Raw genomic sequence first — 57,671 nt, forward strand, 5'->3', positions numbered from 1 at the left:
TTTTTGAGAGGGTGAGTTCAATGAAAGTAATGGAACGATTAGAACAACAATTGAATGATACGATTCAAGCGGTCGGGCGCTATCCGCTAGCTTTTAGCTTTATTTTAAGTTTAACCATTGCCAATATGGTCATGATTGAATCAAATGACGATGCGATGTACCGGTTTAGCTATACCTTCGTGATTGGGATTTTACTCAGTCTCGTGTTTGAACATATGTATGAGCGGTTTTATGTTCAAATTAAAGTGCGCCTCTTGTTGATGTGGGCAGCACTTATTCTCACGCTCGGTTACTTTTTCTTACAACATTGGCCGGAATTTATGTCGATTCAAGTAGGTATCAGAACGAGTGTCATCGTCTTAATGAGTCTGTTACTTATGGTATGGATTCCGACGATTCAAAGCGAATTCCGCTTTAGTCAAAACGTGTTTGTTGTCTTTAAAAATTTCTTTATTGCCTTCTTGTATTCCATTGTTTTAGCGATTGGGGTTAGTTTGATTATTGCGCTGATCAATGCCTTGCTGTTTACAACGGATGGTGATGTGTTCTTACATTTTCTTAACTTGATCGCGAGCCTCTTCTTCCCATCACTGTTCTTATCAATGATGCCTGTCTATATCGGAGCGAGGGATCAAAAGCTTCAGAAAAAAGACCAAGTGAAAAAGAAAAATAAATTGATGTCGCTTACGACAACCACACCGATTTTTGACCGGTTACTCAGCTATATTATCATTCCGTTAACGACGATTTATAGTGGGATTATCTTAATTTATATTGTCATCAATATCACTGGTGATTTATGGTCTGAAGTTTTATTAGAACCACTACTCGTATCCTTTACCGTTGTCGTCTTACTCGTCTATATTCTCTCACTTGAAGTTGAGACGAAAATTGCCGCTTTATTTGCGAGAGTCTATCCGAAAGTGTTACTGCCAATCGTCTTATTCCAAACGATTGCTTCTATTGTAAAATTAACCGATACGGGTGTGACGTACGGTCGTTATTTCGCCATTCTCTTCGGTGTTTTTGGGACGATTATGGCGATTGTTTATGGTTTCTTGAGTCGTGAGAAAATGGGTTGGATAGCCCCAATCTTTGTTGTCTTTGGCTTAATATCCATTACCCCGCCTATTGATGCGTTTAGTGTCAGTTTCTACAGCCAAAAGGCCAGTTTAGAAACGTTACTTGAAGAAAATAATATGTTTGAAAACGGGGAAGTATTGCCTAATCCTGATATTTCAGAGGCGGATAAAGAGGATATTACGAATTATATCGATCAATTTGAACAATTAAATCAACTACAGAACATTGATTACTTGCCCGAACAAATCAATAATAACGAAACATTTCGTGATATCTTTGGTTTTGAACGGACGTATGATTACGGTGGACCCGATCGCTTCCAATCATCTGTCTATCTCAATCTGAGTGACCGTGAGATGATTCCGATTTCAGGTTATGATCAACTCATTATGAATCATGTTGAGGCGAACTTATCGATGCGTTCAATTCCCTTTGACTTAGACAATCAACGTTATCAATTGACGCAAGAAATGGAATCAACGAGCTTTACTTTCACTGTGACAGATGGAAACGATCAAGTCCTGGTAAGCTTTAATGGTGACGACTTAATTGATGATTTAAAAGAACACCAAAATTACCGTGATATTAGTTTAAGCGAAGCCACTTATACAGCTGAAACAGATCAAGCAAAAATCACGTTAATCATTCAAAACTTTGAGCATTATAGTGACGGCTATTACGGTAGCTTTTACACGTTGATTGACGTAAAAACAGAAGAATAAGGTGTTTAAATAATCAAAACGAACGAGAAGAACACAACGGGTGGTGCGTTTAACGTGTGCACCACCTGTTATGTTTACTACATAACTAAGAAAATAAATCATAAATGATACAAAAGGGCGTGAACCGATGAGTTTTAATTCAACCGATTATTTACATGATCAAATCAACAAACAATACCATCAACAACCGAAGCTAACTAGATTAGTAAGTATGTTAGGAGAGTTTTTACCACTTGAATCGAACATTACCGATGATGTTATTAAACAGATAATCACAAGTGATATCGACACACTCCAGACGTTAGTGAAACAACAGCGCGTAAGTTACGCTGATATTGCGACTGTTTTTTATAACCGGGCGATTTTACATAAGGATTATCATGCGGTCATGAGCTTAAATCACGCGGTCGTTGAGGAAGCAAAACAGTGTGAGTACAGTGATGACCATGACCCGCTTTACGGTATCCCAGTCTTAATCAAAGATAACGTGTCGACGACTGATTTACCGACGACAGCGGGGGCAGTCAGATTAAAAGATTTTTATCCGAATCAAGATGCCGAGATTATTCAGTCGTTAAAAAATAAGGGTGCATTAATTTTAGGGAAGACAAATTTGTCAGAATGGGCGAACTTTATGACAACAGATAGTGCCAATGGCTTCTCCGCCCGAGGTGGTCAGACGATGAATCCTTTTGGTGATTATGATGTTGGAGGTTCGAGTAGCGGCAGTGCTGTGGCGGTGACCCTTGGGCTTAGTACTGTTGCTGTTGGGACTGAAACGGCAGGTTCGGTTATTTATCCGGCCAGTCAAAATGGTGTCGTTGGCTTAAAGCCGACATTAGGGACTGTCTCACAAGCTGGGATTATACCAATTGCCGAAGCGCATGATACCGCCGGTCCGATGGCTAGAAACGTAAAAGACTGTTTCTATCTATTTCAGGCGATGACAACCATCACTGAAACGCTAGATCATCATACGAGAGCGTTAACAGATTATCAATTTGGATTTATTAATGACGCCAAAATTAAAGAAGCTTACCGAGACGAAGATGACACACTTTTAGCACACGTACAAGATGACCTTATTCAGCGAGATGTTGCCGTACAGGATATCGCGATTGATCCATCCGCCTATCGGATTGATATTACGGATGTGTTAGAGTATCAGTTTAACGAAGGGGTACGAAATTTCTTTAAAGACGAAAAGGAGCCACTTACGTTACGAGATATCTATCAGTTTAATCAAACTGATGCAGCAAACTATGCCCCTTACGGGCAAGATTTAATTAAACAAGCGATGGAGACAAAACTGACAAAAGAGACAGTTGATCAGATGGTTTCTACACATCAAAAAATCGCGATAAAAGCACTCGATCAAGCATTTCAGACCGTCGATGTACTCGTGACGTTAAGTAATTATGCGACAACACTGTATGCGGCGAGTGGCTATCCGGCGCTTACGATTCCGGGTTTAAAACGTAAGTCAGGTGAGCCCGTTGGCGTCACTTTCATTATGAAAGCAAACCAAGATGTTGAGTTACTCCACGTTGGTCAACAGATTGAAAAAAATAGGCTTAGGATAAAATAAGCCGCCCACCTGAATTTTAAGGTGGGCGGTTTAGTGCGTTATAATAGGTCACGCGTTTACAGTAGCTGTTGTTGTATTAAAAATTTTTGTTGCCTCAATTCGCTTAGCGGCTTCGATCAGTCGCGTGTCTGAATCAAGTAAAGCGACGCGCACATAACCTTCCCCGTAGTCACCGAAACCATTACCAGGTGCCACCATGACTTTAGCGGTGTCGAGTAAGTAACGACTAAAGCTTTCTGACGTGTAGCCTTCAGGTACTTTTAACCAACAGAAAAAGGTACCTGAAGGTTTGGTCACATTCCAGCCAATATCTGATAAGGCATCCATCAAGACATTACGTCTTTTCTCATACGTTGCAGTCAGTGCTTTAGTCGTAGACTGATCACCGGCTAAGGCGGCTTTAGCGGCCATTTGAACGGCACCAAAGATACTGACATATAAGTGATCTTGGATTAATTCTAGCTTCTCGATAATATCTTTATTCCCGACCGCAAAGCCGACGCGCCAGCCGGCCATGTTGTAGGCTTTTGAGAGAGTAAACATTTCGATCCCGACTTCTTTAGCACCGGGTGTCTGGAGGAAACTGGGTGCCTTTTCACCGTCAAACTGGATTGTATGGTAAGCAAAGTCATGACAAACCGCGATGTTATGTTGTTTCGCAAACTGAACGGTCTCGTCAAAGAAGCGCGGGGTTGCCTTCGCACCGGTTGGGTTATTTGGGTAATTTAAAAACATTAACTTGGCTGCGTGAGCGTCTTTTGGTAACGCCTGATAATCTGGTAAAAAGTTATTTGCTTCAACGAGCGGCATAGGGATCATATTCGCTTCTGCCATCCTTACACCGGAGATGTAGTCAGGATACCCTGGGTCTGGAACTAATACAGTATCACCTGGGTTTAAGAGGCATTGACTCAGTTCAACGAGTCCGGTCTTTGTCCCAGGTAAAATCGCCACTTCTGTGTCTGGGTCAATCGTGACATTGTATTCGCGTAAATAATAGTCACTCACCGCTTGTTTTAGTTCTTGATAGCCTTGAAACGGTGAATATTGATGGTGTCTTGGTTTTGTGGCGGCATCTTTTAGCGCCGCGACAATATGATGAGGTGTCGGTAAATCAGGATTACCTTGTCCTAAATTAATCACATCAAAACCTTCTTGTTGGTAGTGATGGATGGTTTTTACTAAATTATTAAAGAATTGTTTAGGTAATCGGTTTAATAGATCTGAAGCTGGATAATTCACGTGCTCACGCCTTTCGGATGGTTAAAATAGTTAAAATTCTGACAGCTTTACTTTTGATACAGTGTAACGAATCAGGGGCGTTTCGTCTAGTGGTTTTTTTGATGGTTATGTTACAGAATAATTATCGCAAAACAAAAAGCACCGGCAGGTGCTTTCAACAATTACACAGAAAGGCAACACATTAAAATAGGGCAATCGCTAATATCACCACAACTAACACAACAATGACAAGAGCTAAGCCTTTTGTGCCAAGCCCGCTAGATAAGTCTTTCAAACTACCGTGACTGGCGCGCTCAAAACTATCACGATGATTACCTGTTGGCGACTGTTTTCGTTCTTGTTGTTGGAGTGCTTCACGTTTTTCTTCAGGTTTCATAGGCGGTGCCTCCTATCGGCATGATTGGAAATGAAAAGTTACAGCTATTATAACATGACTTGTAAAAAATGTTAGTTAAAAATAGAAAATTCGAAAGATTGACATAAATAATCGTCTGATAGACAATAGGTAAAACAGAGAAGCGGGAGGAAATAGCGATGGAAGCAATCAAAGTACAAGGCACACCGAATATCTATCGTCATCATGCCGGGGCCTTAACGGATATGAAACAAGTCATTGAAACACAAGGCTTGAAGAAAGGTTTACTCGTAACGGGCAAGGCTTCGTTTAACATAGCCGAGCCATTTATTAACCCACTAAATTTAAATGTAGTGATGGAGCGTTATAACGGCGAATGTTCTCGCGAAGAAGTAGACAGATTAAAAGAAAAGGCAGAAACGGAAGCCGTTGATTATCTGCTTGCGGTTGGTGGTGGTAAGGTCATTGATGTCACTAAAGCAACGGCCGCGGCAATGGGGCTCCCATACCTTATTGTACCAACGCTCGCATCAAACTGTGCCGCGGTCACCCCCTTAAGTGTGTTTTACACTGAAGACGGCGTGTTTACTGATCATGTCGTATTTGACCAGGCGGCTTTTATGGTGGCGGTGGAACCAGGGATTCTGATTCAAACGCCGGCGGATTACTTACGGGCCGGCATTGGTGACACGATCGCCAAGTGGTATGAAGCGAAACCCCTCGTGGCATTGTTACCGCATCAACCGATTGCGGTAAAAGTGAGTCAACATGCGGCGAAGTTATGTCAAGATGTGCTGCTTGCCTACGGGGAAGCAGCGCTGAATGACCAGAAAGCTAAACAGATTACTGATCGATTTATTGAAGTTGTCGATACGATTATTTTAGCAAGTGGCATGGTCGGTGGTTTTGGTGAACATTACGGGCGAATTTCAGGTGCGCACTCGATTCATAACGGCCTTACCGTATTAGAAGAAACACATCAACACTTGCACGGGGATAAAGTGAGTTATGGGATTTTAGTCCAACTGGCGCTGTTTGATGAATGGGATGAGGTTAATCACCTGCTGCCATTTTACCAGGCACTCGGTTTACCGACGAGCTTCTTTGATTTAGGGATTCAAACAGACCTTGAAGAAAAATGGCAACAAGTCGCGCGTCATGCGACACGTGACGTGGAATCGATTCACTTATTAGGCAAGGTCACACCAGACCTCGTCCATCATGCGATGAGTGAATTGGAACAACATGTCTCGCGTTTGAGAAAGGATGATGCCAAATGATCAAGCGACGCATCGCTTGTCTTCAGATCGATATTCAGTTTGGTGATGTAACAGCTAATTTACAAGAAGTGGCCAAGCAATTTAACCACCTTGATGCTGATGTTGATACCGTTGTGTTACCAGAGTTTTGGCCAATGGGCTATAGCTTAGATCGTTTAGCAGAGGTAGTTGAATATGATATGTTGACGCCGATTAAAACACTGGCGAAACAGTATAACGTCGATATTATTGCCGGTTCTGTGCCAACCAAGCGCGACGGGAAGTTTTATAATTCGCTCCCGGTCATCACCCGTGAGGGTGAGGTCGTTTTTTGGTATGATAAGGTCCACTTGTTTCGACTGATGGATGAAGAAAATTTCTTAGCGGAAGGAAAAGAATGTGGTGTTTTCACTCTCTCAGGTGTCACATCTGCGGCCGTGATTTGCTACGACATTCGTTTTCCGGAGTGGATTAAAACGCAGATGCTGGAAGACGTTGACCTGTTATATGTTGTCGCCGAGTGGCCGAAGCAACGCCTCGATCATTGGCGAGCGTTACTGATTGCGCGTGCGATTGAAAATCAAGTCTATGTTGTGGCATGTAACCGTGTCGGGAGTGATCCCAATAATACGTTTGCGGGTCATTCGATGGTCATTGACCCTTGGGGTCAAGTCATCAGTGAAGCAGATGATCAAACCGGGATACTGACAGCTACGATTGATTTAGCTGAGGTAAAGCAAATCAGACGACAAATTCCTGTTTATGAAGATCGACGTCCTGATCTCTATCGTTTAAAATAAGGGATCATTCACGAAAAGTTTTAAAAGTTTAGAAAATTGTGTTGACTTTTCATTTGATACTGTGTAAAGTAAGTCTCAACAAAAAAATATTGACCGGATCTTATCAAGAGAGGTGGAGGGACTGGCCCTTTGAAGCCTCGGCAACAGACATGTATGTCCTCGTGCCAAATCCAGCAGCCCTAGTTAGGGATGACAGATAAGTTGAGACAACATTTAACGCCTCAATTTATCACTTGATAAATTGAGGCGTTTTAATTTCCAGAGGGGTCCGGGAACAAATAAGGGGGAAGTAACAATGAGAAAGTTATTAGGTTTGATTGGTTTAGTCGTATTAGTCGTACTGGCAGGATGTGGCAGTGAAGCAGGTGCCTTAAGTGAAGATGAAGTCACTGTTGGGGTGACAGCGGGTCCACATGAACAGATTTTAGAAAAGGTAAAAGAACTCGCGGCTGATGAAGGCTTAACCGTCAATATTGAAGTGTTTACTGAATATGTGATTCCAAATACGGCACTCGATGAGGGTGAACTTGATTTAAATAGCTATCAACACCAACCGTTTTTAGATAATGCGAAAAGCGATCGTGGTTATGAGATTGAAGCCGTCGCAACAACGGTGAACTTCCCAATGGGGATTTACTCAACAGGTATTAGTGACGTTAGTGAATTAGAAGAAGGCGACTCGGTTGCGTTACCGAACGACCCAACGAACGGGGCGCGTGCCTTAATGTTATTTGAAGATGCCGGACTCATCACCTTAAAAGAGGGTGTAGGCGCTGAGGCCATGGTCATTGATATTGAAGAAAATCCATTAAACTTAGAATTTATTGAACTTGAAGCATCTCAAATCCCGCGTCAATTAGAAGAAGTCGATGCGGCTGCGATTAATACAAACTTTGCGATTGAACATGGTTTTGTTCCAACAGAGGATTCGATTTACATCGAACCAAGTGACTCACCTTGGGTGAACTTAATTGTCGCAAGAGAAGAAAATGTCGACGCCCCTGTCGTTGAGAAGTTCATTAATATTTATCAATCGGACGAAATCAAACAATTTATTGAGGACACATTCGAAGGATCTGTTGTTGCCTCATGGTAAGGAGGTAGCTTAAATGATTGAACTTAAACATATTACAAAAGTATTCAAGACGGGGAAATCTGATGTGAAAGCGCTGGATGATGTGAGCTTAACCGTTGAAAAAGGTGAAATCTTTGGTGTGATTGGCTATAGCGGGGCGGGTAAAAGTACCCTCGTTCGCATGGCCAACCTTTTAGAAGAGCCAACATCAGGCGATGTCATTATTGATAGCGATAACTTAGTGACGTTATCAAAAGAGGCACTTAGAAAGAAACGCCAACGGATTGGGATGATTTTTCAAGGGTTTAATTTATTAAAAACGCTCACCGTCTATCAAAACATCGCGATTCCACTGAAACTTACGGGTGTTGCTGAAAATGAAATCAAAACGCGAGTAAAAAAGTATTTAGAGATTGTTGGACTGAGTGATAAAACGGATGTCTATCCGAATCAACTCTCAGGTGGACAAAAACAACGGGTCGCCATTGCCCGTGCGCTCTCACATGAGCCAGATATCTTGTTGAGTGACGAGGCGACAAGTGCCCTTGATCCAGATACAACCGATCAAATTCTTGAACTACTATTAAAAATAAACCGAGAACTTGGGATTACGATTCTACTTATTACCCATGAGATGCATGTCATCCAGCGGATTTGTGACCGCGTGGCGGTTATGGAAAACGGGAAAATCATTGAACAAGGTCCGGTTGTTGATTTATATACCGAACCGAAGCATCAAACAACGAGACGCTTTGTCGAAAGTATCTTTCCAAGTCAAACACCGAAGCACATTATTAAAGATCTACAAAAAGAAGGGCCAATTCTTGATTTAACGTTTGTTGGCAGTGCCACAGAGAGCCCGAGTCTATCAGTTATTTCAAACCGTTATCAGATTGAAACAAATATATTATCTGGGAATATTGTTGAGTTAAAAGATCAGACATTTGGAAAACTACGTGCGCATATTAAAGGGTCAGTTCAAGAAACGACGAAATCCATTGATTACTTAACGGACCAAGGTGTTATTGTAAGGGAGGTGGTCATCCATGACGGCATTTATTGAACGGTGGGGTACAACCATTATTGAAGCAACACTAGCAACATTCCAAATGGTGACCATCAGTTTGTTTTTCTCAATTCTGATTGGCTTACCACTCGGTGTGTTACTCGTCATTAGTCGAACGAATGGCAAGCGTTATATTTGGTTGTACCGGGTACTGAACATTGTCATTAACACGATTCGTTCGGTTCCGTTTATTATTTTACTATTTGCTTTATTACCGTTTACGCGGGCCATCGTTGGAACATCGATGGGCGTTAGAGGCGTGATCGTGCCACTTGTTATCTTTACCGCGCCGTACTTAGCCCGATTAATGGAATCTTCTTTACTCGAAGTCGACCAAGGTGTTATTGAAGCGTATCAGGCGATGGGGATTAAACCACTCCATATCATTTGGCACGTCATGATTCGCGAAGCGAAATCATCGATTATTTTAGGGATTACGATTGCGGTAATTGGGCTCATTGGCGCAACAGCGATGGCAGGCTTAGTCGGTGCGGGTGGTCTCGGGGATGTGGCTTATCGATTTGGGCATGTGCGTTATCAACCTGAAGTCATGTATGTGACGATTGTGATCTTGATTATTCTGATTCAAGGTATTCAAACGTTAGGTAACGTCCTCAGTCAAAAGGCGAAGAAAGATTAAGGTGATACGATGACGTTAAAAACGACAGATAAATGGGAGACGATAGCTAAACAACAACTTTCACGCAATGCCTTTGGTTATTTATCCGGTGGGGCTGGTAGTGAGGTTAGTCTTAAATATAATGCCGAGCAGTTTAATCGTTACCGGTTAATCCCTCGCTTGTTGAGAGATGTCTCTCATGTGGATACATCTGTAGAATTATTACATTCAACCATTCAAGCGCCTATTTTGTTGGCGCCGATTGGGTTTCATACGATTGTGCATGAATGTGGTGAACGGGCAAGTGCGAGCGCGGCAAATACATTAGGGCTTCCGTTTATCCAAAGTACGGTCGCGAGCTTTAGTATCGAAGATATTAGTGAAGTAATGACGGAGAGTGATCACTACTTCCAGCTCTATTGGCCGAGTGATGACGATGTGGCTTATAGCTTGGTGAGACGAGCAGAACAAGCCGGTGTCAAAGGTCTTGTGATTACCGTTGATACGCCTGTCTTAGGAAGACGTGAAATTGATCTTTCGCACGATTATTTTCCGATGGATGAAGGCGCGGGTATGGCAAACTTCATGACAGACCCGGTATTTAAAGAGAAGTATGTAACAAGTGAGGATAATCAAGCGACACTCAAACAAAAAATTCAATCAATATTATTTAACCAAACATTAACGTTTGAGAAGGTCGAAACGTTAATTAGTCAGACATCACTACCTGTTATTATTAAGGGTATCTTAGAGCCGAGTGATGCTAAACATTGTAAAGATATAGGTGCAGCCGGTGTGATTGTGAGTAATCACGGGGCAAGACAACTTGATAGTGCCATTGAACCACTTGAAGTAATAGAAGAGATCAGAGAAAAAGTGGGACATGATTTTCCGTTATTGATCGATGGTGGCATCAGACGTGGAACAGATGTGATCAAAGCTTATATGTTGGGAGCGGATAGTGTGCTAATTGGACGGCCATACATATATGGACTTACCGGTGGGGAAGTGGGTGTTCGAGATGTGCTAGAACAATTAATAGATGACTTAACGGTGAATCTAAAATTACTCGGTGCAGCATCCTGGCATGAATTATCTCCCGCTCAAATAAGACGGCTCTAGCATAAGAGTCGTCTTTTTGTGCATCCGACTAAAGAAAGATAAGGTTTTTTGTGTAATTTGTTCACAAATAGGTGATTTTGCCGATATAATAGAAAGGAAGTGGATATATTTTAGGGGGTAAACAAATGAAGATTAAAGGTAAGTTAATCAGTTCTTATATCGTGATTGCGCTACTTGTGTTAGTAGTGGGCGCGGCAGGTATTTGGGGCACGGGTGAAGTACAAGATGATGCACGTTTATTGTATCGTAATCGAGTCGAGCCCTTAGGTGTCATGACAGAAATGATTCAAACAGCAGAGAATTCGCGTGTACAATTATTATCAGGTGTCACAGAGGAAGACCCAGCAGGGGGAAATGATGCGACAAATACGATTCAATCAATGAATGGATTGCTTGAAACGTATGGAGCATTTGATATGGAAGCTAATGAACGTGAGTTATTTAACCTTATGTCAGAGCAGTGGCATACATATAGTGCTCAAGCAATCGATAATGCCCGCTTAGTATCAAATGGGTCATTTGAACAAGCGGCTAGTGGGATAGCGGCCATTGGTAATGATTTTCGAACTTTTCGAGAGACACTTTATCAATTGCGTGACGGAAGTTTAGATATCGCAAAGAATGATTATGATAATGCATCACAATCTTTTGAATGGGCTCGATCCATTATTTTCTTTATGGCGATTGGCGTCATGATTTTAGCAATTATTTTAGGTGTCGTAATAGGGCGTTTAATCGGTAACCCGTTAAAACGCATCGCTGCTCGTTTAACAGCGATTGCTCAAGGGGATTTAACTGGAGACTTGCTAGAAAACAAGCGTAAGGATGAAATTGGTGAATTAACTGAGTCAATGAATATGATGCAAGAAGACTTACAAGCCGTGATTCGTAGTGTATCGAATGCCGCTGAACGCGTCTCTAGTGCCAGTGAAGAACTCACGCAATCCTCACTAGAAGTCCGCGAGGGATCTGAACAAATTGCGTCAACGATGCAAGAATTATCATCAGGTTCAGAAACACAGGCACATACTGTGTCAACGTTATCTGAGAAAATGGAGTTCTTCTTACAAAAAATCGCAGATGCGAACGAGAAGACAGAAAATGTTTCAGAAGAATCGATTACCGTCATTGAAAAAACAGATGAGGGTTACAAAATGATGGAAGAAGCACTTAACCAAATGTTGAAGATTGATACGATTGTTAATGACGCAGTGAAAAAAGTGTCAAGTTTAGAACAACGCTCGAACCAAGTATCAAAACTTGTTGATGTTATTCAAGATATTGCCGAACAAACGAACCTATTAGCTCTAAATGCCGCGATTGAAGCAGCGCGTGCAGGTGAACATGGTGCTGGCTTTGCAGTTGTTGCCGATGAAGTGCGAAAACTCGCAGAAAATGTATCAGATTCTGTTAGAGAAATTACGACAATTATCCAAGGGATCCAAGGTGATACGAAAGAAGTCGTTAATGCATTAGAATCAGGCTACAGCGAAGTGAACACAGGTACAGTACAAATGGCACAAACGGGTCAGAACTTCACTGTCATTAACGATGCGATCAAACAAATGGTAGAAAAGATTGAGTATGTATCACGTACGCTTTCTGATGTGACAAATGAGAGTGTCCTTATTAATACATCGATTGAAGAGATTGCTTCAGTCTCTGAAGAGTCAGCTGCAGGTATTGAAGAAACTGCCGCCTCTTCTGAGCAGTCCGCTAGTTCAATGAATGAAATTTCATCTAGTGCGAATACACTCGCAGAACTCGCTGAAAGCTTAAGTAAAGAAGTGAGCCACTTTAAAACAATTTCATAACTAAAGAGCGCCCCTTTATTCAATGTGTCATTGGATAAAGGGGTTTTAATTATTTCAATGAGAGCTAGTTCAGCTGAGAACGCGCCAATATTCGCGTCTTTTTAACTAGGGTCCGATTATTTTTTGCTAAAGTATTCGTAGTTGAAGTCAAATTAATTGACTATCGCCTAGGTATTGTATAACCTGTGTATAGATATTGTATAAGAAACGACTAATTTTTTCTTTAATATTGCCGATAGTAATAAAGTAAGCATCATTTAATATATCAATCAATAGATAATACATTGGACCTATTTTTGAAGGGGAGTCCAGATGGAGGAAAAGATGGAAACAAAACTATTTCAAAACTGTGAAGCAAGTGAACTGATTATGGAAGCTCTAGAAAGCAATTTAGCGATTATTCAATTTGATCTACAACGCCGCGTGTCTTATGTGAATCCTTTATTCGCGGCAACGGTAGGGTATCGTCCTGAAGAAATGAAAGGCATGCATCATAAAGAACTCTGTTTCGATACATTTAGTAAAAGTCAATCGTATGATGATTTTTGGAATGGTTTATATCATGGGAAGAGTTTTCAAGATAAGATTGATAGAAAATCAAAGTCAGGTAACCGTGTGTGGCTTGAAGCAACCTATATGCCGTTAAAAGATCAGTCGGGTAAAGTGGTGGGCGTTGTGAAAGTCGCAACGGACATTACTCACCGTCAAGATACGATAACGAATGTGGTTGAACAATTGAGTGAAATGTCGAGTGTATTAAATGAACGTGCACGGACCGGGATTAGCCGCAGTAAAGATATCGCCAAACAAGTGGATCAAATTGATCAAGCTTATGACGCGTCTCAAAAAACATTAGAAACGCTTCAAGGAAATACGGCATCAATTCAAGATATCGTCAAAACCATTCGTGGCATTGCCTCACAAACCAATTTACTTGCCTTAAATGCGGCGATTGAAGCTGCTAGAGCGGGTGAACACGGACGTGGCTTTAGTGTTGTAGCCGATGAAGTGAGAAAACTTGCGACCGGTGTTGATGAGTCAATTGGCGAAATCCGTCAAAACATTGACCAAATCACCAGTGAAATTTCACAAATTGTGAGTGATGCAAAAGACGTACAAGACAATATTAAACGGACAAAACAAGAAGTCAACACTGCGACAACAGACTTTGATAATGTATTAGATGCCGCAGAACAATTATCTAAGCAAGCGGAAGAAGTGACCACGATTATCTAAGCTGAAGATGTGGGTAGTGAAGCTGAGAAAGCCGGGTTTTTAAGGGAAGTGAATCCTTAAAATATCCGGTTTTTTTCTGTTTATAAAAATATTTGCTTTCATATCAAAGGAAGCAGACATGAAGTAATGGTTAAAGAGCCTGAATCTATTAGCTTCCTGTAATTACATAATTTAAGTGTCAGAAGGTACAGTGAGAGAAGAAAAAGATAAAATGAAATCAATCGATAGCCTCTCTACAAATGTTGGATTTTCCTTTAATATAAGAATTGCAAGAATATTTGCGAAAATACATAGAGATGAAAAAGAAAGAAGGTCTAAAAATGAAGCAGACATTTATTTTATCAGCGGTAGCATTATTCAGCCTCACATCATTTACTCTAGCGGTATCGGCTGAGGATGGGAGTGCGATCATTACCCCGGATTCACTGTTATATGAAACGACACGTGAAATAGAAGAGGTGGTGTATGATTTAACGGAAGAAACAGAAAATAAGGTTGATCTACAAACAGAATACGCGGAAAAACGTTTGGAAGAAGCAGAAAAGGAATTGGAACAAGGGGATACAGAACAAGCGGAAGCGCTGCTTGAAGAAGTGACTGAGCATGAGCAAGAAACTGAAGCGGTCATTGAAGAAGCAGAAACGACAGGTGAAGATTTGGCCGCACTGAGAGAAAAATTAATTAACAAGATGGCAGAGCGTCGTGAAAAAATGACAGCGCTCATGTCACGTGAAAACTTACCAGAACAAGCGAAACGTGGCATGGCAAAAGCATTGGAAAATCAAGCGCGCGCTTTAACGAAAGCTCTTGAAGCGATAGAAAAAGTTGATACGGATGAAGATGAGGAGCTTGATGACTTAATCGATGACATGGATGATCAAGCAGATGATAGCTTAGAAGCGGAAGCAGAAGCGTTAGAAGAAGCCGCGGAAAAACAAAAAAAGGCTGAGGAAAAAGCGGCCGAACAATTAAAAAAAGCTGAAGAGAAACAACAAGAGGCATTAGAAAAAGCTGAAGAACAACGCGAAAAGGCGGCAGAAAAAGCCGCAGAAAAACTTAGAAAAGTACAAGAAAAAGCTGAAAAACGAGGAAAATAAACCAGTGAGTAAAAGACCGGATGCATGTTAACTACCTAAATTGGGTAGTCAAAATGTGTGTGTCCGATAAGTTTCTAGCTAGAGGTGAGTCTATGAGAAAGTGGTTAATCATCTTGAGTTGTTTGTATCTCGTCGGTTGCCAGAATGAAGCGGCCAAGAGTGAACAAGTTCAACAGACACAAGGTGGAGATACAGAACTAATACAGTCGATCAATCAGAAGGAAAAAGGTGTCTTTTACTTTAATAGCGATAAAGGTTTGACACTGACAGAAAACCAAGGTTTTCAAGTGATAGATGAAGAAACAACAACGGTAACATTTGAAAAAGATCGCTTAAAGGTGATTGTTTCTGTACTAACGAATGAAGACAGTTCAACGAAGATTAAAACGGCATTGAAACAAAGTGCAGGAGATATTAAGATACTGAATGAGAAAGAAGAATTTCTATCCTTTCAGACATTGCGCAATGAACCGATGCGCTTCGATATTTATCTAACGAAGACAAATGAAGTGACGTACTTAAAAACATTCATTATAAAGGCAGACTATTTTGATCAACAACAATCGGATATTCATGCATTTAATGATGCGCTTATCTTTGATGGTATTTGACCCGCCCTAGGCATAAAAAACTTCACCTTCTTTTTAGGTGAAGTTTTTTGTGCTTTCAGTCATGTAGTGTGATTGTTATTCTCCGTCTAACAAGGCTTCTGTGTTGCTGCCACCAGGTGGAACAATCGGGTAAACATTCTTCTCATCTTCAATCGTAAAGGACATAACGTAGGGTCCACATTAATTTGACAAAAGAGGCTTTTATTTTTTGAAGTGTCGTCAAGCGGGCCTTCGTCGCTTTTATTTTTCTTTTAACGGCGTTGATTTGTTCTTTTTTATTACTCATGTACACTTTCTTCAATTCTTTTTGCGCTGATAGAAGAGCGCGCCCTTCTTGAACAGCACTGTTCGCATAATAATCATTTAATCCGTAACGTTGCTTTAACTGTTGATGGATGGAGACCAAACTTTTCTCTTTCAAGCCCCTAAGCTCACGGCCCCCCGCTTGATAGCGAGGATGTTTAGCTTGATTAAACACCCGGAGGGTGTGATCCATGGACATAACAAAGTTTGCGTCTATCTCATGCTTATATAAGCGATTTGAAAAAATAGCCTTCATGCCCATCGTGCCCCCCCTTTCTTTGTTTTGTGACGCTCAATATCAGTGTCTTAATTATACCATGAGGAATATATGTTTGTTGCTTCAAAAATATTCAAAACAAGCGATTCGTCACCCACCTAGTGCTGACGAACTTGAGGAAGGTGTCTTCTCGACCTAAAACGATAAAAAAGGTTCACAAAATGTTCATAAAGAAAAATATTAAAACTTGACGAGTGTCAATTTTTAATTGTGATTTATTCGTTATAGTAGAGTCAACAACAAAAAAGGGAGGAAACAAATATGTTAGAAACGATTAAATTAGAACAACTTGGTTGCCCAAGTTGTGTGAAGAAAATAGAAGTAGGCGTGAAACAACAAGACGGGGTGAACAGTGTTGACGTATTGTTTAACTCAAGTAAAGTAAAAGTGGACTTCGATGAGGAGACGATTACACGTAAAGATATTGAAGTTGTCATCGAAAAGCTAGGTTATACAGTAAAAGGTTAAGCTCATGCCCCCTTATTTTTTAAGGGGGTTTTCTTTAAATGGCATTGGGACAAACGCCTTAGGAAGAGGTGTTGATAGGGATATGTGAAAAAGAAAATAAATTAGATGAAAAAAGAGGAGGTAAGTTCATGGCTCAAAAAATGACGAAGTTTAAATCTGTTGCAATGATTAGCTCGGGGTTACTCATTGGATTAGCGCTTATTTTTAATCTGATTGGTAAGGACTATTTCATTGATCCTATACTCATTGTGGCGACGGTACTTACGGGCATCCCGGTTGTTTATTTTGCCTTACAGGCGCTTAGAATGAAATATATGAGTATTGATTTACTCGTCTCGATTGCCATCATTGGTGCCATCTTTATTGGAGAGTATGTAGAGAGTAGTGTCGTCGGCTTCTTATTTTTATTCGGCAGCTATCTAGAAGCTCGTACTTTAGCACGCACCAGGCAATCGATTCAATCACTCATGGCATTAGCGCCAGAAGAAGCGACCCTCTTAAAAGATGGGCAAGAGGTTGTTGTCAGTGTGAGTGACGTGGCGCTCAATGATATTGTCATTGTTAAAGCGGGGGGGAAGGTCCCGGTTGATGGGGATATTATTTCAGGTGAAGCCCAATTAAATGAAGCCATGATGACAGGAGAAAGTGTCCCAAGAGAAAAGACAACAAGTGATGCCGTCTTTAGTGGGACGATTGTCGATGAAGGTTATATTAAAGTGCAAGCAAAAAAAGTCGGGGAAGATACCGCCTTTAGTCAAATTATCGAATTAGTTGAAGAAGCGCAAGACCAGAAGTCGCAAACAGAAAAGTTTCTCGATCGTTTTAGTCACTATTACACACCTGGGGTGGTAATATTAAGTTCTATTGTCTATCTATTGACGAGAGACTTGCATTTAGCGATTACCTTTTTAGTGATTGCCTGTCCAGGGGCGCTTGTGATTGGTGCTCCGGTATCCAATGTGAGTGGAATTGGTAATGCGGCTAAAAACGGTGTGTTATTAAAGGGCGGCGACGCTATTGATCGCTTTAAACAAGCGACAACATTTATGTTTGATAAAACAGGCACACTGACAAAGGGTGAACCAGCCGTCACAAATCAAGTATCCTTTATTGATGAAGACTGGCTTTTCGTGGTGGCAGAACTTGAACGTCACTCTGAGCACCATTTAGGACGAGCGATTGTTGATTATGCTAAGAAAACAGAAACATTAACTGATTGTCACTTAGATGTGACGCTCGTGAAAGGTCAAGGCTTGTTTGGGTTTTATGATGGTGTGCGCTATCTGATTGGTAACCGTCGTTTAATGGATGAGCATGATATTGCGTTAGCGCGGGATGTTCATGAACAAATTGAAACCGAAGAAGCCCAAGGGAAAACGGCAGTTATTGTCGCCAAAGAGAAAAAGGTGATTGGTTACCTTGTGATTAATGATGTTATTAGAGCGGAAGCTAAAGATGCGTTGTTACAGCTTAAAAAGTACGGGGTACGCGACTTAGTCATGTTGACGGGAGATAATGAAAAAACTGCTCAATATGTAGCGAAACAATTGGGAATCACTTCTGTTCGAGCTGAATTACAACCGAAAGATAAATTGGAAGAAATCAAACAAAGACAACAACGTGGTGAAAAAGTTGTCATGGTCGGTGATGGTGTCAATGATGCTCCGGCTTTAGCGCTCGCTGATATCGGTATTGCGATGGGGCTATCTGGAACAGATGTCGCGATTGAAACCGCGGATGTTGTCGTGATGAACGATCGATTAGATAAGATGGTTCACGCCTATCGGCTGGCGAAGGCAACAGTGAGAAATAGAACTCAAAATATTGCGCTTGCGTTATTGACGGTGTTCTTTTTACTTCTCGGTGTGTTAAATGGTACGATACATCTAGCATCGGGTATGTTTGTGCACGAGGCAAGTGTCTTAATTGTTATTATAAATGGTATGCGTTTAATTCGCTTTCGATTAAGGAAATAATAAAGTAGATTATCAAAGTGAATCGACAAAGAGGAGAGATAAAGATGAGTGAGCGTCATCATATGACGGGATGTGTCAGGCGGGTCCCGATTTTTAATCATTTACCGGAAGAGCAGCTAAATGAAGTGATGAAGACAGTCCATTCAAAACCTTTTTTAGCAGGTAGCTTTTTATTTAAAGCAGGGGATAAATCAACGGGTCTTTATGTTGTGCATACAGGGAAAGTGAAGTTATATCGATCAAATGAAGAGGGGAAAGACCAGCTCGTGCGTCTATTATTACCGGGGGATTTCACCGGGGAATTAGGGCTGTTTTTAGATCAAGACCATGATGTGTTTGCCCAAGCTGTGGAAGATAGTCAAGTCTGTCATATTAAGCAATCAGATATAGAGACGTTATTAACTGCCTATCCAAAGATTGCTTTAACACTGTTAAAACACCTTGCTAAGCGCTTAGATGAGTCAGAACGAGCGCTACAACAAGCAACGTCAGGTCCAGTGGATGTTCGGCTGAAAACCTTTATTCATCAATTAGTACCGGGAGCGCACTATCCAATTGAATGTGAGTTACCAATGAAACAAAAAGATTTGGCAAGTCACTTAGGAACCACACCTGAAAGTATTAGTCGCGCAATTAAACGATTAGAAAAAAGCGGCGAAATAAAAAAACTTGGACCCAAATCCTTTAGGATTTTAAAACCATTACAATAAGTAAGAGGACTCGCTGTTTAAGTAAGCGGGTCCTCTTATATTACTGTGATTCTTTTAACGTTTCAATTAATTCAAGATAGTCTTCTTTTGATATCTCTCCCTTCGCATAACGCTCTTTAACAATCGTGATGGCGTGGTCGTTTGATGGCTGTTGTTTTGTTGGTTGTTGATGATGTGCATGTGATTGTTTTGATTGTTTTACAATCAAAACAATCACTAAGACAATTAAGCCGATCATAAATAGTAACGGCAGGTAGTTAAGAAACCAGAACCCAAAGCCCCCATCACCTGAAAAACCAAAGCCGTCGCGGAAATTACCGCCGTAGCGCCAAAAATGCATGTTGATCATCCTTTCATTCCTATTTATAAGTTGTTACTGGTACGGGATAAAATTATAAAGCTTGTTTGATTTCGTTGTATTCCTCTACGGAAATCTCGCCTTTTGCCAGACGTATATCAAGCATTTCTCGTGCCGAATTTATAGTCCCCATTGACCTTCTGTTATGAGTGTCTTTCGGTGCCATATATTGATAGAGTAAAAATCCAATGAGGATAATTGCTAAAAACATCATCTAAAAAATCCTCCTTTTAAGTGTCTACTAGACGTATATTGATTATCAAAAATTGATAAAAAGACATACGGACATAGATTTTGCCTCCATGTCTTTAGTGTTTAATAAGTGTGTCCCATCATGCCGCGTCCGAAACGATTGCCTTGGCCATTACCTAAACCATTACCACGGCGTAGACCTTGTCCTGGTGTCATGTTGCCTTCTTCGTTTTGAGAGCGATAGCCATAACCATAACCTTCGCCGGTGCATTCTTCAGGGTGATTCTCTAACATCTCTTCGCGCCACTGATCGAAGTCCTCTGTTCCAGCGTAGTTCTCAAATTCGGGATGATCTCTTAACGGATAGATATGTTCAGATGCAAGTACTGCTGTTGTTAAACCTATTAAAAGAAATCCAATGAGTGATAACCCAATAATTTTTTTCATATGTGATTGCCTCCTTTTCTTGATACTTTAACTATACAAAGAAGAAGTGAAGAACTTATGAAGATGAAAAGAAAAAGATAACCCTTTTCAAAAGTGTCAATGAAATCAGGGGAGAGAGTGTGAAAAAACGCTGTCACGACGTTGTGACAGCGTAAGATATTAAGATGTATAAGACGTAATGAGTGTCATGTTACCAGCGAGGTCAAATGTTTTCACGCCGTAAGGTAAGATGAAGTGCGCGCCTTTTTTAATAGGATAAACGTCGCCGTCAACGGTCAGTGTCCCTTCACCATCAATCACACTTAATTGAAGGAAATCTTCTGATTGGGATTTTGTCACCTCTCCTGTTAATGTCCATTTCTCCACAGTGAAGTACTGTTCTTTTACGAGGTGGGTGATGGTTAGGTCGTCTTCAGTTGTTTGGGTTTGACTCAGTTCAGGGTCTTTATGTGGCACTGTAGTGACATCGATTGATTGATCTAAATGTAGTTCACGTGTGTTACCTTGGTCATCGGTACGGTCGTAATCATAGACACGATAAGTAATGTCAGAACTTTGTTGCGTTTCTAAAATAACAATCCCTGCACCAATCGCATGAATAGAACCGCTTGGCACGTAAATGAAATCACCTTTTTTAACTGGTACGTAGCGCAGTAATTCATCCCACTCCCCGTTTTCGGCTAGTGTTTTAAGTTCTTCGGTTGTTTCAGCATGGTGGCCAAACACGATTTTTGCGTCTTCTTCAGCGTCTAGTACATACCAACATTCTGTTTTTCCGTAAGGGACACCTTCTTTTTCGCGCGCATATGTATCATCCGGGTGTACTTGGACAGATAAGTCTTCCGTCGCATCAAGTATTTTAACTAACAAGGGATAGGCTTCTGTATCTGTTTCGCTGCGATTAAAATAATCGCGGTTATTTTCCCATGCTTCTGTTAGTGTCTTACCTTTCAGTGGCCCATTTTCAATTGTACTTGGTCCGTTTTCATGTGCAGAAATTACCCAAGCCTCGCCGGTCTTGTCTGATGGGATGTCATAATGAAACTCGGTTTTTAATTTATCTCCACCCCAAATACGTTCTTGCAAGGTAGGTGATAAAAATAATGGTTGTGTTGTCATAATTACGCTCCTTAAAGTTTCTTTTATTATTAAATAAATACATTACTTATTAGTATAGCTTGTCTATTCTCATATTGAAAGGAAAGACAAAAGTTTTCGTTATATTTCAGGGGATACGAGTGCAGCGGCACCAATTATGCCTGCCTCTTGATTGAGTTTTGCGGGAACAATCGGAGTATCTCCTGCGTCTTTGTTTAACGTATAACGCTTAACATAATGTCGAATCGGTTCAAATAGTGTATCGCCGACTTGGCTTACCCCGCCACCAATCACAACAATTTCAGGGTCAAGTGAGTTAATAAGTGAGACCAATGCCATTCCCATTCGTTCAATGACGGTATCAAGATAAGGTACCATATCTTTGTCCTGCGCTTCGTAAAGGCGAAAGGCTTCTTCAGTAGAAATGCTTGTGCCTTTTAATTTTGATGCTTCTCGACTAATGGCCGTCCCAGAACAAATATGTTCAAAACAGCCGTATTGACCGCATACACATTCACCAAACGATGGATCAATCACCATATGTCCCACATCACCCGCATTGCCCTTTCCACCAGAAATAAGTGTATTTTTAGAAATGATACCAGCGCCAATCCCGGTGCTGATCGTTACATAGAGACTATCCGTGTAATGTTGACTAGCACCAAAGCTGTGTTCAGCTACTGCAGCGCAAGAAGCGTCATTTTCTAGTCGGATAGGAACAGAAAAGTATGCGCTCATAAGCTTAACAACCGGAACATTGCGCCAACGTGGTAAGTTAGGTGGATAGGTAATCATCCCGTGTGAAATATCTAACGGACCAGGTGCGCCAATCCCAATACCGTATAGTTGATTGTCGTCAATACGGTGCTTTTCTAGTAAAGTTTTTACGTGTACAATGATTCGCTCAATCATCTTCGTGGGTTCAATTGTTTGATCTGTCGGTAATTTATCATAACCGACGACGTCTCCCGTTGTTGTGACAAGTCCAATGGCCGTTTTTGTTCCACCAATATCAATGCCTAAAGCATACATGTAAACACTCCTTGATGCATTATTTTTTGTTTAATGTGTCAGTTAAATTTTATCAGTTTCTTTGTGGATATTCAATGATTAAAAAGGTTTATTTAAGTTATCGTTAACTTAATGCATGCGTCTTTTGCTTATGTGTATGTAGCGATAATAAATAGACTTAATATTTCTATTGAAAACAGTTTATGAATGATTGTGGAATAAGGGATAGAAGAGTCAATGGAAGCTTAATCACATAATATGAGTAAAAATTCCAGGGTAATTATATTTTATAAAGTTAACAGATAAGTAATTAATTAAAAAATATTAAGTTTTTTGTTGAAAAAATTACTTAATAATATATAATTAAAAATGTTAGCGGTTTCAAAAATAAAGGAGGCGTTGAATGAATGAAAAGGTACAAAAGAAAATTAATGCGAGGCATGGCTTGTATGATGCTGATGCTTCTCGCCCTGCAAATGGTCTTACCCTATGTGGAAGTACAGGCAGCCCCAAGTGGACAGGTGCTAGATATGTCCGACCCAGAAGCATCTCAGTATACGAAAGAACTTTTTGCTTACTTAAAAGGTCTAGGTGGCGATGAGATTCTATTCGGTCAACAGCATGCGATTGATGAAGGATTAACGTTGACAAACGACGGTAACCGCGTCGCATCCGATCAGTCAGAAGTGAAAAATGCAGTAGGGAATTATCCCGCAATTTTTGGTTGGGATACAAATAGTTTAGATGGACGCGAGCGTCCAGGTAATGCGATTGGAGATGTTGCATTATCGTATGAAGAAAGACTCAATAATTTGGCGGCATCGATGAAAAAAGCTCATGAACTAGGCGGGATTGTGACACTTAGTATGCATCCAAATAATTTTGTGACAGGAGGTAACTATAACGATACCGCAGGTAACGTTGTCAGAGAAATCCTCCCAGAGAACAGTCAACATGAAGCGTTTAACGCATGGTTAGATCAAATTGTTGATTTATCGCATAAAGTAGTGGATGAAAATGGCGAAGCGATTCCAATCATTTTCCGTCCATTTCACGAACAGACAGGCTCTTGGTTCTGGTGGGGGCAAAGTTCAACGACCCCAGAGGATTACAAAGCGATTTTTCGTTATACGGTCGATTACTTACATGAACATGGCAATCATAATATTTTAATTGGTTTTTCACCTGGTTCAGGTCCTAGTGGTGATAAAGACCGCTACTTTGAGACGTATCCAGGAGATGACTATGTTGATATTTTAGGTATCGATAGTTATGACAATAAAGCGAATGCGGGTAGTGAGGCTTGGATTAATAGTGTTGCGGGTGACTTACATATGCTCGCAGAAGAAGCGGAGACACGAGGCAAAGTGTCAGCTTTAACAGAGTTTGGTTATAGTGCTCAAGGGATGAATGAAACAGGCAACACGTTAGACTGGTGGACAAAAGTGTTAGACGGCATTATGAATAATGCTGCCTATCCAAAAGCAAAAGAAACGTCATATATGTTAACGTGGGCAAACTTTGGTTTTCCGAATAATATGTATGTACCATATAAAGATGTAAACGGAGATTTAGGTGGTGACCATGAATTACTGACTGATTTCACAAAGTATTATGAGGATCAGCGTACTGTATTTGCGAGTGAAGCAAACATCTATAATCAAGGTATTGACTATACAGTTAGTGACCATGACATGGACCTTTTTGTCGTGGGACCAACAAATGGTACGAAGTTAACGACAGCACCGACCACATTACGCGCGAAAGTAAACCATGGCATTCATCCGCTCGTCACATATCAAGCAAGTACAGGTGAAGAAGTCGAAATGGTGTTAGATGGTAATTACTACACGGCCACATATACACCAGATGCTCTGTTTAATAATGGCTCTGTGGATGTGACCTATCGCTATTATGAAAACGATGAAATGATCGATCAAGAAAGTCATCGTTATTTTGTGACGATTGATGAACTTGTTGTTAAAACGTATGATTTTGCTGAGAATATTGACGGTATTAAAACGAATGGCACCTATTCTAATCAAGATGGTGCAGCGCCAGAACTTACAATCAGTCATAGTGACTTTAATGGCGGATCGCTTAAACTTGATGTTACAAATATGGATCCAACTGTTTGGTGGCAAGAGCTTAAACTAGAATTAACGGACGTATCAGATATTGATGTGACAACAGTTAATCAGGTGCGTTTTGATGTCTATGTACCAACGTCGGCAGGTGAGAAAGCTTTGGCGAATACCGTTATGTTGCCGCCTGATTGGGAGACGAAATATACACATGAAGTGAATGTACATGACTACGATACGGTAACGGTTGAAGGGAAAGACTATTACCACGTAGAAGCGGCAATCGATCTGCCGAAAGTAGAGGAGGCAGAAGGTTTGGCGATCTCACTTGTTGGTAAGCAAATGACATTTGATGAGGCATTATTCCTTGATAATATTCAATTAATGAATGTCTATCAACCAACAGTTAAAGACCCGCTTGTAGTAGATGATTTTGAAGGATACATGGGAGACAATGATTTGTTGGATCGTGCTTATAGTGATAATGGAGATCCTATTCATCTCGCCTTATCAAGCGCAGACAAACAATCAGGTGACTATGGTCTTCAATTTGACTATACATTAGGCAGCGCAGGTTACTCTGGTAAACAAATCTCCCTCGGTGGTGTAGATTGGTCAGAAACGAATGGCGTTTCATTCTGGTTAAAGCATGAGGCACAAAGAGAGAGACACCTCACTGTTCAAATTCAAATAGGTGGTGTAAGTTTTGAATCGAATGTTGAATTAAACAATGCTTATGAAGGGGTGGTGTCAATACCGTTTAGTGACTTTGCGCCGGCGCATTGGGAAAGTAATCAAACAGCGGTGATTGATTCCGAACGGATTCAAAAAGTGACACAATTTGCCCTTTATATGGGCGGTGAGACGGGTGGTGGTACCCTTTACTTTGATGATATTAAAGCAACGACAATTGAAGGAGCTGAACCCATTCCAGATAAAGAAACAGGCCCAATTGACATAGAGCCACTTCATTTTACATTTGATGAATCAAATGAAGAGTTTTCAGGCGCGGGATTTGATGTAGTTGGTGGACACTATAGTGGTACGCTTGATTTAGCAGGTAAAAAAGAAGTAAAACGTAGTTTTGGCCAGTCGCTAGAAGGCTATCAATACATTGTTGCCCGCATCAACTATGGAAGTGAACAAACAGTAGGCGATGTTTTGAAAGCAAAAGTCTTTATTAAGACAGGTGATGATTGGGCATGGTCTGATAGTGGTGAGGTCAGGTTAAAACAAGGTGAGTATGTCGATGTGATTTTTGACCTATCAACAGTTGAAGATTTGAGTGCTGTTCGTGAACTTGGTATTGAGTTTAGTGGCAGTGCAGAAGGTGAAGCAACTGTCCATATTGATTACATCAGTATTGTTGAATCACTTGACCGAGTGCCTTCGGATGAAGAGGACCAAACCCCAGGCGAAGGTGATTCAGAAGATGGAGACCAAACCCCAGGCGAAGGTGATTCAGAAGATGGAGACCAAACCCCAGGCGAAGGTGATTCAGAAGATGGAGATCAAACGCCAGGTGAAGGTGATCCAGAAGATGAAGATCCAACACCAGGAGAAGATGATACAGAAGGTGAAGATCCAACACCAGGAGAGGATGATACAGAAGGTGAAGATCCAACACCAGGAGAGGATGATACAGAAGGTGTAGATCAAACACCAGAAGAAGATGATTCAGAAAATGAATCAACAGAAGGTGTAGTGGTTGGGTTGAATGACTTAACGCAAAATCCATCGCGACCAAATACTTGGATTGTTAATCATGTGAAAAAAGAGATGACAATTTCTGAAGCAGTACTCGCATTACTTGATTATCAAGATTGGTTGGAGTTTGAATATGAAGGCGTAACGGTAGGACTGCCTGTCAACATGTTAAAAGGACAGGGAGAAGTGACGTTTAAAGCTGAAACGGTAAACGACTTAATAGATGCTAACACGTCTCTTATTAGTGACTTAATGTCATTTTCGTTAGTGGATGAAGATGGAGAAGCGGTTGACTTTAATGGTGGTCGCGTACGTTTAGCTTTTAAGGCAAATCTAGAAGACGTTACTGACCTTGATCTGGTGAAAGTCGCTTATATAAGTGATGATGGTGTACAGATAGAATTACTTACACCTATAGATATTGATGTTGAAAAAAGCATGGTCTATGCTGAAGTTGAACACTTCAGTCGTTATGGTGTTGTATTAACGGAGGGGACAGGCAATGATGGTATCGTTGAGGATGATCAAAGTGATGATCACACTGAAGGAGAAGTATTACCAGAAACAGCCACTTCAACGTTTAACTATATAGGGCTAGCGATGTTCATCATCAGTGTCTCTGCAGGTATATTTTATGTGGATAAACGAAAGCGTCAACAGTCAAAATCCTAATAGTTAAAGATATAGCGTATAAAAATTATTTGTTATTTTAATAGGAGAGGTATAAAAGGAGTGACGGGGGTCTTAGTCCTGTCACTCTTTTTTCATCATGATTAGTTTGATGGTATAGGACTGATTTCAAAGTCCAATCGAGAATAATTGATCAATAAATGCAGGTAACGTATCAATTTGAATGAGACGTTGAATATGTTTTTTGTTTTCGACAAGTTTCGTAATAAAACTATAGAGTGACTGTAAATCTTCTTGGCTATCTTTACTTACGTTTAACAGAATAATAAACTGAACTCTTTTATCGCCCCACTCAATCGGTTTATCTAGTGTCATCATACTAACGTGTGTCTCTTTCGTTTGAGCAGTAATAGGGTGTGGGATGGCGATTAAGTTTCCGTAGGCTGTTGGTGCAATCTTTTCTCTTTCAAAGACATGAATTAAATAATCATTCGGTAACTGGAGTGGTGCTTTTAGTTGTTTATAGAGAAAGCTAAGTGCCGCTTCTTTAGTGTCGAGTGATTGTTTTAAGAAGATGGCGTGTTGGTCAATGTATTGTAACAGCTCTTTATAATCTGCCTTGAAGTAGGTTTCTACTTGGTTGATATCTTGATCTGTCAGAATCGCATTCACTTCAACAACTGGGACCGGTAAATCTTGTTGAATAGGGACGGAACTAATAATCAAATCAATCGCATTAAAGGGAAGTTGATCAATTTTATAAAATTCTGTCGTCCCTAAAATATTAATCTTCGACCCAAACATTGATTGCAACTTATATTTAATGAGTTGCGCACTTCCAAGTCCGGATGCACAGACGATAAAACATGATAACGGCTTGTGTTTCAGTTTTTGTCGCTCGATTGCCGCTCCGATATGAAGGGCTAAATAACCAATTTCATTTTCATCAATCGAGACGTCGAGTGTCTCTTCCAACGCGACGCCGGCGATAATGCCGGCTTCAAAAGCTAAGGGGTAACTGGTTTTAATATCCTCAAGCATCGGATTTCTTACGTTCATCCCGTATTTAAACCGGTTCATTGCTGGCTTTAAGTGTAGACCAAGCCCAAGAATCAATTCACGATCATGCTGAATAGACAAACTCAGTTTGTCTTCAATCATTTGTAACATTCTTTCTGTAACGATGACAATATCACTCGGTAACCATTGTTTTAAATCTTCTTCCGTTTGATGTCTATGAGTGACGATTTTTGTGCCGAGTAAATGAATCGCGATATAACAAACTTCTGTTTCAGGGAAGGTAATATTTAAGATATGTTCACTTTTTTTCACGACCTCTTCGGCGACGGTGTACTCATGTTCCGCTTGGATGTCAGTTAGGTCGTGTTGAAGAAAATCAATTTCATGGCCGTCTTTAATCCGTTTATAGGCAATCGCCATATGAATAAATAAATTATTTAAAGCAATATCAGATAACGAAATATGATGCCGTTTTGTTGTATCAATGAGTAAAGCCCATAACGATTGAATTTGTTGTTCGGTGACATGAGTCAGTTCGGTTAATTGTTTCTTCCACACCATCGTTTCACGAACGTCTCGTTGATCGAAAATGAATTGAGATAAGGCGAAGCGACGCTTCACTTCAGATCCCACCAGTTTCATGCCATAATTCGGCTTGTGCAAAAGTGTAAGTTTATAGCTGTTTAATTGTTCTTTCACTTGGCGTAAATCATTTTGAATCGTTGAGCGACTCACGTGCATTTCATCCATTAAATCATCAGTTTTAATGTGTGATTCCGCAAGTAAAAAACGCTCGATTAGGTAAGCGACCCGTTGGTCTGGTTGTGAGAAATCATTGGCATGTTGTTCATAGACGTGGTTTTTTAAAAAATGTCGAAACGACGCATCGTCTTGGATGGTTAAAGTATAACCCTTTCCTCGTGTGGATGTAATGGTGGCCCCATTATTTGTGAGTGTTTGATCAAGCTCTTTTATATCATCTCTCACTGTCCTGGAACTCACATCAAGTATGTGAGCGAGTGTTTGACTTGTGAGAGAGACATCACTACCAATGAGTTCTTTTAAGATGATTACTTGCCGGCTATGCATTCTCTTCACCTCCTTTTTACTAGTGATCAAAAGTAAGCTGTCTTGTGATTAAAGTTACCCCTATTATAACAAACCTTTATGTGCGTAACGGTCACTTCGCAAGATATCTTAACAAAGTATACCTTTAACTATAATAAGGTACTAGCGCAATGCGATTGCATTGCGCTAACACAGTTATAGGTAGTGTGTCATTGTTACAATATATTAATCTACTTTCTATTTAATGTACCAGTTCATTTGTTTCAGCAAGTTGCTTAAACCAGAAAGCGCTCTTTTTCGCAGTGCGATGTTTCGTCTCTAGATCAACGGAGAAGAAACCGTAACGGTTCTTATAAGCGTTAGCCCATGACCAGTTGTCCATAAATGTCCATAAGTGATAACCCTTGACGTTACAACCTTCTATTAGTGCGCGATGGAGCCACGTTAAGTGCCCATAAATAAAGTCAATCCGGTAATCATCTTCAATCCGTCCGTCTTTGATGAAGCGTGCTTCGTTTTGGACACCCATCCCGTTTTCTGAGATGAAGCAATCGATGTTGTTGTAATTATCCCGTAAGTTAATCATGATATCGTAGATGCCTTTTTCATAGATTTCCCAACCGCGATAGACATTCATCTTCCGACCAGGCATCTCATAATTATCGAAGAACCAGTCCGGTAAGAATGGACTATCAGGATGTGGGGTATGTGTCTTAGCTTTCACTCGGCGCGGCTGATAGTAATTCACCCCAAGAAAATCAATCGGATTATTTTTAAGTAACAACGTATCTTCTGGTTTAGTTTCTGGTAAGTGATCATATTCTTTTAACAGATTAATTAAATCTTCAGGGTATTCGCCCTTAACGACAGGGTCGAGGAAACTGCGGTTAAAAAACAGGTCGCAAATGTGACTTGCTTTTAAATCGCTTGGATGCTGACTTCTCGGATAGGACGGCGTTAAGTTTAGAATAATCCCGATTTTACCATCATAGTGATCGTGGTAATGGGCGCACACTTTTTTGTGTGCAATCATCGTATGGTACGCGACTTGAAACGCGCGCTTGGCGTCAACCACATTGGGATAGTGGAAATCGTATAGATAACCTCCTTCAACAGGGACAATCGGCTCGTTAAACGTAAACCATACTTTGACCCGGTCACTAAAGAGTGAGAAGGCGATTTTCGCGTAATCGACATACAAGTCCACGACTTTGCGCGATTCAAATCCACCTTGTTCTTGTAGGTAAAGCGGCATATCGAAATGAAACAGGTTAACAAACGGCTCAATCTCATGAGCGATGAGGGTATCAATCACATCGTTATAGAAAGTGACGGCCTCTCGATTAAGCTGGCCTGATTCATCTAGCAATCGTGCCCAAGAGAGTGATAGGCGGAAACTATTGTGTCCAAAGTCTTTCATATTTTTAATATCTTCTTTATAGCGATGATAAAAGTCAGACGTTTCACTCGGTCCGACTTCATCGAAAAAGCGATTAGGTTCTAAGTTGTACCAATGATCCCAGATCGTTTTCACTTTTGTGCCATGTTGGTTACCTTCTGTTTGTTCAGCTGAGGCGGCAGAACCCCAGTAGAAATCTTTTGGAAATGTGCGTGTAGTCATCATGATCCCCTTTCTTATTTATTGCGATAAATTTCGATGATTTCAATCGCTAAATCGCGAACCGTCATCGACGTCATTAAATGATCTTGAGAATGAATTAAGATTAAATTGATATCTTTACTATCGCCTCGCGCTTCTTGTTGAAGCAAGTCCGTTTGAAAGCGGTGAGCGCGTGAAAGTTCTTCATTTGCCTCTGTTATTTTGTCATCAGCCCCGTCAAAGTTACCTTCTTTCGCTTCTTGAATAGCTTCCATAGCGCTGGATTTGCCGTTACCGGCAAATAGAATGATTTGAAAAGCGATTTCTGTCATAGATTGCATAGTGGTGTCCCCCTCTAAATCGTTGAGATAATAACAGCCAGGCACAAGGGCCTGGCCGCTGTTTGTGTGTGTTATTATAAGTGTTACATTAGTTCGCTTTTTGTTCAGCTTCGTAATATTGTTTGTCAATCACTTTAAGGAACGGTAACCAGATCACAAAGACAATCCCCATGTTGATTAGCTGCATAACCGTTCCCATAATTTTATTCCCGGTAGCAAGGTAACCACTTAAGAGTGCAGGTGTTGTCCACGGCACGATGACCCCGGCCGGTCTTGGCACAAAGCCAATCGACATTAACGTATAGGTCACAATCGCTACAACAACTGGTGCCAGTAACCAAGGGATAATAACAAGTGGGTTCATAATAATTGGCATACCGAAAATAACGGGTTCGTTAACGTTAAAGATCCCAGATCCAATCCCGAGTTTCCCTAAGTCTTTTAGTTGACGACTCTTTGCGACAATAAAGATAGCGAGTAACACAGCGAGCGTCATACCTGACCCGCCAATACCAACGATAAATGTATCGATAAACTGCTTTGTCACGATGTTTGGTAAGACGTCCGCCCCTGCTTGGAATGCTTCTAAATTTTGTTCGTTTAACGCATACCAGATTGGGTCAAAGATAGAGTTGATAATAATTTGACCATGTAACCCGAAAAACCAGAATACTTGAATTAACAGGACCGCAATGATGGTAGCTGGTAAGCCGCTACCAAGAGACGTTAGTGGTGCTTGAATAATCGTATAAATAAAGTTTTGTACCGTATCGTAATCAGTAAAACCGAAAAGAATGCGGACAGCTAAGAAAATCGCGAGTGTTAAAGAAATAGGAATTAAGGCACTAAACGAACGCGATACCGCACTTGGTACACCTTGTGGCATTTTAATGGTTAAATTCTTACTTACAAATAGTTGATACAACTCAGCCGCAATAAAGGCGGTGAAAATACCTAGGAACATCCCTTCAGCACCGAGGATGCTCGTTGGGATAACATTCGCTGTGTCACCTAATACTTGTGGTGTTAAGACTAAGAACGCCGCAATACTCACAGCTGCTCCGTAAATCGCCTCGCCACCCCGTTGTTCAACCATCTTGTAGCCGATCCCCGTAATAACGAACAGACCCATAATTGTGAGTGTTGCTTGAGAAGCTGGGCTTAAGGCTTGTTGATAGGCTTGGTAAGCATCTTCTCCAATCAATTTATCTAAGAAGGGTAAGTTAGCTAAAACGACAAAGATCGAACCGAAAATGATAATCGGTAAGGCAACCATAAAGCCATTACGTAAAGCAGTGAGGTAGCGGTTATTATTGAGCTTATCCGCTACTGGCAATAAGACATTTTCAAGCATATTCATAAATTTATTCATTGGTTAAGCCTCCAGTTAGTTTTTTTCAATCAATTTAATCGCATGATCTAAAACCGCGCTTCCATCAATGCGTCCATAAGACACCGAATCAATGACATCAACGGGTACACCAAGTTCTTGACCGGTCTTTTCAAACTTCTTTTTCATAAAGCGCATTTGAGGGCCGATAAGTAAGACGTCTGCTTCTTTCATATCTTCAGGTGCTTTGTCCTGGGCGACGGCCCAAATTTTCGCATCTAGTCCGCGTTCATTGGCGACCGCCTCCATTTTTGATACGAGTAGGCTTGTTGACATGCCTGCGGAACAGGCAAGTAAAATTTTCTTCATGTGAATCATCCTTTCAAGTATGATGTGTTTTCTTGATAGTTCAAGTGTATGGGATAAGCGCTTACATTACCACGTGTTGTTTTTCCGTATCCTTCCGGAACTTTTCTAACGCCTCTGTTGGCAATGTTTTAAATAAGAAACAGTGAAAGGTCTATTAGATGAAGAGGAAAAACTAAGGGCGGATGATGTCGATTGATGATAGAGAAAAAACAGCGGAAAGGCCCTCGTCATGTCAAGTTCGTGTGAAAAAAAGAAAAGGCTTTCTATTGACATTTATATAAAGGTTACTTATTATTAAATTATTAAGTTATCGATTAACTAAACGGAGGTGACCGAATGAATAAAGAAGCAATGAAACAAGAATTAACAACGACCATTTTACCGTTTTGGATGAAGTTAAAAGATGAGAAACATGGTGGCTTATATGGCCGTGTCGCTTATGATTTAACGGTCATGGAAAGGGCAGAAAAAGGCGGGATTGCCGCTGCCAGACACTTATGGGCTTTTTCAAGTAGTTACCGCGTATTGCGTCAGTCTGAGTACTTGGAAATGGCGCATCACATGTATCGATTTATTAAGGAGAAATGCTTTGACCAAGACTACGGTGGTATCTACTGGATGCTTGACTACCGGGGAGAAGTCATGGATGATCGTAAACACATCTACGCACAAGCGTTTATGATTTATGGCTTAAGTGAGTATTACCGAATTACACAGGATAAAGAAGCGCTTGATTTAGCTTTAGACCTGTATGATTTAATTGAGGTCAAAGGTTTTGATAATAAGAACGGTGCTTATAAAGAAGAATTTACTCGTGAGTGGATAGAAGCCCCGAATGAAATGTTGAGTGAAAATGGTGTGGTCGCAAATATTACGATGAATACCCATATTCATATTTTAGAAGCTTACACCAATCTCTATAAAGCAGCGCCATCAAAAGAGTTAAAAGTGCGTTTAGAATACTTGTTAGATAGACACGTTGAAAAAATCTATCAAGAGGATCACTTCTTAGGTGTCTTTTTTGATAAGAACTGGAACAGTATTATCGACTTACAGTCGTTTGGTCATGATATTGAAGCCTCCTGGCTGATTGACGAAACGTTAAAAGTACTTGAATGCGACGTGCCGAAATACCATGAGATGGTGCAAGATATTGCCTATAATATTTTAAATGTTGCTGTCAATGAGGATGGCTCAATGCAGAACGAGCGGGAAAATGGTGTGGTCGATGATACACGCATTTGGTGGGTTCAAGCAGAAACTATGCTGGGTTTTTATAATGCTTATGAGAAAACAGGAGATGAAGCCTTTAAAGAAGCAGCTGAGAACTGTTGGACATTCATTATGGCGCATATAAAAGATCCGCGTCCTGGTGGGGAATGGTACTGGTCACTGACAAAAGACAATCAACCGATTAAACGTGATGTAGCTGAACCTTGGAAAGTCTCCTATCATAATACACGTAGCTGTCTAGAGCTCATCGAAAGGATGGAAAAACAATGATACACGAAAAATATTTTAAATTAAAAGACAAACAAGAAGCCTTACTGACAAGAAAAAATGAGGTTAATCATGACTTTTATAACGGTATTTATGACCGCTATCAACATCCGGTTATTACCCGTCACCATGTGCCGATTCACTGGCGTTTTGATTTAAATAAAGACACAAACCCTTACTTCCAAGAACGCTTAGGAATTAATGCGACGCTTAACCCAGGGGCATTGTATCATGATGGGAAGTATTATCTTGTCGTTAGAACAGAAGGATTAGACAGAAAGTCAATCTTTACACTCGCGGTAAGTGACACTGGTGTGGATTATTTCCGTTTTATCGATACGCCGCTCGTCTGGGAAGATGTCGATAAAAAAGAAACGAATATGTATGATATGCGCTTAGTGAAACATGAAGACGGCTATATATATGGTATTTACTGTTCGGAAAGTAAAGACCCGGATGTACCAGCAAGCGACACATCAAGTGCGATTGCTCAAGCGGGTCTTGTTAGAACAAAAGATTTAAAAACGTGGACAAGACTACCGAATATCAAAACGCCTTCCCCACAACAACGTAATGTCGTTCTTCACCCAGAATTTGTTGACGGCAAATATGCGTTTTATACCCGACCGCAAGATGGTTTTATTTCTACCGGTTCAGGTGGTGGGATTGCCTTTGCGCTATGTGATGATATCGAAAATCCTGTCATCACAAAAGAAGAAGTCATTCATGAACGTGAGTACCATACCGTTTATGAGGTGAAAAACGGACAAGGACCGGCGCCGATTAAAACGGATAAAGGTTGGCTGCACATCGCGCATGGTGTGCGTAATACTGCGGCTGGCTTGCGTTATGTTCTTTACGTACTGGTCACAAGCTTAGATGACCCAACGAAAGTCATAGCGCAACCAGGTGGACACTTCATTGCCCCTTATGATGATGAACGTGTAGGTGATGTCTCAAATGTTATTTTCTGTAACGGAGCTGTCGTGAATGAAGAGAAAGATTTATTCATTTACTATGCATCAAGCGATACACGCGTGCATGTCGCAAAAACAACCGTTGATCGGTTACTGGACTATGCGTTTCAAACACCAGAAGACCAATTCCGTTCATTAGATAATGCGAAAGTAAGGAAAACGTTAATTGAAAAAAATGAGAAGTTGTTAAGTAACGAGTAAACTAAGAATATCCTACTCGAATTATACATGCTTTATTGCCTTATGGCCTAAGGTTTGGTACTATTAAGAGGTATTCATTTAGTTAATTAACTAAGTTCATGTACTTAATAAAGTTATAACTTAGGTTGAAATTTTGAGGCAATAATCGATGGATGTTTGAAGATGGGATGTGTTGAAGATGGCGAATGTAACAATGAAAGATATCGCTGAAAGAATCGGTGTCAGTAGTGTCACGGTGTCAAAAGCGCTCAATGATAAAGAAGGCGTGAGTGATGCGCTAAAAGATAAGATTAAACAACTTGCCGATGAGATGGGCTATCGTTATAATACGACGGCAAAATCGATGAAGAACGGCTTAACCTATAATATTGGGGTCGTGATTCCTGAACGATTTTCAGGTGGAATGTCACAATCTTTTTACTTCCGCGCGTATCAACAAGCGGCTCGTGTCTTTGAGCAGTATGGGTATTACGGGATTATGAATATCTTAACAGATGCGGATGAAGAAGCGCTGAAATTACCACGTTTGTATTATGAAAAGAAGGTGGATGGCTTTATTTTCTTAGGTCAACTCTCGAGTGACTATATTAACTTAATCAAAGAAATGGACATGCCAAAAGTGTTTCTTGATTTTTATGATGAACATGATGAAATTGATTCGGTCATTACGGATAACTTCTTTGGTGCCTATGATTTAACGAACTTCTTGATTAATAAAGGGCACACAGATATTGGTTTTGTCGGTAACTTGCATTCAACGAGTAGTATTCAAGACCGTTATCTCGGTTACTACAAATCACTGTTAGAGCACGGGAAAGATCTTAACTCGGATTGGATTATTAATGATCGTGACAAACGAGGAAAATACATTGCGTTTAAGTTACCTAAAGAGATGCCCTCAGCATTCGTATGTAACTGCGATCAAGTCGCGCATTTGTTTGTCACTCGGTTAAAAGAAGAAGGTTATCATGTGCCAGAAGACGTTTCGGTGGTTGGTTTTGATAATGATATTTACGCCACGATTACCGATCCGAATTTAACAACTGTTGAAGTGGATATTGATGAAATGGTGGCTGAAGCGGTAAAAGTCATTATTAAGAAAGTCCAAGGTAACAATAAATGTTATGGAAGACAATCGGTTAAAGGTAAAATCATCAAACGAGACTCTGTCTCGGACAAAAGACAAGGGTAGTTCTCTTGTCTTTTTGTCTTTAGGAAGGGTGTGAAGATCATCGGTACAAAAGTCGTTGAATGGACGTTAGCGGTCTATCACTACATCGTATTAGCGCTCTATTTTTGGGTTGGCATATTAAGAGGGTTAGTTCTCTATGGCATCACACCAGCGTGTGTGAGTCTGTTTCTTACGTATCAGGCGATGAGAAACCATGAAGAAGTTGATGAAAAATATATTAAACAACAATTTTTCAAGCATTACCGAGATTATGATCACTATAAAGTTTGGTCATTTTTGATGAGTGTCGGTCTGTTGTTGTTGACGGCACTTTTCACTTTTAGTTTATCGCGTGGTGTTTCGTTAGTTTTTGTCGTCGTGATCATTTATTTCTTATTATTGTTGATTGGTGCGGTGAGTTTTACTTTTTACGGCCTAACAATCCATAAAAAAGCAGGCCGTATCGCCTTTGCGGAAGGTTTTGTAGAAATGATTAAACAAATAAAAATAACCGTGCCGCTCCTTATTGCGGTCGTCGTGTTACTTGGCATTCTTTACTATAATGGGGTACTCTTTCTCGTTGTCTTTCCTGCGGGGTATGCGGCGGTTGTTACAAGTTTGTTAAATAGATCAAGTCAAAGTTAAAGCAATCGATGCCATTGCTTTTTTCTTTTGCTTAAATGTCCTTATGATAGTGCCCCTATTAAATCGCTAGGCTGTGTGTAGGAATTTGATGGGAGTTTTTGATGTGGGACGAAAGGGTAGATTGAATGAGATTAAGTAATGAATTAAGTGAATATAGAATTGTTTACTTAAAAATTTAGCTATTCTAAAATAAGTATGCGTTTAAAAAAGTCTAAAAAAAGTTTGCCTCTTAAAGGAATCGTGAATCTTGTATAGTCAAGCATTGAAATGGCACTGTTAGGGGCTTTGTTACTTTATTAAGTAAAATTACTTAATAAGATTTACGTAATTAAGTAATATGTTAAATTATTTTGCTGAAAAACTATTGACGGGTAAACGTTTTCAATATACAATATACTTATTAGCTTAGCGATAACTTAAAGTTAAGTTAATAAAAGTTTTAAAAGAAAAGAAAGGGTGTTTAATTATGGGTAAAAAGTTAATGGTTTTATTACTAAGTCTGTTTATGCTTGTTGCTTTAGCAGCATGTGGCGGAGACGATGATGATGCATCAGGTTCAGATGATAATGGTTCAGATGATGGATCAAGTGAAGATGTACCGATGCATGAGGCGTGGAAAGACATGGACCCTGAAGAGATAGAAGGCGATTTAACGGTTATCACACACCGTACAGACATCGTTGGCGATGTCTACCAAGAGTACAAGGAAGCGTTTGAAGCGAAGTATCCAAATGTGAATGTTACGTTTGAAGCGTTAAACGATTACGGTGGGGATATTATGCCACGTATTAATACACAAGATTTTGGTGATGTACAATATTTACCTGTAGAAGTACCGATTGAAGATATTCCGAATTTCTTCGAACCAATGGGTTCATTAGAAGAAATGGAACAGGATTTCTTAGGTGTTGAAGAACGTGCGGTTGATGGTACTGTTTATGGTATTCCAATTGCAGTTACGTATACAGGTGTTATCTATAATAAAGCGGTCTTTGAAGAAGCGGGTGTAACGGAATTACCAGAAACACAAGCAGAATTCTTAGAAGCGTTACAAATGGTGAAAGACAATACAGATGCGATTCCGCTATACACAAACTATGCGGATGCTTGGCCATTAACGCAGTGGCAAGGGGCGTTATCAACTACAGCTGGTAACGAAACTTACTATAATATCGATATGTTAGATGATCCACGTCCGTTTGAAGCGGGTGACCCACACTACGAGCACTACAAACTTATGTATGATGTGGCTGAACAAGGTTTAATTGAAGAAGATCCACTGACTACTGACTGGGAAGCTTCTAAAGTCATGATGAATGAAGGCGAAATTGCGACAATGGTTCTTGGTTCTTGGGCGCTTGAACAAATTCAAGGGGCTGGTCCAAACGCTGATGATATCGCGATTATGGCTTATCCAAATGATGCCGAGCGTACGTTGTTCTCGTTAGGTGCTGATTTTAATATCTCTATCAGCAAATTTAGTGAAAACAAACCAGCGGCTTTCGCTTGGGTAGATTGGTTCATTAATGAATCAGGATATTCTGTAGAACAAGCAGGTGGTATCAGTGCATCTAAGGATGTGCCACTTCCTGATTCGTTAGCGGATGCTGAAGCGGCAGGTGCTGAGTTTGTGATGCTTGAGCCATCTCCAGACGAATTACAAGGTAAATTAGACGAGATTGATAAAGAATCTGAGGTTGGTCTTTGGGGTCAAGATAAGAAACAAATCTTAGTTGAAGCGGCTATTGGTAACCGTGACATGTCATTTGACGATGTCATGAATGAATGGAACGATGCCTGGGAAGCGGCTTACAACAAAATTATGGAATAAATATTCCAACGTGTAAAACAGATGAAAAAGGAGTGCTCCTCGTGCTCCTTTTCTCATCTTTAAAGATAGAAAGAACGCTTGCGGCTAGATATTAGGAATTAGGAGGTGCGGACCCTTGTCTAAATTCAAACAAATCATCAGTAAATTACGATTTTCAAATATTTCTTATAAAGCACAGCGCAACATCATTATTGTGTCGTTTCTGGCGATTCCGATGACGTTGCTTGGCACGTTCGCATTCTTACCGGTAATCAATATGTTTTGGTACAGCTTTACCGATTGGAATGGTTATAGTGAGATGAATTTTATTGGATTTGAAAATTACAAGACAATCTTTTCAAACCCTGAATACTTTGCGGTATTTAGAGTCAGTTTGTATTATTTCTTTGCGACGTTTGTCCAATTGGGCATTGCGCTATACTTTGCGACCATTCTTAGTTTTGAAGTGAAGTTCAAAAACTTTTTTAAAGGCGTTTTGTTCTTCCCTTACTTACTAAACGGTGTCGCGATTGGGTTAATGTTTTTATTATTCTTTAGAGCGGATGGCACGCTTGATACTGTTCTTCAAGCTATTGGCTTAGGTCAATTCGCACAAAAATGGTTAGGTAACCCCGATCTCATTAACTACTCATTAGCGGGTGTATCGGTCTGGCGCTACATGGGCTTTAACTTCATTATTTTCCTCGGGGCAATTTCATCAATTCCTAATGAGATTTATGAAGCCTCTGAAATGGATGGGGCCAATCGGTGGCACCAATTCCGTTACATTATTTTACCGAGTATAAAAATTATCATATCACTGAACTTAATTTTAGCAGTCAGTGGATCCTTAAGTGCGTTTGAGATTCCGTTTATTATGACAGGCGGTGCCAATGGTAGTGCGACCTTTGTTATTCAGACGGTTAATACCGCATTCAAGTATGGTAAGATTGGTCTCGGTTCAGCGATGGCTGTAATCTTGCTCTTTATCGTGGTTATTGTAACGGGTATTCAAAGAAAATTCTTTAGTGAGGGGGATGAATAAGGTGGAGAGTAAACATGTCTTAGGAAAAGTATTTAAATATTTTACGCTCATACTTGGTGCTGCCTTTAGTATCATTCCAATCTTAGCGATTTTCTTCGCGTCATTTAAGACAGGAAATGAATACGGATCAACAGGTGCCTTAGCCTTACCAGAGAACTGGATGAACTTTGAAAACTACACACGCGCCTTTAGCGAAGGGAATATGCTCGTCGGTTTTAAAAATACGGTGATTATTCTCGTCATTTCCGTTATTGGGACAACATTGATTGGTTCGATGGTGGCGTTTGTGTTGCATAGATTCACATTTAAAGGAAGTAAATATATTTTAGGTGCCTTTTTACTGGCCACTTTAATTCCGGCTGTAACAACGCAAGTCGCAACATTCCAAATTGTGCACCGTTTAGGTTTATTTAATACGATTTTCGCGGCGATTGTCTTGTATCTTGGGACAGATATTATCGCCGTCTATATCTTCTTGCAATTTATGGACTCCATTTCTATTTCGCTCGATGAATCAGCGATGCTTGACGGGGCGTCTTACTTAACGATTTACCGTAAGATTGTTTTACCGCTCCTAAAACCAGCGATTGTCACGGTATTTATTATTAAAGGGGTCAATGTGTATAACGATTTCTATACACCGTTCTTATACATGCCAAAAACAGATCTTCAAGTAATCTCGACTGCGCTCTTTAAGTTCCAAGGGCCCTTTGGGGCGGAGTGGCAAGTCATTACTGCTGGCGTTATGATTGCGATTATTCCTACGATGATCGCCTTCATCTTCTTACAAAAATATATTTATAACGGATTAACAAACGGATCGGTTAAGTAACTGTATCGAAAGGGGACAATGATTATGACAAAAGTAAAAATGATAGCGGAAAAAATCCATGCGATGCCTTGGGAGGATAAACCAGAGGGGTTAGATGTACCTGTTTGGCGTCACAGTCAAAACCCAATAATTAAACGCAATCCAGCAAAAGGGATCGCGCGTATCTTTAATAGTGCGGTTGTGAGTCACAATAATGAATTTATCGGTGTCTTCCGTGCGGAAACGATTGATGGACGCCCGCACTTACATTTAGGTAAAAGTGAAAACGGTCTAAACTGGGAGATTGAGGAAGATAAAATTCCATTTGTGGATGAGGAGGGAAATAGCTTCCAACCGCCTTCCGCCTATGATCCGCGTTTACTGAAAGTAGAAGGCACCTACTATATTATTTGGTGTACAGACTTTTATGGTGCGGCGATTGGTGTGGCGAAGACAGACGACTTTAAAACATTTGTTCGCTTGGAAAACCCGTTCTTACCATTTAACCGAAACGGCGTCTTATTCCCGCGTAAGATTAATGGTAATTATGTGATGCTGTCTCGTCCGAGTGACAGTGGTCATACACCATTTGGTGATGTGTTCTTAAGCGAATCACCGGATATGACTTACTGGGGTAAACACCGTCATGTGATGACAAAAGGCGGCTACGGTTGGTGGCAAAATGTGAAGATTGGTGGCGGTCCAGCCCCAATTGAAACGTCAGAAGGATGGCTCATGTTTTATCACGGTGTCACAGGCACATGTAACGGTTTCGTTTACTCGATGGGCGCGGTTATTTTAGACTTAGAAGAACCTTCAAAAGTAAAATACCGTTCGAAAAACTTTGTGTTAACACCGGAAGAACCATACGAAACAACCGGTTTTGTTGATAATGTCATCTTCCCTTGTGCCACATTACATGATGCAGATACAGGTAAGATTGCGATCTATTACGGTGCGGCCGATACGTATGTGGGTCTTGCTTATACAACCGTCGATGAGATCGTTGAATATGTCAAAGCGACATCTGAAGAAGTGGCAGATGATGCCGAACTTGGTCGTAAATAATAGATAAGTTAAAAGCTAGTATACCTTATAGGTGTACTAGCTTCTTTTAAAAAGGCAGTAAGATTTCTCGAAATACGTGGGAAGAGAATGAGTAAAAGAATGAGAAAAGCAACAAGATGCTTAAATAACATACAGAGATAGGAATGGATATAAATGAATTTTATTAAAGGATTTACATTTGGTTGGGATAGTAGGCGGGGCGACTTTTTAAAAGAAGAAGCAAAAGAAAGTTTACGTCTAATGCAAGAGCGCACGGCGAGTGACACCGTTATTATAGCAATCAGCGCCCTACAAGAGACGGCACATACGACGGAAGTAGATTACTGGGGTGAGCATATGGTCAGTGATGAAGAGCTCATCGACATGATTGATTATGCGAAAACGTTAGGGTCAAGGGTTATTTTGAAGCCCACGGTGAATTGTAAAGATGGGACGTGGCGCGCGCATATAAACTTCTTTGATTTAGATGTTCCGTGTGAACCGAAATGGTCAGATTGGTTCAAGTCCTACACGGCGTATCAAAAGCATTATGCCGACATTGCCGAACAAACAGGTTGTGAGATGTTGATTGTGGGTTGTGAAATGGTGCAAACCGAAAGGCGAGCGGACGAGTGGCGGGCGCTCATTCGTGATGTAAAAGACGTCTATCATGGCCTCGTGAGTTATAACACCGATAAGTATCAGGAAAGTCAGGTTCCTTTTTGGGATGTGGTTGATGTGATCTCGTCAAGTGGTTATTACCCGACAGGTGAGTGGGAACAAGAACTCGACCGCATTGAGAAGGTTGTGAAAGCGTACGATAAACCGTTCTTTTTCGCAGAAGCAGGCTGCCCAAGTCGAACGGGTTCAAGTCAGATTCCGAATGACTGGGGCCATGTAGGTGACGTTAACCTTGAAGAACAAGCTCACTTTTATGAAGATATGTTTTTGACGGCCGGAAAGCGTGACTTTGTGATGGGGTTTGGTCTTTGGGACTGGAATACATTACTACACACGCTAGATGAAGCCAAAAAACATGATGGTTATGGCGTCTACGGGAAACCGGCTGAACGTGTGATTTTTGACTATTACAATAAGAAATGAGGAAACGATATGCATCTTGATTTACCAATAGAACAGCTAAAACATTATCAAGGCAAGAATCCGAAGCCGACGGATTTTGATCAATACTGGTCACAATCTTTGGCAGAACTTGAGGTGTTATCACTTGATTACGAAGTAGTAGAGGCGGACTTTCAAGTTGAAGGTGTGACACTCTATCATTTAACTTTTACCGGGATAGGTGGCGTGAAAGTTCATGCGAAATGGGCTAAACCGCATCAACCAACCGGGCAAGCTGTTGTCATGTTTCATGGTTACGGCGTAGATAGTGGGGACTGGCTTGACAAGGTTGCTTATGCGAAAGAAGGCATCCATGTTTTTGCGATGGACTGTCGTGGTCAAGGTGGTTTAAGTGAAGACTCGATCGTCACGATTGGACCGACGGTACGTGGACATATTATCCGCGGGTTAAAAGATAAAAATCCGAAAAACCTTTACTATCGATCGGTATTTTTAGATACAACCCATCTTGTTAAAATCGTGCAGTCGATGGAAGATGTTGATTCAAATCGAATAGGGTCCTACGGACAAAGTCAGGGCGGTGCCTTGGCGCTCGCGGTCGCAAGTCTTGTGCCGGAGATTAAGAAAACATACAGTGTGTATCCATTTTTAAGTGACTATAAACGTGCGTGGGAGATGGATGTCACAAACTCCGCTTATGAGGAGCTTTCGTTTTACTTTAGAAATGTTGATCCGATGCACCAATTTGAAGACGAGACCTTTTTAAAATTAGGATATATTGACTTACATCACTTAGCGCCGCGGATCGAGAGTGAGGTCATTATGGTAACGGGGATGCGAGACAATATTTGTCCGCCATCGACACAGTTTGCGGTCTTTAACCACTTGCAAACGAAAAAGACGCATCACTTATATCCGGAACATGGTCATGAGTTTATCCCGCATCACGCCGATGAAGCATTTCAGTTCTTTAAAGCCCTTTAATGTAAAGAGCTGTTTATAAAAAGAATTGACATATGACGTGTGGTATGATTAGGGTGAACCATAATTAAACAAATAATGAACAAAGTGAAAGAGGCAGCCATCCGATTGATGTCTGCCTCTTTCTGTTGAAGTTTAAATTCTTTTGACCGGTGGGGTTACCGGTCATGTATGTTAAAAGGGAATAAGCTATTTTTTTGTTAGTGTAAAAATGTGTGATTGATAGTCACCAGGGTGTTCGCGGCCCCAATACTCATTGGCGCGGTCGGTGAAGTCATCCGCAAGAATAATGCCATAAGCCATCAGTTCTGATCCGTAGTATTCTTTATTTAACGGTGCCACGTGATACAAGCAGTCTTTATCAAGACCGGTTAACTTAATCCGCTTATAGCCTTCGTTTGGTTTAGCGAGTACTTTATAGTACCCAACTAACGCCTCTGACTGGTCATGACTGACGACCATCCAAGCCGTTTCATTTGATTCAAACGGACTAAGCAGTCGGTGGAACGTCCCATGACTGATAAGTTCGCGATAGCGTTTAAAGAAAGTGACTTGTTTTTTCACAGTCTCTTTTTCGGCGGCTGTTAATTCCGTGACATCTAACTCATAACCAAACGTGCCGAAATAGGCTACCTCCGCTCGTGTTTGAAGCGGTGTGCTTCTTCCGACTTGATGGTTAGGAATTTGTGACACGTGTGAACCAATCGCAGATAATGGGTACACCATTGATGTCCCGTACTGGATTTTCAGTCGTTCTACCGCATCGGTATCATCGCTCGTCCATGTTTGGGGTGCGTAATAAAGTAAGCCTGGATCAAAGCGACCACCACCACCGGCGCATGATTCGAATAAAATCTCAGGATATCGAGTGGTCAGCTTTTCGTATAATTTATATACCCCGAGAATGTACCGGTGAAAGGCTTCGCCTTGTGCCTGCGGTTGTAATGTGCGTGAATAGGCTTCCGTGATGTTCCGGTTCATATCCCACTTAATATAACTGATCTCGCTATCGTCAATAACCGCTGTCATTAATTGATAAATATGTTCAATGACCTCGTCACGAGAAAAATCTAGGACGTATTGGTTTCGTCCGTGTGATGGTGAACGGTCTGGAGCTTCTAGTAGCCAGTCAGGATGATCTTCATATAACTTAGTTCCATGAGAAATCATTTCAGGTTCAAACCATAAACCAAAACGCATTCCAAGCTCAGTGACTTTCTTTGATAAGGCACTAATGCCATTCGGTAGCTTATCGTGGTCGACAAACCAATCACCAAGCGAAGTGGCGTCATCATTACGTTTACCGAACCAACCGTCATCTAAAACGAACAGTTCAATCCCTAAGTCTTTGGCTGATTTCGCAATCGTTAAAATTTTGTCTTCGTCAAAATCAAAGTAAGTCGCTTCCCAGTTGTTAATTAAGATAGGACGTGTTTTATCACGCCAATAACCGCGCGCTAGACGCTTTCGATAAAGGTCGTGGAATGTTTGACTCATACCTGATAAACCTGCTTGTGAATAAACCATCACGGCCTCAGGCGTTGTGAAGCTATCACCAGGGGTGAGTTGCCAAGCGAAGTGAAACGGATTAATCCCCAGTGAGACACGACTCACGTCGTATGTATCCACTTCTACTTGTGCTCTAAAGTTGCCACTATAGACAAGGCTAAATCCATACACTTCCCCGGTTTGTTCCGTCGTGTGTGGACGTTTTAAAGCGATAAATGGATTATGGACATGTCCAGATGCCCCGCGATTACTTGAAACGGACTGCACACCTTTTTTAAGAGGAGAAACACCCACGTGTGCCTCTCGTGCCCAGGCGCCATTTAATTGAACCATCTCAAAATTGTCATCCGGAAAGTCTATGCTCAACGACTGTGCCTCAGAGAGTGTATAGGTGGCGATGCTGTTGTTGATGAAATGACTGTGACGCGTGATCACCGCACGGTCAGTATAAATCGTATATGACAGTTCTAACGTCACATCAATCACGTCATCAACTAACGTAATGATCAGTGTCTCTGCTTCATCCTCTCTTTCGACGTAGGTATGTGGAAGACCTGATAGGGTGGGCTTGCCTTTTATGATTCTATAACTATCATAACGAAAATCGGTGATGTATGACCCGTTCGGTTGTTCAATCGTAAAAGCGGGATAACGGAAGTCCGTTGTTCCGTAACTGGGGTATTCTTGTTTGATATGTTCAAATGATGATGTATGGTCACCTGTGAAACGGTTCGTTGATGGGCGAACCTCGCGTTCAATTAAATGGCTGAAATCTGAGCGGTGATGTACCGCTTCGCCGTAATAAAGATGTTCGAGTTGCGCGCTTTTCTCAAGCACCCTAAAAATATAGCTAACATCATTATTGGTTAAATGAAACGAAAGAGTTGCATCATTCACGTGAATTGTCATATAATCACCTCATAAAGTTATTTTAAAGTTATCGATAAGTTACTTTATAAAATATTTTAACATAGTCAATCGGTGTTTGCTAGTGTTATTTATCGATATATTATTCATATAATTTAACTTTGTTTAGCTAATAATAAAAGATGGAATCAGAGGAGTGAAACGATGGAAAAGATGATAGTATCAGATTGGCATTTTAAACAGTATGGCAAAGAACAGTGGCACCGAGCCTTTGTGCCGGGTTGTGTTCATACTGATTTACTAAAGAATGGTTTGATTGACGATCCATTTTATGAAGATAATGAAAAGGCTTTGCAGTGGATAGATCAAGTCGATTGGTGCTATGAAACGACTTTTGATGTCTCCGATGATAGGTTAGAGAAAATCATGACCTTTACTTTTCATGGTTTGGACACATATGCAGATATTTATGTAAACGGTGTCCTCGTTAAAAAAACGGCCAACATGTTCCGGGTGTATCAGCTTGAACTGAATGAATACGTCACGGTAGGAAAGAATACACTGATGATTATCTTCCAATCACCAATTAAGACAGATTTACCGAAGCTTGAAGCACTTGGGTATCAGTTGCCGGCTGCGAATGATGACAGTGAGATGGGTGGGTTAGGAGATAAAAAACTGAGTGTCTTTGCCCGAAAAGCGCCGTTTCACTATGGTTGGGACTGGGGTCCAAGGTTTGTCACCTCAGGTATATATAAACCAGTCGAACTGACTGTCTATGAGGCATTGGATGTTCGTGATCTCTATCTTCAAATGGATACCGTTGAAAAAGATATAGCAACAGGCCAAGCAGAAGTAACAATGGTAGTTGAAAAAGCCGGCCTTTACACCCTTAGTTTACACGCGGAGTCGTTCCGGTATGAAGAGACTTTTAACTTAACAAAAGGAACTCAAACCGTTCATTTACCTGTTTCAATTAAGCAACCGAAAAGGTGGTATACGCATGACTTAGGTGAACCGTATTTGTACACGTTCACTTTAACTGTGCGCAATGAGAAAAATTTAATCGCGCATAAACAAATGAAAACAGGTCTCAGAAAAGTAAGACTCGTGACAGAAGATGATGCGAATGGTCAAACCTTTTATCTTGAACTTAATGGCGAGCGCTTGTTTATTAAAGGTGCGAACCATATTCCAAATGATAGTTTTGTTAGTGAAGTTACAGATGAGCGCTATCAAAAGGAAATTCAGGCAGCGTTATTTACTGGTATGAATATGTTACGTGTATGGGGCGGGGGTATTTACGAAAGGGATATCTTTTATGAGTTATGTGATGAAAAAGGTATTCTTGTCTGGCAAGACTTTATGTTTGCTTGTAGTATGTATCCAGGTGATGACGCGTTTCTAGCGAACGTGAAACAAGAAGCGATTGATCAAGTCACCCGTCTCAGACATCACCCGTCCATTGCACTGTGGTGCGGGAATAATGAGATGGATGCGGCGTGGGCGCATTACGAAGAAGAGGGTGGCTGGGGTTGGAAAAAACCGTTTAGTCATGAGTTAAGAGAAAAGATATGGGCAGATTATCAAATAATCTTCCATGATGTATTGAAAAACGTCGTTGCTGAACGAACAGATGTTGATTATTGGTCGAGTTCCCCGCTCGCTTATGAAGTAAATGATGCTTCACGCCACGCGCTCGGAGTTAAAGAAGCGGGAGATGTGCATTACTGGGACGTGTGGCATGGGAAACAGCCGTTTCATGCATATGGTGAAAATGTTGGGCGCTTTATGAGCGAATATGGTTTTCAGTCTTTCCCTGAAAAACGTACCGTAGATACGTTTATGACCGAAAAAGATTACCGGATTGATTCGATTCCGATGTTGCATCACCAAAAGAACGGAGACGGCAATCATTTGATTGAGACGTATATGAAAGAAGTTTTACCAGAACCAAAAGATTTTGAAAGCTTCTTATATATGAGTCAAGTGCTCCAACAAGAAGCGATGAAACAAGCGATTGAAGCGCACCGAAAGGCGATGCCTTACTGTATGGGTACGCTCTACTGGCAACTCAATGACTGTTGGCCTGTAGCTTCATGGTCAAGTATGGATTACTATGGCCGCTATAAAGCTAGCCATTATCAAGTAAAAGAAAGTTTTAAACCACAATTGTTGGTGGTGAGTGAATCTGAAGGTGATGTGATCGTTCATGGTGTGAATGACCAACAAGCATTAAAGGGTGAGCTTGTCGTCTCGCTTCAGTCGCTCGCAGGTGAAATGCTTTTGGAAGATGTGACAACCGTCACGTTACATCAACAGACAAGCACAGCGCTTACCGTATACAAAAAGGCAACCTTACTTAAAGGTATGACGCTATCTGACGTTGTCTTCCTTGTTGAGTTTAAGTCAAACGAAATAAAAGAAGTCATCAGCAATCGCTACTATTTCGTCAGTGCCAAAGACTTAGCTATAACACTTGCGCCAATCGAGGTGGAACAAGTTTCACCTTATGTTTACCGGGTAACATCAGAGGTATTTCAAAAAGCCGTTTGTTTAGAAGCTTCTGTCGAAGGACATTTTTCTGAGAACTTTTTTGACTTATTACCTGGTGAAGAAAAAGACGTTGTCTTTTATCCAGGTGGTTTACATCAAGGAGTGGATGTATGGGCTAAGGGTATGTGTTCATTTGTAAAATAATATAAAACGATACGAAAAAAGTGATGATTATGCCTATATGGTTGCTCATCACTTTTTTGTATTCTTGTTGAAATCAATTGTTTCAATATGGACTGAATATCTACATTTGATGCTTCGGTTAAGTCTTTTCCTACTTGAAATGCCATGGCGCCATGTTAAGGCATGTGGTTGATAATGTGTGAATAAATTATGCTACACTAATAGAAGTGAAAAATGAAACAGATATAAAGGAGCGAGCGAGATGATTGGATTAAAAGTGTTTGATGAGACTGATTATCAGGCGTTTATTGATTGGCAACAAGAGGCAACAGAGAAGGATTTGTTTAGTTTTATGGGACGTACATTTACACTCCCGGTCACAAAAGCACAGCTAGCGGTGTATGTTGAAAAGGCAAAACAACAAGCGTTACCGGTCGAGTTATATACAGTAATTGAAGAACAAACCGGAGAAAAGATTGGTCATATTCAAGTGGCGGAGATTGATGAGGTGAATCAATCAGCCTTTTTAAATCGTATCTTTATCCGTAAAGCCAGTCGTGGTAAAGGGTACGGACGTCTTCTTATGGAAGAGATGAAACGTTACGTTTTTCAAGAACGGGGTTTTCACCGGTTATCGCTTTATGTGCTTAGTAATAATCAAGGCGCATACAAGATGTATCAAAAGGCAGGGTTTGTAGAAGAGGGTGTTATGCGAGAGTCTAGGATTTTCAATGGTGAGTTTTTAGATTTGCATTTAATGAGTCTGTTGTCAACTGATCACTAGACTAAGTTGAACTTAAAATACCCATGGACATTTGAGAGAAAGGATGACGTCATAGCGACTCATGCTCGATAAAAAACACCGTTAAATCAAAGATGTTTCATTTTGATTAACGGTGTTTTTATGGAAGTTTCGGTGTGTTAAAGAGTAGTTACACGTCTATTAAAGTAGAAGTAATGGTGAGTCATCGGTCCTTACTGCCAAGTTGACTTTTAAAGAATGCTAATAAGTCTTTAGCAGTTGTGGCTGTATAATCTGGTCGTATCTCTCCTTCAGGTTCGCGGAGACGATGATTGAACCAAACGACCGAAAGTCCAGCGCCCTTAGCCCCTAACACATCATTTACATAAGCATCCCCAACATAAAAAGTGGTGTCTTTATTCAGGTTCAGTGTATTGACGATATGGTCAAATACCCGTTTATCTGGTTTTTGAAATGGCAGTGCGCCTGAAATGAATTGGTGAGTCGGCTTCACCCACTGATTCATGCCGAGTTGGTTGATTTTCATCTGTTGGTGATCGGCATTCCCATTTGTGAGAATAGCCAATGTTACGTCTTTCGCTGCTAAATAATCAAGTAACGCTCTTACTTCGGGTATGAGCGTGATTTTATTTTGGTAGGCGATGTAAGTATCTTGAAACAAAAGGGCCTCTTGTTTTGAAATCTCATAGCCTAAGTCTCTCATTGACGCAGTGATGCGGTAAACTTGCAAGTCTTCTGTCGTGATTTCTCCTCTTTGTTCTTCTTCAAATACATCATCGCTATATTTTCGGCTTAATAGATACAACGATTCAATATCTGCTTCTTTAAGTGGGTAAGTGAAGCTATCAAGTAATGCTTGTTTAAAAGGGAAGTGTTGATCATATAACGTGTCGTCAACATCGAAAATGACGGTCGTTACCTGTTGTGTCATCGTGGTCGCCTCTTTCTTCTCTGTGTCGGTTATTTGCATTTTATCTTTATCTATTCTAACATAAAAAGGGTACGTGAAAAAGTTTCATAGCTTTCAATTGTGCTAATTTTGAGAATATTCACTTGAATGAGAGAGGGATTTTTGATATAATGGGTCGAGTAGACTCGCATAAAAACTGAGCTTCGTTTTATGTCACGTGGAGAAATAAGGGGGACCTTATTTTAAATAAAGAAAGATGGTAAAAAAACTAAAAGAATAGGTGTGGTTAAATTTATGAATCCAGTTTATAACTTTTCAGCAGGACCATCGACATTACCGAAAAGTGTACTAAAAAAAGCAGAGGCAGAGTTATCCAATTATAAAGGCTCTGGCATGTCAGTAATGGAAATGAGTCACCGTTCCAAATTATTTATGGATATTATCCAAGATGCAGAAAAAACATTACGTGAGTTAATGAATATTCCTGATAATTATACTGTCTTGTTCCTTCAAGGGGGAGCGTCAACGCAATTTGCGATGGTGCCAATGAACTTGATGATTAAAAACAAGAAAGCCGACTATGTTATTACCGGTACATGGTCACAAAAAGCCTATGAAGAAGCGAAGAAATATGGTACACCGCGTGTGATTGCTAATTCACACGGCGCGGACCTTTCTCATATTCCGAAAGTCACTCGTGACATGATTGATCCTGAAGCGGATTATGTTCATATTACAACGAATAATACAATCGAAGGTACGTGTTTCTATGAATTACCTGATACAGGTGATATTCCGATTGTTGCCGATATGTCATCAAATATTCTATCAGAATTGATTGATGTGACAGATTACGGTTTAATTTACGCTGGTGCGCAGAAAAATATTGGTCCAGCGGGTATGACTGTTGTTATTGCACGCAACGACCTGATTGGTCGTGCGCCTGAGAATGTGCCAACGATGTTAGATTATGCCGTACATCAAAAAGCAAACTCTGTCTATAATACACCACCAACATTCCCAATCTACATGGCGAAACTTGTCTTTGATTGGATCAAAGATGATATCGGTGGATTAGCTAAGATGGCTGAGTTAAATGAGAAAAAGGCAAATCTTCTATATGAAACGATTGATAACTCTGTGTTATTTGAAGCAACAATTAAAGATCGTGACCGCTCTTGGATGAACGTCCCGTTTATCTCTAAAACAGGTGATGCAGAACTTGAAGCGAAATTCATTAAAGAAGCTGGAGAGCGCGGACTTGTGACATTAAAAGGTCACCGTTCTGTTGGCGGCATGCGGGCAAGTATCTATAACGCCATGCCAATGGAAGGTGTACAAGCACTTGTTGATTTTATTAAAGAATTTGATCAAAACAATCAATAACAGGTAGTCATATAAAGAAAGGGAAAAGATGATCAGCTCAGGTCGAGTTGATCATCTTTTTCTATTGGTTTTTTTGTATCTGTAGGTGAACAGCTATCTATTGGATAAAGTTGAAGGTTATTTCATAAACTTGTACGTTTAAACATTGACAAAAATGAAAACGCTTTATAAAATGTAAGTACAAGTTTATGAGAGGGAGTGGCGTGATGAGTAAAAAAGGATGGTTAGGTATTGTGGTGGCATTGGTTGTCATCACAACTGTTATCATATACCAAAGTGTCAACCAAGATCAAGGTACAGAAGAAGTAAATAGTGGTGTGGATGAAGAAGGTATAAGTGACGCGCCGCTATTTACATCGACATTAACAGAACCGACATATCAAGATGTGTCCGTACATGATCCGTCGATTATTAAAGTAGACGATCAGTATTACGTTTTTGGTACCCATATTGAAGCGGCCAAGTCACAGGACTTATTAAGTTGGGAACGGTTCACAAATGGGTATACGACACCTGACAATGTCTTATATGGTGATTTATCTGAGAACTTAAAAGAATCATTCCGATGGGCTGGTGAAGATGATGCAGATTCTTCTGGTGGTTTTGCGGTGTGGGCACCAGATATCTTTTGGAATGAACATTATCTGAATGAAGATGGTACAAAGGGGGCCTATATGATGCATTACAGTGCCTCTTCAACATATATTCGATCGGCGATTGGTTTTGCGGTATCAAAAGATATTGAAGGGCCTTATGAGTATGTTGATACGCTTGTCTATTCAGGATTCACGGCCGCTGAAAGTTATGATGATAAGAGTGAGGTAAATAAACAATGGGAAAACACGCATATCGATGAGTTGATTGAAGAAGGAAAAGTAAGTGAAGTGAATGATGCGTGGTTTAACGCGGATGGTAGTTTCAACAACCGTCATTACCCAAATGCGATTGATGCGAACCTTTTTTATGATACCGAAGGTAAGCTCTACATGGTCTACGGGTCTTGGTCAGGGGGCATTTATTTACTTGAATTAGATAAGGAAACAGGTGAAGTGATTTATCCGAAAGAAGATAGTCTAACAGAAGATGGTCGAATGATTGATCGATATTTTGGGACGAACATTTCTGGGGGGCATTTTGAGTCAGGTGAAGGCCCTTATGTTGAGTATAATGAAGCAACAGGTTACTATTACCTACATGTCACTTATGGTTGGTTGGGGGCAGATGGTGGTTACCATATGCGTCAATTCAGATCAGAAAATCCGACGGGTCCTTATGTTGATGCGGCAGGTGCACCGGCTGTTTTACCACCAAATCAAGCGAATACACAGTACGGGAATAAATTAATGGGGAACTTTTTATTTTTAAGAGACAATCATGAACCTGGCTTTGGAATGGGGCAAGGCTATGTATCACCTGGACATAATTCTGTTTATACAGACCCAGATACGAATCAACAATTCCTCGTTTTCCATACCCGGTTCCCGAATCAAGGAGAGAGTTTCCAGGTACGTATACATCAAATGTTTATGAACAGACAAGGTTGGAGTGTCGTTGCGCCGAAACGATATGCGAATGAAACCTTGTCTGAAGATATCACGACAGATGACATTACTGGAACGTATAAATATATTAATCACGGAAAAGACGGATCGAGCGATATAAAAGAAAGTGTGAAAATAGTATTACATGATGATGGCACGATTAGTGGTGCGATTGACGGTACTTGGGAACAAGACGGCTATTATGCCAGCATCGCCATCAACGATATCACATATGAGGGTGTGTTTGTGGAAGTTTGGGATGAGTTAAATAAACAAGGTGTGTTAAGCTTTACGGCCCTATCAGACCAAGGTGTTTCGATTTGGGGTGTCCAAACGGTTGAAGAAACACGAACATCAGAAGAAATCGCCGAAGATGTATTAAACGCATTAACTGTGCCGGAAGAGGTAACAACAGATCTTACGTTGAAAACAACGGATGTGGGTGATACGACGATTACTTGGACGTCAAGTAATGAAACGACGTTAACGTCTGATGGTAAAGTAACAAGAAAAGACCGTGAAGATATCCAGGTTGAGTTAACTGCTGCTGTCACAACGGGAGATGTGACAAAAGATAAAACATTCCATGTGACCGTTCTCGGTGAACGAGAAGCAGCGCTTGTTAGTCATTACTCCTTTGACGGGAAACTCTCAGATGATACCGGTCATATGGCGGACCTTACACCGACGGGTGAAAGAATTGATGCGCCTGGTGATGGTGTGACGTTTGAAGCGGGCATAAGCGGAGAAGCGGTCTTATTAGATGGAACAAACGGTTTAAGGTTCAGTGACGGCTTAATTGATTTATCAAGCTATACGGTTAGCTTATTTGTGAAACCGCTGAGTTTGACCCAACATACAACGCTCTTCTTTGGGGCGAAAAGTCCAGATGAATGGCTTAGTGTCGTTCCGTATGGGCATACAGAACAGACAATGGTTTGGTCAGGTAGTACGTCGTGGTTTGATGGTTCAGCAAGTGAGCGAATCGAAGAAAACGCGTGGAGTCATTTGGTTGTTGTTGTAGATAATGGTCGTTTACAGTTTTACATCAATGATGAACAAGTTTTTAGTGGCGAAGGCTTACCGCACTACTTTGATGCCTCGAGCTATTTTGCGCTTGGTGTTAACCACTGGGATACGCCATTTAACGGTTTAATTGATGAGGTAAAAATATTTGCTGGAGCATTATCTGAAGCAGAGGTTCAAGCGCTGTCTGAATGAGAGACTACATTAAATGAAATAGACAAACCCAGCGATAAAATATCGCTGGGTTTGTCTATGATTAAAAGTTATTTAAGGTTCAAAACGTTTAGTAGATGAACGGTACTTAATCGCATAAGGAACAATCACCCGTTTAGCTGGCTCATCTTTTGTTTGTAGTTGTTCAATTAAACATTTGGCGCCTTGGATGCCCAGTTTATAAATTTGAATATCAACGGTAGTGAGGGGTGGTCTAGTAATTTCTGATAAATACAAGTTGTTGAAACTTGTGATGGAAACGTCATCAGGACAATCGAGTCCAAACTCTTCTAACATATTAATCACACCAAGACTCATCATATCATCCGTAATCACCATGGCTGTTGGTGGGTTTTTTAACTTTAACAACTTCTCAACGGCTTTTTTACCGCTAGATCGGTTGAATTCATCATTAATAACGTAGTCTTCTCTCACCTTGATACCTGATTCAATTAACGCTTGTTTATAGCCCTCAAATCGGTCGGACGTCACGACAAGATCTGTCGTCCCCCCGATAAAGGCAATATCGTGATGGCCAAAATCAATTAAGTGTTTCGTTAATTCTTTACTTGCGCTCACGTTATCGTTATCTACATAAGTAATACTGGCTTCATTTTCGTAAGGTTTACCAACAACTACAAAAGGAAACTTTTCTTCTACTAAAAAGTCCATAATCGCATCGTTCATCCGTGAATAAAGCAAAATAATGCCGTCAACACGGTGGCCGTAGACCATACGTTTCACTTCTTCATACAGCTGTTGGTCATTTCCCCCTGTTGAAACGTATAAAGAATACTCCGTGTCATGGGCAACGGTACCAACCCCACGTAAAACTTCAGGGAAGAACGGATTTTGAAGAGCTGTTTCTGCCGATGAAGGCATAATAACGCCGATGGCCTTTGATGAACGGACCGCTAGATTTCGTGCGTTAACATTTGGATGATAGCCTAATTCTTTCATGGCTTTTCTCACGCGTTTTTTTGTCTCAGTACTGATGCGCGGGCTATCTGCGATCACGCGTGAGACCGTAGACGGCGCCACCCCTGCCTTTTTGGCAACATCTTTAATGGTTACCGCCATAGGTTTGTGCCTCCTTAAAAAATTCATGTTATAAATGGTTACGGATGTATCCGTTTCCTTTTTTATGGAAAATAAATTTCACAGAAAACATCTGTGAAATCACGCATGCAAACGGTTGATGAAAAAAGTGAAAGCGCGTACTTTAATTATATATGATTTTACTTGAGATTTAAATAGCTTATTTAATTTAATTGATTTTCTTTAAAGGCTTGACCATATGAATGTAAGCGTTTATATTTAGAAGCGTATATAGAGTTAATAAACAACAAAAAACAAGGGTAAGTAAACATAAAAATGCAACCGCTTGCTCAAATGTAAAAAAGGAGAGAAAGAGTAGAATGGAAAAAGCAATGATTTTTCACCGAGCAATAAATGAATACGCTTACGGATATGACGATCAAACGATTCATCTTGTCCTTCAAACAAAGCACAAGGATGCCGAGAAAGTTGAACTTATTTACGGCGATCCGTATGACTTTGAAGATAAAAAATGGAATTATACGGTAGTGCCAGTTGAACGAACAGGTGAAACAACAACGGTGGATTACTACAAAGCAAAAGTCGAACCACCGAACAACCGGATGCGTTACGGCTTCAAAATTACCGCTTATGACGGTGAAGAGGTGTTTTATCTTGAACGTGGGATTTTCACAGAACCGTCGAAAGAAATTGGCGATTATTTCTGTTTTCCATATTTTCATCCAAGTGATGAATATCATGCACCGGATTGGGTAAAAGATACCGTCTGGTATCAAATCTTCCCTGAACGCTTTAGAAATGGTGATCCGAGTATTTCGCCAAGTGATGCCGCTGGTTGGGAAGAAGGTGTCGTCACACCAAAGAGTTTTTATGGCGGGGACTTACAAGGTGTTATCGATGGACTCGATTATTTAGAAGATTTAGGAATCACAGGTATTTACTTTACCCCAATCTTTAAATCACCGAGTAACCATAAGTATGATACGGTTGATTATTATGAGATTGATCCACACTTTGGTGATAAAAAGACATTTAAACGTCTAGTCGAAGCATGCCACAGTCGTGGCATTCGGGTCATGTTAGATGCGGTATTTAATCATAGTGGTTATGAATTTGAGCCATTTCAGGATGTATTAAAAAATGGGCAACAATCACGCTTTAAAGATTGGTTCCATATTCATGATTTTCCGATTCAAACAGAACCGAAGCCTAATTATGAAGCCTTTGGTTTCGTTAGTCGTATGCCAAAGTTACATACACAAAATAAAGATGTTCAAGATTATTTACTCGGTGTGAGTAAATATTGGATTGAAGCATTTGGTATTGATGGTTGGCGTTTAGATGTAGCCAATGAAGTAGATCATCGCTTCTGGCGTAAATTTAGAGAAGCTGTGAAGAGCGTCAAAGAAGATATCTATATTGTCGGTGAAGCATGGCATGATTCCATGCGGTGGTTACGTGGTGATGAGTTTGATGCCGTCATGAACTATCCACTTGTGGATAGTTTGGTACGTTATATTGAAGAACAATCGATTGACCAACAAACCTTTAAAGACCGTATTGTTCATCTGTTACACATGTATCCACAACACGTGACAGAGCATCTCTTTAATATTCTAGCAAGCCATGATACCGCGCGCTTAATTACTCAAACAGGTGGCTCTGAGGATAAAGCGAAACTGTTGTACTTGTTCCAATTCTCTTACCCAGGCTCACCTTGTATTTATTACGGAGATGAGATCGGTATGGTCGGCGGTGAAGAACCGGAA

45 protein-coding genes, 3 pseudogenes and 1 riboswitch (1 of these 49 cut by a window edge) are annotated in these 57,671 nt (G+C 40.6%); of the genes and pseudogenes, 32 read left to right on the top strand and 16 right to left on the bottom strand.

Annotated elements, in window-relative coordinates:
• Positions 1–20 precede the first annotated feature (20 nt).
• Both BM390_RS01455 and BM390_RS01460 read left to right on the top strand, forming a co-directional pair.
• On the top strand, positions 21–1,805 hold the full coding sequence (locus tag BM390_RS01455; protein WP_062319632.1) for a DUF4153 domain-containing protein: 1,785 nt from the start codon (positions 21–23) through the stop codon (positions 1,803–1,805).
• Between the two features lie 127 nt (positions 1,806–1,932).
• Positions 1,933–3,393 (top strand): amidase family protein, encoded by a 1,461-nt coding sequence (locus tag BM390_RS01460; RefSeq protein ID WP_089852756.1) that lies wholly within the window; start codon positions 1,933–1,935, stop codon positions 3,391–3,393.
• Between the two features lie 48 nt (positions 3,394–3,441).
• On the opposite strand, the gene BM390_RS01465 is transcribed toward BM390_RS01460, so the two are convergent.
• On the bottom strand, positions 3,442–4,635 hold the full coding sequence (locus tag BM390_RS01465; protein WP_062319638.1) for a pyridoxal phosphate-dependent aminotransferase: 1,194 nt from the start codon (positions 4,633–4,635) through the stop codon (positions 3,442–3,444).
• A 181-nt stretch (positions 4,636–4,816) separates the two neighbouring features.
• On the bottom strand, positions 4,817–5,011 hold the full coding sequence (locus tag BM390_RS01470; RefSeq protein WP_062319640.1) for a DUF6366 family protein: 195 nt from the start codon (positions 5,009–5,011) through the stop codon (positions 4,817–4,819).
• Between the two features lie 158 nt (positions 5,012–5,169).
• On the opposite strand from BM390_RS01470, the gene BM390_RS01475 reads away from it, so the two are divergent.
• From BM390_RS01475 to BM390_RS01520, 11 genes and pseudogenes are all read left to right on the top strand, one after another.
• Positions 5,170–6,270, top strand: a complete 1,101-nt coding sequence (locus BM390_RS01475) for an iron-containing alcohol dehydrogenase family protein (protein WP_062319642.1) — start codon at positions 5,170–5,172, stop codon at positions 6,268–6,270.
• Positions 6,267–7,049 (top strand): carbon-nitrogen family hydrolase, encoded by a 783-nt coding sequence (locus BM390_RS01480; RefSeq protein ID WP_246806726.1) that lies wholly within the window; start codon positions 6,267–6,269, stop codon positions 7,047–7,049. The genes BM390_RS01475 and BM390_RS01480 overlap by 4 nt, the downstream gene beginning before the upstream one ends.
• Positions 7,050–7,146: 97 nt before the next feature.
• Positions 7,147–7,252, top strand: a riboswitch (SAM riboswitch).
• A 92-nt stretch (positions 7,253–7,344) separates the two neighbouring features.
• Complete coding sequence (locus BM390_RS01485) at positions 7,345–8,145, top strand: MetQ/NlpA family ABC transporter substrate-binding protein (RefSeq protein WP_062319644.1); 801 nt, start codon at positions 7,345–7,347, stop codon at positions 8,143–8,145.
• A 13-nt stretch (positions 8,146–8,158) separates the two neighbouring features.
• The gene (locus BM390_RS01490; RefSeq protein ID WP_062319646.1) at positions 8,159–9,187 is read left to right on the top strand and encodes a methionine ABC transporter ATP-binding protein; all 1,029 of its coding nucleotides are present in this window, start codon (positions 8,159–8,161) and stop codon (positions 9,185–9,187) included.
• On the top strand, positions 9,171–9,830 hold the full coding sequence (locus tag BM390_RS01495) for a methionine ABC transporter permease (RefSeq protein ID WP_062319648.1): 660 nt from the start codon (positions 9,171–9,173) through the stop codon (positions 9,828–9,830). The genes BM390_RS01490 and BM390_RS01495 overlap by 17 nt, the downstream gene beginning before the upstream one ends.
• A 9-nt stretch (positions 9,831–9,839) precedes the next feature.
• Positions 9,840–10,931 carry an alpha-hydroxy acid oxidase gene (locus BM390_RS01500; protein WP_062319650.1) on the top strand — a complete coding sequence of 364 codons (1,092 nt, stop codon included), beginning with the start codon at positions 9,840–9,842 and terminating at the stop codon, positions 10,929–10,931.
• A gap of 131 nt (positions 10,932–11,062) precedes the next feature.
• Positions 11,063–12,745: pseudogene (locus tag BM390_RS01505) on the top strand (methyl-accepting chemotaxis protein); the annotation flags it as partial.
• 369 nt (positions 12,746–13,114) lie between these two features.
• Positions 13,115–13,447, top strand: a pseudogene (locus BM390_RS15875) (PAS domain-containing protein); the annotation flags it as partial.
• A gap of 99 nt (positions 13,448–13,546) precedes the next feature.
• A pseudogene (locus BM390_RS15880) lies at positions 13,547–13,981 on the top strand (methyl-accepting chemotaxis protein); the annotation flags it as partial.
• 320 nt (positions 13,982–14,301) lie between these two features.
• A complete protein-coding gene (locus tag BM390_RS01515; protein WP_089852758.1) occupies positions 14,302–15,078 on the top strand; it encodes a DUF5667 domain-containing protein in 777 nt (258 codons plus the stop codon).
• 92 nt (positions 15,079–15,170) lie between these two features.
• Entirely contained in the window at positions 15,171–15,689 is a 519-nt protein-coding gene (locus tag BM390_RS01520; RefSeq protein WP_062319656.1) for a hypothetical protein, read from the top strand.
• A 148-nt stretch (positions 15,690–15,837) separates the two neighbouring features.
• On the opposite strand, the gene BM390_RS01525 is transcribed toward BM390_RS01520, so the two are convergent.
• The gene (locus tag BM390_RS01525) at positions 15,838–16,254 is read right to left on the bottom strand and encodes a hypothetical protein (protein ID WP_089852759.1); all 417 of its coding nucleotides are present in this window, start codon (positions 16,252–16,254) and stop codon (positions 15,838–15,840) included.
• 276 nt (positions 16,255–16,530) lie between these two features.
• Between BM390_RS01525 and BM390_RS01530 the strand changes: the two genes are divergently transcribed.
• From BM390_RS01530 to BM390_RS01540, 3 genes are all read left to right on the top strand, one after another.
• Complete coding sequence (locus BM390_RS01530; protein ID WP_062319660.1) at positions 16,531–16,737, top strand: heavy-metal-associated domain-containing protein; 207 nt, start codon at positions 16,531–16,533, stop codon at positions 16,735–16,737.
• A gap of 128 nt (positions 16,738–16,865) precedes the next feature.
• Positions 16,866–18,713, top strand: coding sequence for a heavy metal translocating P-type ATPase (locus tag BM390_RS01535; RefSeq protein ID WP_089852760.1), 1,848 nt, complete (start codon positions 16,866–16,868; stop codon positions 18,711–18,713).
• A 44-nt stretch (positions 18,714–18,757) separates the two neighbouring features.
• On the top strand, positions 18,758–19,423 hold the full coding sequence (locus tag BM390_RS01540; RefSeq protein WP_062319662.1) for a Crp/Fnr family transcriptional regulator: 666 nt from the start codon (positions 18,758–18,760) through the stop codon (positions 19,421–19,423).
• A gap of 40 nt (positions 19,424–19,463) precedes the next feature.
• Here the strand turns inward: BM390_RS01540 and BM390_RS01545 are convergent, their stop codons facing one another.
• The 5 genes from BM390_RS01545 to BM390_RS01565 all read right to left on the bottom strand — a co-directional run bounded on the left by BM390_RS01545 (position 19,464) and on the right by BM390_RS01565 (position 22,550).
• On the bottom strand, positions 19,464–19,763 hold the full coding sequence (locus BM390_RS01545) for an SHOCT domain-containing protein (protein ID WP_089852761.1): 300 nt from the start codon (positions 19,761–19,763) through the stop codon (positions 19,464–19,466).
• Positions 19,764–19,815: 52 nt separating this feature from the next.
• Complete coding sequence (locus tag BM390_RS01550; RefSeq protein WP_062319665.1) at positions 19,816–19,995, bottom strand: SHOCT domain-containing protein; 180 nt, start codon at positions 19,993–19,995, stop codon at positions 19,816–19,818.
• Positions 19,996–20,096: 101 nt separating this feature from the next.
• Entirely contained in the window at positions 20,097–20,420 is a 324-nt protein-coding gene (locus tag BM390_RS01555) for a hypothetical protein (protein WP_062319667.1), read from the bottom strand.
• Positions 20,421–20,579: 159 nt separating this feature from the next.
• A complete protein-coding gene (manA, locus tag BM390_RS01560; RefSeq protein WP_089852762.1) occupies positions 20,580–21,539 on the bottom strand; it encodes a mannose-6-phosphate isomerase, class I in 960 nt (319 codons plus the stop codon).
• Between the two features lie 99 nt (positions 21,540–21,638).
• Positions 21,639–22,550 (bottom strand): ROK family protein, encoded by a 912-nt coding sequence (locus BM390_RS01565; protein WP_062319671.1) that lies wholly within the window; start codon positions 22,548–22,550, stop codon positions 21,639–21,641.
• 386 nt (positions 22,551–22,936) lie between these two features.
• Here BM390_RS01565 and BM390_RS01570 point away from each other — a divergent pair, with 386 nt between their 5' ends.
• Entirely contained in the window at positions 22,937–26,992 is a 4,056-nt protein-coding gene (locus BM390_RS01570) for a glycosyl hydrolase (RefSeq protein WP_089852763.1), read from the top strand.
• A gap of 126 nt (positions 26,993–27,118) precedes the next feature.
• Here BM390_RS01570 and BM390_RS01575 read toward each other — a convergent pair whose 3' ends face one another.
• The 5 genes from BM390_RS01575 to BM390_RS01595 all read right to left on the bottom strand — a co-directional run bounded on the left by BM390_RS01575 (position 27,119) and on the right by BM390_RS01595 (position 32,678).
• Positions 27,119–29,059 (bottom strand): BglG family transcription antiterminator, encoded by a 1,941-nt coding sequence (locus BM390_RS01575; protein ID WP_089852764.1) that lies wholly within the window; start codon positions 29,057–29,059, stop codon positions 27,119–27,121.
• Between the two features lie 220 nt (positions 29,060–29,279).
• Positions 29,280–30,662, bottom strand: a complete 1,383-nt coding sequence (gene gmuD / locus BM390_RS01580; RefSeq protein WP_371859893.1) for a glycoside hydrolase family 1 protein — start codon at positions 30,660–30,662, stop codon at positions 29,280–29,282.
• Positions 30,663–30,673: 11 nt separating this feature from the next.
• Complete coding sequence (locus BM390_RS01585) at positions 30,674–30,979, bottom strand: PTS sugar transporter subunit IIA (RefSeq protein ID WP_089852766.1); 306 nt, start codon at positions 30,977–30,979, stop codon at positions 30,674–30,676.
• Positions 30,980–31,067: 88 nt separating this feature from the next.
• The gene (celB, locus tag BM390_RS01590; RefSeq protein ID WP_089852767.1) at positions 31,068–32,351 is read right to left on the bottom strand and encodes a PTS cellobiose transporter subunit IIC; all 1,284 of its coding nucleotides are present in this window, start codon (positions 32,349–32,351) and stop codon (positions 31,068–31,070) included.
• Between the two features lie 15 nt (positions 32,352–32,366).
• A complete protein-coding gene (locus tag BM390_RS01595) occupies positions 32,367–32,678 on the bottom strand; it encodes a PTS sugar transporter subunit IIB (RefSeq protein WP_089852768.1) in 312 nt (103 codons plus the stop codon).
• A gap of 336 nt (positions 32,679–33,014) precedes the next feature.
• Here BM390_RS01595 and BM390_RS01600 point away from each other — a divergent pair, with 336 nt between their 5' ends.
• The 10 genes from BM390_RS01600 (at position 33,015) to BM390_RS01645 (ending at position 43,952) form a co-directional block, all read left to right on the top strand.
• Entirely contained in the window at positions 33,015–34,181 is a 1,167-nt protein-coding gene (locus tag BM390_RS01600; RefSeq protein WP_089852769.1) for an AGE family epimerase/isomerase, read from the top strand.
• Positions 34,178–35,356 (top strand): glycoside hydrolase family 130 protein, encoded by a 1,179-nt coding sequence (locus tag BM390_RS01605; protein ID WP_089852770.1) that lies wholly within the window; start codon positions 34,178–34,180, stop codon positions 35,354–35,356. Before BM390_RS01600 ends, BM390_RS01605 begins: the two co-directional genes overlap by 4 nt.
• Positions 35,357–35,534: 178 nt before the next feature.
• Complete coding sequence (locus BM390_RS01610; protein ID WP_246806774.1) at positions 35,535–36,548, top strand: substrate-binding domain-containing protein; 1,014 nt, start codon at positions 35,535–35,537, stop codon at positions 36,546–36,548.
• A 30-nt stretch (positions 36,549–36,578) separates the two neighbouring features.
• On the top strand, positions 36,579–37,172 hold the full coding sequence (locus BM390_RS01615; RefSeq protein WP_089852771.1) for a DUF624 domain-containing protein: 594 nt from the start codon (positions 36,579–36,581) through the stop codon (positions 37,170–37,172).
• Positions 37,173–37,638: 466 nt separating this feature from the next.
• The gene (locus BM390_RS01620) at positions 37,639–39,003 is read left to right on the top strand and encodes an ABC transporter substrate-binding protein (RefSeq protein ID WP_089852772.1); all 1,365 of its coding nucleotides are present in this window, start codon (positions 37,639–37,641) and stop codon (positions 39,001–39,003) included.
• A 115-nt stretch (positions 39,004–39,118) separates the two neighbouring features.
• Entirely contained in the window at positions 39,119–40,027 is a 909-nt protein-coding gene (locus BM390_RS01625; protein WP_246806775.1) for a carbohydrate ABC transporter permease, read from the top strand.
• 1 nt (position 40,028) lies between these two features.
• Positions 40,029–40,859: a carbohydrate ABC transporter permease gene (locus BM390_RS01630; RefSeq protein ID WP_371859894.1), complete on the top strand. Its 831-nt coding sequence runs from the start codon at positions 40,029–40,031 to the stop codon at positions 40,857–40,859.
• A gap of 24 nt (positions 40,860–40,883) precedes the next feature.
• On the top strand, positions 40,884–41,906 hold the full coding sequence (locus BM390_RS01635) for a glycoside hydrolase family 130 protein (protein ID WP_089852774.1): 1,023 nt from the start codon (positions 40,884–40,886) through the stop codon (positions 41,904–41,906).
• Positions 41,907–42,059: 153 nt separating this feature from the next.
• Positions 42,060–42,989, top strand: a complete 930-nt coding sequence (locus BM390_RS01640) for a glycoside hydrolase family 113 (protein WP_089852775.1) — start codon at positions 42,060–42,062, stop codon at positions 42,987–42,989.
• Positions 42,990–42,998: 9 nt separating this feature from the next.
• Complete coding sequence (locus BM390_RS01645; RefSeq protein ID WP_089852776.1) at positions 42,999–43,952, top strand: alpha/beta fold hydrolase; 954 nt, start codon at positions 42,999–43,001, stop codon at positions 43,950–43,952.
• A 186-nt stretch (positions 43,953–44,138) separates the two neighbouring features.
• On the opposite strand, the gene BM390_RS01650 is transcribed toward BM390_RS01645, so the two are convergent.
• The gene (locus tag BM390_RS01650) at positions 44,139–46,367 is read right to left on the bottom strand and encodes an alpha-galactosidase (protein ID WP_089852777.1); all 2,229 of its coding nucleotides are present in this window, start codon (positions 46,365–46,367) and stop codon (positions 44,139–44,141) included.
• A 162-nt stretch (positions 46,368–46,529) separates the two neighbouring features.
• On the opposite strand from BM390_RS01650, the gene BM390_RS01655 reads away from it, so the two are divergent.
• Both BM390_RS01655 and BM390_RS01660 read left to right on the top strand, forming a co-directional pair.
• Positions 46,530–49,025 carry a beta-mannosidase gene (locus BM390_RS01655; protein ID WP_089852778.1) on the top strand — a complete coding sequence of 832 codons (2,496 nt, stop codon included), beginning with the start codon at positions 46,530–46,532 and terminating at the stop codon, positions 49,023–49,025.
• Positions 49,026–49,266: 241 nt separating this feature from the next.
• Positions 49,267–49,788, top strand: coding sequence for a GNAT family N-acetyltransferase (locus tag BM390_RS01660; RefSeq protein WP_089852779.1), 522 nt, complete (start codon positions 49,267–49,269; stop codon positions 49,786–49,788).
• 181 nt (positions 49,789–49,969) lie between these two features.
• Here BM390_RS01660 and BM390_RS01665 read toward each other — a convergent pair whose 3' ends face one another.
• Complete coding sequence (locus tag BM390_RS01665) at positions 49,970–50,698, bottom strand: HAD family hydrolase (protein ID WP_177220597.1); 729 nt, start codon at positions 50,696–50,698, stop codon at positions 49,970–49,972.
• 273 nt (positions 50,699–50,971) lie between these two features.
• On the opposite strand from BM390_RS01665, the gene serC reads away from it, so the two are divergent.
• Together serC and BM390_RS01675 are read left to right on the top strand one after the other, a co-directional pair.
• Positions 50,972–52,063 (top strand): 3-phosphoserine/phosphohydroxythreonine transaminase, encoded by a 1,092-nt coding sequence (serC, locus tag BM390_RS01670; RefSeq protein WP_089852781.1) that lies wholly within the window; start codon positions 50,972–50,974, stop codon positions 52,061–52,063.
• Positions 52,064–52,269: 206 nt separating this feature from the next.
• On the top strand, positions 52,270–54,825 hold the full coding sequence (locus BM390_RS01675) for a LamG-like jellyroll fold domain-containing protein (RefSeq protein ID WP_089852782.1): 2,556 nt from the start codon (positions 52,270–52,272) through the stop codon (positions 54,823–54,825).
• A gap of 72 nt (positions 54,826–54,897) precedes the next feature.
• Here BM390_RS01675 and BM390_RS01680 read toward each other — a convergent pair whose 3' ends face one another.
• Entirely contained in the window at positions 54,898–55,923 is a 1,026-nt protein-coding gene (locus BM390_RS01680; RefSeq protein ID WP_089852783.1) for a LacI family DNA-binding transcriptional regulator, read from the bottom strand.
• Between the two features lie 338 nt (positions 55,924–56,261).
• Here BM390_RS01680 and BM390_RS01685 point away from each other — a divergent pair, with 338 nt between their 5' ends.
• On the top strand, positions 56,262–57,671 hold the 5' portion of the coding sequence (locus tag BM390_RS01685) for a glycoside hydrolase family 13 protein (RefSeq protein WP_062319713.1). 309 nt of this gene lie beyond the right edge of the window; only the first 1,410 of its 1,719 coding nucleotides appear in the window; it begins with the start codon at positions 56,262–56,264; its stop codon lies beyond the right edge, outside the window.

Source organism: Halolactibacillus miurensis, from assembly GCF_900116255.1.
Lineage (GTDB): Bacteria > Bacillota > Bacilli > Bacillales > Amphibacillaceae > Halolactibacillus > Halolactibacillus miurensis.

Coding starts and splice junctions, on each gene's coding strand:
- BM390_RS01455 (WP_062319632.1), top strand. CDS start 21: ATGAAAGTAATGGAACGATTAGAACAACAATTGAATGATACGATTCAA.
- BM390_RS01460 (WP_089852756.1), top strand. CDS start 1,933: ATGAGTTTTAATTCAACCGATTATTTACATGATCAAATCAACAAACAA.
- BM390_RS01470 (WP_062319640.1), bottom strand. CDS start 5,011: ATGAAACCTGAAGAAAAACGTGAAGCACTCCAACAACAAGAACGAAAA.
- BM390_RS01475 (WP_062319642.1), top strand. CDS start 5,170: ATGGAAGCAATCAAAGTACAAGGCACACCGAATATCTATCGTCATCAT.
- BM390_RS01480 (WP_246806726.1), top strand. CDS start 6,267: ATGATCAAGCGACGCATCGCTTGTCTTCAGATCGATATTCAGTTTGGT.
- BM390_RS01485 (WP_062319644.1), top strand. CDS start 7,345: ATGAGAAAGTTATTAGGTTTGATTGGTTTAGTCGTATTAGTCGTACTG.
- BM390_RS01490 (WP_062319646.1), top strand. CDS start 8,159: ATGATTGAACTTAAACATATTACAAAAGTATTCAAGACGGGGAAATCT.
- BM390_RS01495 (WP_062319648.1), top strand. CDS start 9,171: ATGACGGCATTTATTGAACGGTGGGGTACAACCATTATTGAAGCAACA.
- BM390_RS01500 (WP_062319650.1), top strand. CDS start 9,840: ATGACGTTAAAAACGACAGATAAATGGGAGACGATAGCTAAACAACAA.
- BM390_RS01515 (WP_089852758.1), top strand. CDS start 14,302: ATGAAGCAGACATTTATTTTATCAGCGGTAGCATTATTCAGCCTCACA.
- BM390_RS01520 (WP_062319656.1), top strand. CDS start 15,171: ATGAGAAAGTGGTTAATCATCTTGAGTTGTTTGTATCTCGTCGGTTGC.
- BM390_RS01525 (WP_089852759.1), bottom strand. CDS start 16,254: ATGGGCATGAAGGCTATTTTTTCAAATCGCTTATATAAGCATGAGATA.
- BM390_RS01530 (WP_062319660.1), top strand. CDS start 16,531: ATGTTAGAAACGATTAAATTAGAACAACTTGGTTGCCCAAGTTGTGTG.
- BM390_RS01535 (WP_089852760.1), top strand. CDS start 16,866: ATGGCTCAAAAAATGACGAAGTTTAAATCTGTTGCAATGATTAGCTCG.
- BM390_RS01540 (WP_062319662.1), top strand. CDS start 18,758: ATGAGTGAGCGTCATCATATGACGGGATGTGTCAGGCGGGTCCCGATT.
- BM390_RS01545 (WP_089852761.1), bottom strand. CDS start 19,763: ATGCATTTTTGGCGCTACGGCGGTAATTTCCGCGACGGCTTTGGTTTT.
- BM390_RS01550 (WP_062319665.1), bottom strand. CDS start 19,995: ATGATGTTTTTAGCAATTATCCTCATTGGATTTTTACTCTATCAATAT.
- BM390_RS01555 (WP_062319667.1), bottom strand. CDS start 20,420: ATGAAAAAAATTATTGGGTTATCACTCATTGGATTTCTTTTAATAGGT.
- manA (WP_089852762.1), bottom strand. CDS start 21,539: ATGACAACACAACCATTATTTTTATCACCTACCTTGCAAGAACGTATT.
- BM390_RS01565 (WP_062319671.1), bottom strand. CDS start 22,550: ATGTATGCTTTAGGCATTGATATTGGTGGAACAAAAACGGCCATTGGA.
- BM390_RS01570 (WP_089852763.1), top strand. CDS start 22,937: ATGAAAAGGTACAAAAGAAAATTAATGCGAGGCATGGCTTGTATGATG.
- BM390_RS01575 (WP_089852764.1), bottom strand. CDS start 29,059: ATGCATAGCCGGCAAGTAATCATCTTAAAAGAACTCATTGGTAGTGAT.
- gmuD (WP_371859893.1), bottom strand. CDS start 30,662: ATGATGACTACACGCACATTTCCAAAAGATTTCTACTGGGGTTCTGCC.
- BM390_RS01585 (WP_089852766.1), bottom strand. CDS start 30,979: ATGCAATCTATGACAGAAATCGCTTTTCAAATCATTCTATTTGCCGGT.
- celB (WP_089852767.1), bottom strand. CDS start 32,351: ATGAATAAATTTATGAATATGCTTGAAAATGTCTTATTGCCAGTAGCG.
- BM390_RS01595 (WP_089852768.1), bottom strand. CDS start 32,678: ATGAAGAAAATTTTACTTGCCTGTTCCGCAGGCATGTCAACAAGCCTA.
- BM390_RS01600 (WP_089852769.1), top strand. CDS start 33,015: ATGAATAAAGAAGCAATGAAACAAGAATTAACAACGACCATTTTACCG.
- BM390_RS01605 (WP_089852770.1), top strand. CDS start 34,178: ATGATACACGAAAAATATTTTAAATTAAAAGACAAACAAGAAGCCTTA.
- BM390_RS01610 (WP_246806774.1), top strand. CDS start 35,535: ATGGCGAATGTAACAATGAAAGATATCGCTGAAAGAATCGGTGTCAGT.
- BM390_RS01620 (WP_089852772.1), top strand. CDS start 37,639: ATGGGTAAAAAGTTAATGGTTTTATTACTAAGTCTGTTTATGCTTGTT.
- BM390_RS01635 (WP_089852774.1), top strand. CDS start 40,884: ATGACAAAAGTAAAAATGATAGCGGAAAAAATCCATGCGATGCCTTGG.
- BM390_RS01640 (WP_089852775.1), top strand. CDS start 42,060: ATGAATTTTATTAAAGGATTTACATTTGGTTGGGATAGTAGGCGGGGC.
- BM390_RS01645 (WP_089852776.1), top strand. CDS start 42,999: ATGCATCTTGATTTACCAATAGAACAGCTAAAACATTATCAAGGCAAG.
- BM390_RS01650 (WP_089852777.1), bottom strand. CDS start 46,367: ATGACAATTCACGTGAATGATGCAACTCTTTCGTTTCATTTAACCAAT.
- BM390_RS01655 (WP_089852778.1), top strand. CDS start 46,530: ATGGAAAAGATGATAGTATCAGATTGGCATTTTAAACAGTATGGCAAA.
- BM390_RS01660 (WP_089852779.1), top strand. CDS start 49,267: ATGATTGGATTAAAAGTGTTTGATGAGACTGATTATCAGGCGTTTATT.
- BM390_RS01665 (WP_177220597.1), bottom strand. CDS start 50,698: ATGACACAACAGGTAACGACCGTCATTTTCGATGTTGACGACACGTTA.
- serC (WP_089852781.1), top strand. CDS start 50,972: ATGAATCCAGTTTATAACTTTTCAGCAGGACCATCGACATTACCGAAA.
- BM390_RS01675 (WP_089852782.1), top strand. CDS start 52,270: ATGAGTAAAAAAGGATGGTTAGGTATTGTGGTGGCATTGGTTGTCATC.
- BM390_RS01680 (WP_089852783.1), bottom strand. CDS start 55,923: ATGGCGGTAACCATTAAAGATGTTGCCAAAAAGGCAGGGGTGGCGCCG.